At 28.3% G+C, this 57,416-nt stretch carries 59 protein-coding genes (2 of these 59 cut by a window edge); 30 read left to right on the top strand and 29 right to left on the bottom strand.

Annotation, left to right across the window (positions count from 1 at the left end):
- Both AC5SLO_RS05640 and AC5SLO_RS05635 read right to left on the bottom strand, forming a co-directional pair.
- Positions 1-849, bottom strand: the 5' portion of a protein-coding gene (locus tag AC5SLO_RS05640) for a 1,9-bis(guanidino)-5-aza-nonane synthase (protein WP_494572997.1). Its footprint begins 195 nt before the window's first position; 849 of the gene's 1,044 nt are visible here — the first part of the coding sequence; its start codon is at positions 847-849; the stop codon falls past the left edge of the window.
- Entirely contained in the window at positions 849-2,027 is a 1,179-nt protein-coding gene (locus AC5SLO_RS05635) for a type III PLP-dependent enzyme (RefSeq protein WP_494572996.1), read from the bottom strand. Before AC5SLO_RS05635 ends, AC5SLO_RS05640 begins: the two co-directional genes overlap by 1 nt.
- A gap of 150 nt (positions 2,028-2,177) precedes the next feature.
- Here AC5SLO_RS05635 and AC5SLO_RS05630 point away from each other — a divergent pair, with 150 nt between their 5' ends.
- Complete coding sequence (locus AC5SLO_RS05630) at positions 2,178-2,741, top strand: ActR/PrrA/RegA family redox response regulator transcription factor (RefSeq protein WP_494572995.1); 564 nt, start codon at positions 2,178-2,180, stop codon at positions 2,739-2,741.
- On the opposite strand, the gene AC5SLO_RS05625 is transcribed toward AC5SLO_RS05630, so the two are convergent.
- Both AC5SLO_RS05625 and AC5SLO_RS05620 read right to left on the bottom strand, forming a co-directional pair.
- Complete coding sequence (locus tag AC5SLO_RS05625; protein ID WP_494572994.1) at positions 2,734-3,285, bottom strand: biotin transporter BioY; 552 nt, start codon at positions 3,283-3,285, stop codon at positions 2,734-2,736. The genes AC5SLO_RS05630 and AC5SLO_RS05625 overlap by 8 nt on opposite strands.
- Before the next feature lie 32 nt (positions 3,286-3,317).
- Positions 3,318-4,247, bottom strand: a complete 930-nt coding sequence (locus tag AC5SLO_RS05620) for an ABC transporter ATP-binding protein (RefSeq protein WP_494572993.1) — start codon at positions 4,245-4,247, stop codon at positions 3,318-3,320.
- A 51-nt stretch (positions 4,248-4,298) separates the two neighbouring features.
- Here AC5SLO_RS05620 and polA point away from each other — a divergent pair, with 51 nt between their 5' ends.
- The 7 genes from polA to AC5SLO_RS05585 are packed head-to-tail and all read left to right on the top strand — an operon-like array spanning position 4,299 to position 12,791.
- Positions 4,299-7,073 (top strand): DNA polymerase I, encoded by a 2,775-nt coding sequence (polA, locus tag AC5SLO_RS05615; protein ID WP_494572992.1) that lies wholly within the window; start codon positions 4,299-4,301, stop codon positions 7,071-7,073.
- Between the two features lie 50 nt (positions 7,074-7,123).
- Complete coding sequence (locus tag AC5SLO_RS05610) at positions 7,124-7,831, top strand: response regulator transcription factor (protein ID WP_494572991.1); 708 nt, start codon at positions 7,124-7,126, stop codon at positions 7,829-7,831.
- Complete coding sequence (locus AC5SLO_RS05605) at positions 7,831-9,369, top strand: sensor histidine kinase (RefSeq protein ID WP_494572990.1); 1,539 nt, start codon at positions 7,831-7,833, stop codon at positions 9,367-9,369. Before AC5SLO_RS05610 ends, AC5SLO_RS05605 begins: the two co-directional genes overlap by 1 nt.
- Positions 9,370-9,413: 44 nt before the next feature.
- Positions 9,414-10,700, top strand: coding sequence for an adenosylhomocysteinase (gene ahcY, locus AC5SLO_RS05600; RefSeq protein WP_494572989.1), 1,287 nt, complete (start codon positions 9,414-9,416; stop codon positions 10,698-10,700).
- Positions 10,684-11,139 carry a tRNA (adenosine(37)-N6)-threonylcarbamoyltransferase complex ATPase subunit type 1 TsaE gene (gene tsaE / locus AC5SLO_RS05595; protein ID WP_494572988.1) on the top strand — a complete coding sequence of 152 codons (456 nt, stop codon included), beginning with the start codon at positions 10,684-10,686 and terminating at the stop codon, positions 11,137-11,139. Before ahcY ends, tsaE begins: the two co-directional genes overlap by 17 nt.
- Complete coding sequence (locus tag AC5SLO_RS05590; RefSeq protein ID WP_494572987.1) at positions 11,140-12,102, top strand: aminoglycoside phosphotransferase family protein; 963 nt, start codon at positions 11,140-11,142, stop codon at positions 12,100-12,102.
- Positions 12,102-12,791: a sugar phosphate nucleotidyltransferase gene (locus AC5SLO_RS05585; protein WP_494572986.1), complete on the top strand. Its 690-nt coding sequence runs from the start codon at positions 12,102-12,104 to the stop codon at positions 12,789-12,791. The genes AC5SLO_RS05590 and AC5SLO_RS05585 overlap by 1 nt, the downstream gene beginning before the upstream one ends.
- On the opposite strand, the gene AC5SLO_RS05580 is transcribed toward AC5SLO_RS05585, so the two are convergent.
- Positions 12,780-13,496: a 2,3-bisphosphoglycerate-dependent phosphoglycerate mutase gene (locus AC5SLO_RS05580; RefSeq protein WP_494572985.1), complete on the bottom strand. Its 717-nt coding sequence runs from the start codon at positions 13,494-13,496 to the stop codon at positions 12,780-12,782. The two genes, AC5SLO_RS05585 and AC5SLO_RS05580, sit on opposite strands and share 12 nt — an antisense overlap.
- A 49-nt stretch (positions 13,497-13,545) precedes the next feature.
- On the opposite strand from AC5SLO_RS05580, the gene AC5SLO_RS05575 reads away from it, so the two are divergent.
- Complete coding sequence (locus tag AC5SLO_RS05575; RefSeq protein ID WP_494572984.1) at positions 13,546-13,929, top strand: VanZ family protein; 384 nt, start codon at positions 13,546-13,548, stop codon at positions 13,927-13,929.
- Entirely contained in the window at positions 13,922-14,521 is a 600-nt protein-coding gene (locus AC5SLO_RS05570; protein ID WP_494572983.1) for a transglycosylase SLT domain-containing protein, read from the top strand. The genes AC5SLO_RS05575 and AC5SLO_RS05570 overlap by 8 nt, the downstream gene beginning before the upstream one ends.
- Here the strand turns inward: AC5SLO_RS05570 and AC5SLO_RS05565 are convergent.
- From AC5SLO_RS05565 to msrA, 4 genes are read right to left on the bottom strand one after another with little or no spacing between them, the layout of a single operon-like run.
- Positions 14,518-17,640 (bottom strand): efflux RND transporter permease subunit, encoded by a 3,123-nt coding sequence (locus AC5SLO_RS05565; protein ID WP_494572982.1) that lies wholly within the window; start codon positions 17,638-17,640, stop codon positions 14,518-14,520. The genes AC5SLO_RS05570 and AC5SLO_RS05565 overlap by 4 nt on opposite strands.
- Complete coding sequence (locus tag AC5SLO_RS05560) at positions 17,640-18,509, bottom strand: efflux RND transporter periplasmic adaptor subunit (RefSeq protein ID WP_494572981.1); 870 nt, start codon at positions 18,507-18,509, stop codon at positions 17,640-17,642. The genes AC5SLO_RS05565 and AC5SLO_RS05560 overlap by 1 nt, the downstream gene beginning before the upstream one ends.
- Positions 18,510-18,512: 3 nt before the next feature.
- Positions 18,513-19,325 (bottom strand): rhodanese-like domain-containing protein, encoded by an 813-nt coding sequence (locus AC5SLO_RS05555; RefSeq protein WP_494572980.1) that lies wholly within the window; start codon positions 19,323-19,325, stop codon positions 18,513-18,515.
- A gap of 1 nt (position 19,326) precedes the next feature.
- On the bottom strand, positions 19,327-19,770 hold the full coding sequence (msrA, locus tag AC5SLO_RS05550) for a peptide-methionine (S)-S-oxide reductase MsrA (protein ID WP_494572979.1): 444 nt from the start codon (positions 19,768-19,770) through the stop codon (positions 19,327-19,329).
- A 35-nt stretch (positions 19,771-19,805) separates the two neighbouring features.
- On the opposite strand from msrA, the gene AC5SLO_RS05545 reads away from it, so the two are divergent.
- Both AC5SLO_RS05545 and AC5SLO_RS05540 read left to right on the top strand, forming a co-directional pair.
- Positions 19,806-20,690, top strand: a complete 885-nt coding sequence (locus AC5SLO_RS05545; RefSeq protein WP_494572978.1) for a DMT family transporter — start codon at positions 19,806-19,808, stop codon at positions 20,688-20,690.
- Positions 20,683-21,318, top strand: coding sequence for a DNA-3-methyladenine glycosylase family protein (locus AC5SLO_RS05540; protein WP_494572977.1), 636 nt, complete (start codon positions 20,683-20,685; stop codon positions 21,316-21,318). Before AC5SLO_RS05545 ends, AC5SLO_RS05540 begins: the two co-directional genes overlap by 8 nt.
- Here the strand turns inward: AC5SLO_RS05540 and AC5SLO_RS05535 are convergent.
- Both AC5SLO_RS05535 and AC5SLO_RS05530 read right to left on the bottom strand, forming a co-directional pair.
- Positions 21,305-21,601: a DUF1330 domain-containing protein gene (locus AC5SLO_RS05535; RefSeq protein WP_494572976.1), complete on the bottom strand. Its 297-nt coding sequence runs from the start codon at positions 21,599-21,601 to the stop codon at positions 21,305-21,307. The genes AC5SLO_RS05540 and AC5SLO_RS05535 overlap by 14 nt on opposite strands.
- Positions 21,601-22,491, bottom strand: coding sequence for a glycosyltransferase family 17 protein (locus AC5SLO_RS05530; RefSeq protein ID WP_494572975.1), 891 nt, complete (start codon positions 22,489-22,491; stop codon positions 21,601-21,603). The genes AC5SLO_RS05535 and AC5SLO_RS05530 overlap by 1 nt, the downstream gene beginning before the upstream one ends.
- A 29-nt stretch (positions 22,492-22,520) precedes the next feature.
- Here AC5SLO_RS05530 and AC5SLO_RS05525 point away from each other — a divergent pair, with 29 nt between their 5' ends.
- Positions 22,521-23,057 carry a phosphoribosyltransferase gene (locus AC5SLO_RS05525; protein ID WP_494572974.1) on the top strand — a complete coding sequence of 179 codons (537 nt, stop codon included), beginning with the start codon at positions 22,521-22,523 and terminating at the stop codon, positions 23,055-23,057.
- Between the two features lie 33 nt (positions 23,058-23,090).
- On the opposite strand, the gene AC5SLO_RS05520 is transcribed toward AC5SLO_RS05525, so the two are convergent.
- Positions 23,091-24,401 carry an NCS2 family permease gene (locus AC5SLO_RS05520; protein ID WP_494572973.1) on the bottom strand — a complete coding sequence of 437 codons (1,311 nt, stop codon included), beginning with the start codon at positions 24,399-24,401 and terminating at the stop codon, positions 23,091-23,093.
- Positions 24,402-24,531: 130 nt separating this feature from the next.
- Here AC5SLO_RS05520 and AC5SLO_RS05515 point away from each other — a divergent pair, with 130 nt between their 5' ends.
- On the top strand, positions 24,532-24,837 hold the full coding sequence (locus AC5SLO_RS05515; protein WP_494572972.1) for a hypothetical protein: 306 nt from the start codon (positions 24,532-24,534) through the stop codon (positions 24,835-24,837).
- Positions 24,838-24,884: 47 nt separating this feature from the next.
- On the opposite strand, the gene AC5SLO_RS05510 is transcribed toward AC5SLO_RS05515, so the two are convergent.
- Complete coding sequence (locus AC5SLO_RS05510; protein ID WP_494573789.1) at positions 24,885-25,331, bottom strand: Hsp20 family protein; 447 nt, start codon at positions 25,329-25,331, stop codon at positions 24,885-24,887.
- Between the two features lie 98 nt (positions 25,332-25,429).
- Positions 25,430-27,505 (bottom strand): S9 family peptidase, encoded by a 2,076-nt coding sequence (locus tag AC5SLO_RS05505; protein WP_494572971.1) that lies wholly within the window; start codon positions 27,503-27,505, stop codon positions 25,430-25,432.
- A gap of 17 nt (positions 27,506-27,522) precedes the next feature.
- Here AC5SLO_RS05505 and AC5SLO_RS05500 point away from each other — a divergent pair, with 17 nt between their 5' ends.
- The gene (locus AC5SLO_RS05500) at positions 27,523-28,029 is read left to right on the top strand and encodes a J domain-containing protein (RefSeq protein ID WP_494572970.1); all 507 of its coding nucleotides are present in this window, start codon (positions 27,523-27,525) and stop codon (positions 28,027-28,029) included.
- Here AC5SLO_RS05500 and AC5SLO_RS05495 read toward each other — a convergent pair.
- Positions 28,026-28,991: a glycosyltransferase family 9 protein gene (locus tag AC5SLO_RS05495; protein ID WP_494572969.1), complete on the bottom strand. Its 966-nt coding sequence runs from the start codon at positions 28,989-28,991 to the stop codon at positions 28,026-28,028. The two genes, AC5SLO_RS05500 and AC5SLO_RS05495, sit on opposite strands and share 4 nt — an antisense overlap.
- A 50-nt stretch (positions 28,992-29,041) precedes the next feature.
- Here AC5SLO_RS05495 and AC5SLO_RS05490 point away from each other — a divergent pair, with 50 nt between their 5' ends.
- From AC5SLO_RS05490 to AC5SLO_RS05480, 3 genes are read left to right on the top strand one after another with little or no spacing between them, the layout of a single operon-like run.
- Entirely contained in the window at positions 29,042-29,926 is an 885-nt protein-coding gene (locus AC5SLO_RS05490) for a dihydrodipicolinate synthase family protein (RefSeq protein ID WP_494572968.1), read from the top strand.
- Positions 29,927-31,117 (top strand): class I SAM-dependent methyltransferase, encoded by a 1,191-nt coding sequence (locus AC5SLO_RS05485; RefSeq protein ID WP_494572967.1) that lies wholly within the window; start codon positions 29,927-29,929, stop codon positions 31,115-31,117.
- Positions 31,118-31,121: 4 nt separating this feature from the next.
- Positions 31,122-32,318: a hypothetical protein gene (locus AC5SLO_RS05480; RefSeq protein WP_494572966.1), complete on the top strand. Its 1,197-nt coding sequence runs from the start codon at positions 31,122-31,124 to the stop codon at positions 32,316-32,318.
- A 1-nt stretch (position 32,319) separates the two neighbouring features.
- Here AC5SLO_RS05480 and AC5SLO_RS05475 read toward each other — a convergent pair whose 3' ends face one another.
- From AC5SLO_RS05475 to AC5SLO_RS05465, 3 genes are read right to left on the bottom strand one after another with little or no spacing between them, the layout of a single operon-like run.
- Complete coding sequence (locus AC5SLO_RS05475) at positions 32,320-32,862, bottom strand: tetratricopeptide repeat protein (RefSeq protein WP_494572965.1); 543 nt, start codon at positions 32,860-32,862, stop codon at positions 32,320-32,322.
- A 54-nt stretch (positions 32,863-32,916) separates the two neighbouring features.
- On the bottom strand, positions 32,917-33,264 hold the full coding sequence (locus AC5SLO_RS05470; RefSeq protein ID WP_494572964.1) for a thiol-disulfide oxidoreductase DCC family protein: 348 nt from the start codon (positions 33,262-33,264) through the stop codon (positions 32,917-32,919).
- A gap of 3 nt (positions 33,265-33,267) precedes the next feature.
- On the bottom strand, positions 33,268-33,630 hold the full coding sequence (locus AC5SLO_RS05465) for a rhodanese-like domain-containing protein (RefSeq protein WP_271516260.1): 363 nt from the start codon (positions 33,628-33,630) through the stop codon (positions 33,268-33,270).
- Positions 33,631-33,736: 106 nt separating this feature from the next.
- On the opposite strand from AC5SLO_RS05465, the gene tldD reads away from it, so the two are divergent.
- Genes tldD through AC5SLO_RS05450 form a run of 3 tightly spaced genes read left to right on the top strand, consistent with a single transcriptional unit; the run spans position 33,737 to position 37,438 of the window.
- Positions 33,737-35,149: a metalloprotease TldD gene (gene tldD / locus AC5SLO_RS05460; RefSeq protein WP_494572963.1), complete on the top strand. Its 1,413-nt coding sequence runs from the start codon at positions 33,737-33,739 to the stop codon at positions 35,147-35,149.
- On the top strand, positions 35,133-36,473 hold the full coding sequence (locus AC5SLO_RS05455) for a TldD/PmbA family protein (protein WP_494572962.1): 1,341 nt from the start codon (positions 35,133-35,135) through the stop codon (positions 36,471-36,473). Before tldD ends, AC5SLO_RS05455 begins: the two co-directional genes overlap by 17 nt.
- Entirely contained in the window at positions 36,470-37,438 is a 969-nt protein-coding gene (locus AC5SLO_RS05450; RefSeq protein WP_494572961.1) for an NAD(P)/FAD-dependent oxidoreductase, read from the top strand. Before AC5SLO_RS05455 ends, AC5SLO_RS05450 begins: the two co-directional genes overlap by 4 nt.
- A gap of 6 nt (positions 37,439-37,444) precedes the next feature.
- On the opposite strand, the gene AC5SLO_RS05445 is transcribed toward AC5SLO_RS05450, so the two are convergent.
- A complete protein-coding gene (locus tag AC5SLO_RS05445; protein WP_494572960.1) occupies positions 37,445-38,128 on the bottom strand; it encodes a DUF6134 family protein in 684 nt (227 codons plus the stop codon).
- Positions 38,129-38,285: 157 nt separating this feature from the next.
- Between AC5SLO_RS05445 and yczE the strand changes: the two genes are divergently transcribed.
- The gene (gene yczE, locus AC5SLO_RS05440) at positions 38,286-38,936 is read left to right on the top strand and encodes a membrane protein YczE (RefSeq protein WP_494572959.1); all 651 of its coding nucleotides are present in this window, start codon (positions 38,286-38,288) and stop codon (positions 38,934-38,936) included.
- On the opposite strand, the gene typA is transcribed toward yczE, so the two are convergent.
- Positions 38,933-40,759 (bottom strand): translational GTPase TypA, encoded by a 1,827-nt coding sequence (typA, locus tag AC5SLO_RS05435; RefSeq protein ID WP_494572958.1) that lies wholly within the window; start codon positions 40,757-40,759, stop codon positions 38,933-38,935. The two genes, yczE and typA, sit on opposite strands and share 4 nt — an antisense overlap.
- A gap of 195 nt (positions 40,760-40,954) precedes the next feature.
- On the opposite strand from typA, the gene AC5SLO_RS05430 reads away from it, so the two are divergent.
- On the top strand, positions 40,955-42,691 hold the full coding sequence (locus AC5SLO_RS05430) for a DEAD/DEAH box helicase (RefSeq protein WP_494572957.1): 1,737 nt from the start codon (positions 40,955-40,957) through the stop codon (positions 42,689-42,691).
- Between the two features lie 336 nt (positions 42,692-43,027).
- Here AC5SLO_RS05430 and AC5SLO_RS05425 read toward each other — a convergent pair whose 3' ends face one another.
- The 3 genes from AC5SLO_RS05425 to groES form a co-directional block, all read right to left on the bottom strand.
- Positions 43,028-43,414, bottom strand: coding sequence for a tautomerase family protein (locus tag AC5SLO_RS05425; RefSeq protein WP_494572956.1), 387 nt, complete (start codon positions 43,412-43,414; stop codon positions 43,028-43,030).
- A 119-nt stretch (positions 43,415-43,533) separates the two neighbouring features.
- On the bottom strand, positions 43,534-45,198 hold the full coding sequence (gene groL, locus AC5SLO_RS05420) for a chaperonin GroEL (protein ID WP_494572955.1): 1,665 nt from the start codon (positions 45,196-45,198) through the stop codon (positions 43,534-43,536).
- Positions 45,199-45,222: 24 nt separating this feature from the next.
- The gene (gene groES, locus AC5SLO_RS05415) at positions 45,223-45,513 is read right to left on the bottom strand and encodes a co-chaperone GroES (RefSeq protein WP_006997749.1); all 291 of its coding nucleotides are present in this window, start codon (positions 45,511-45,513) and stop codon (positions 45,223-45,225) included.
- Between the two features lie 123 nt (positions 45,514-45,636).
- Here groES and AC5SLO_RS05410 point away from each other — a divergent pair, with 123 nt between their 5' ends.
- From AC5SLO_RS05410 to AC5SLO_RS05385, 6 genes are read left to right on the top strand one after another with little or no spacing between them, the layout of a single operon-like run.
- Entirely contained in the window at positions 45,637-46,455 is an 819-nt protein-coding gene (locus AC5SLO_RS05410; protein ID WP_494572954.1) for a TIGR01459 family HAD-type hydrolase, read from the top strand.
- A gap of 3 nt (positions 46,456-46,458) precedes the next feature.
- Positions 46,459-47,373 (top strand): bifunctional riboflavin kinase/FAD synthetase, encoded by a 915-nt coding sequence (locus tag AC5SLO_RS05405; protein WP_494572953.1) that lies wholly within the window; start codon positions 46,459-46,461, stop codon positions 47,371-47,373.
- A gap of 1 nt (position 47,374) precedes the next feature.
- Positions 47,375-50,092, top strand: coding sequence for an isoleucine--tRNA ligase (gene ileS, locus AC5SLO_RS05400; RefSeq protein ID WP_494572952.1), 2,718 nt, complete (start codon positions 47,375-47,377; stop codon positions 50,090-50,092).
- Between the two features lie 18 nt (positions 50,093-50,110).
- Entirely contained in the window at positions 50,111-50,602 is a 492-nt protein-coding gene (lspA, locus tag AC5SLO_RS05395; protein WP_494572951.1) for a signal peptidase II, read from the top strand.
- Positions 50,586-50,918 carry a DUF3035 domain-containing protein gene (locus AC5SLO_RS05390; protein ID WP_494572950.1) on the top strand — a complete coding sequence of 111 codons (333 nt, stop codon included), beginning with the start codon at positions 50,586-50,588 and terminating at the stop codon, positions 50,916-50,918. The genes lspA and AC5SLO_RS05390 overlap by 17 nt, the downstream gene beginning before the upstream one ends.
- Positions 50,918-52,075 (top strand): phosphoglucose isomerase-related protein, encoded by a 1,158-nt coding sequence (locus tag AC5SLO_RS05385; protein ID WP_494572949.1) that lies wholly within the window; start codon positions 50,918-50,920, stop codon positions 52,073-52,075. Before AC5SLO_RS05390 ends, AC5SLO_RS05385 begins: the two co-directional genes overlap by 1 nt.
- On the opposite strand, the gene rsmD is transcribed toward AC5SLO_RS05385, so the two are convergent.
- Positions 52,072-52,638 carry a 16S rRNA (guanine(966)-N(2))-methyltransferase RsmD gene (gene rsmD, locus AC5SLO_RS05380; RefSeq protein WP_494572948.1) on the bottom strand — a complete coding sequence of 189 codons (567 nt, stop codon included), beginning with the start codon at positions 52,636-52,638 and terminating at the stop codon, positions 52,072-52,074. The genes AC5SLO_RS05385 and rsmD overlap by 4 nt on opposite strands.
- Positions 52,635-53,900, bottom strand: a complete 1,266-nt coding sequence (purD, locus tag AC5SLO_RS05375) for a phosphoribosylamine--glycine ligase (protein ID WP_494572947.1) — start codon at positions 53,898-53,900, stop codon at positions 52,635-52,637. The genes rsmD and purD overlap by 4 nt, the downstream gene beginning before the upstream one ends.
- A gap of 21 nt (positions 53,901-53,921) precedes the next feature.
- Between purD and AC5SLO_RS05370 the strand changes: the two genes are divergently transcribed.
- Positions 53,922-54,110: a DUF2093 domain-containing protein gene (locus AC5SLO_RS05370; protein ID WP_271486152.1), complete on the top strand. Its 189-nt coding sequence runs from the start codon at positions 53,922-53,924 to the stop codon at positions 54,108-54,110.
- A 13-nt stretch (positions 54,111-54,123) separates the two neighbouring features.
- Here AC5SLO_RS05370 and AC5SLO_RS05365 read toward each other — a convergent pair whose 3' ends face one another.
- From AC5SLO_RS05365 to AC5SLO_RS05350, 4 genes are all read right to left on the bottom strand, one after another.
- Positions 54,124-54,984 carry a lysophospholipid acyltransferase family protein gene (locus tag AC5SLO_RS05365; protein ID WP_494572946.1) on the bottom strand — a complete coding sequence of 287 codons (861 nt, stop codon included), beginning with the start codon at positions 54,982-54,984 and terminating at the stop codon, positions 54,124-54,126.
- A complete protein-coding gene (lpxK, locus tag AC5SLO_RS05360) occupies positions 54,981-55,730 on the bottom strand; it encodes a tetraacyldisaccharide 4'-kinase (RefSeq protein WP_494572945.1) in 750 nt (249 codons plus the stop codon). The genes AC5SLO_RS05365 and lpxK overlap by 4 nt, the downstream gene beginning before the upstream one ends.
- A 186-nt stretch (positions 55,731-55,916) precedes the next feature.
- Complete coding sequence (locus AC5SLO_RS05355) at positions 55,917-57,167, bottom strand: 3-deoxy-D-manno-octulosonic acid transferase (RefSeq protein ID WP_494572944.1); 1,251 nt, start codon at positions 57,165-57,167, stop codon at positions 55,917-55,919.
- On the bottom strand, positions 57,167-57,416 hold the end of the coding sequence (locus AC5SLO_RS05350; RefSeq protein WP_494572943.1) for an ABC transporter ATP-binding protein. It continues 1,493 nt past the right edge of the window; 250 of the gene's 1,743 nt are visible here — the last part of the coding sequence; its start codon lies beyond the right edge, outside the window — the gene reads right to left on this strand; its stop codon occupies positions 57,167-57,169. Before AC5SLO_RS05350 ends, AC5SLO_RS05355 begins: the two co-directional genes overlap by 1 nt.

Raw genomic sequence — 57,416 nt, 5'->3', positions numbered from 1 at the left:
TACTGTAATTTGAACCGCATATTTATGCATCTCCACTTCTTTGCCAAGTAGTTCAGCACATATTACTGTATCTTGGATAAAGTTTTTAGGAACTCCTCCACCAATCATAAATAAACCAGACCCTTTTGATTGAATTTTAATTTCTGTTAATTCACGAAACTCTCTAATTGAGTCTATAGTCATATGATTTTTTGGATTATTTTCTTGATGAATAACTAATCCAAATCCAGCACTTGAATCTGTAAAAGCTGGACAAAATATTGGAACATTATTATCATATGCTGTTTCAATTAAAGAATTTTTTTTTACTGAGTTTTTTTTTAGGTATTTACCCATTGCATAAATAAACTCTCTAGAAGTATAACTTCTTGGCTCTAATCCATCTGCAATTTCACATATTCTTTTGTCACATTCTTGTAATTCATCTTCATCAATATAAGTGTCATATATTCTATCAATGTAGTTTTTTCTCAATTCCGTATCATCTTGAAATTGTGATCCTTGATAATGCTTAAAACCTAAGGCTTCAAAAAAATCCATATCAACAATTGAGGCACCAGTCGCAATGATTGCATCAACCATATTGTATTTGACTAAATCTTTATAAATATTCATACAGCCAGCAGCAGATGTTGAGCCAGCTAAAGTTAAAAAAATAGTACAGTCTTTGTCTTGTATCATTTCATTAAAAATACCAGCTGCATTTGCTGTTTCTCTAGAAACAAAAGACATTTTTTCCATTGATGAGATAATTTTTCTTGCATCAAAAGATGTGATATCAATATGTTCTACAGGGTTTTTTAGAAAATCTTTTTTACTATTATGAGTTAAGTTTTTGTTATCTGACATTAGGCAACTAATATAGCCTTATTGCTATTTTTACCATACATTGTCATTATTGGCTCATCTTCTACTTCATAAATTTCGTTAGAATAAAAACCATTAAATTGAGTTCTAAAAGTAAGGCCATAAGCGCCAAGTTGACCTAATTCTATATAATCATTTTCTTTAATATTGTTTGGTAATAGAAATGGTCCTTTCATATAATCCATACTGTCACAAGTAGGACCATAAAAATCAAAAGCAGTTAATTTTTTTGAAATTATTTTTCCTGTTTTAATTATACGAGAAGGGTAAACTATATTTGGTGTACCAGCATCGAAAAGAGTTCCATATGTGCCATCATTTATATAAAGCTTTTGTTTTTTTCTAAGATTTATTCTTACAATTGTAGAGCCACTTTCAGCAACTATTGCTCTACCAGGCTCACATATTAATTCTGGAAGTTTTTCTAATTTTAAATTTTCTAATCCTTTTTTTATTTCTTCAAAATAATTATCTAAAGATTGAGGAACAAGATCAGGGTAGATTGCAGGAAACCCACCACCAATATTAATATAATCAGGAATAATTTTTGTTTTTTTTATTATATTTCCAACTTCTGAAATTCCTTTTACATAAGAAATAGGATGCATACATTGAGAGCCAACATGAAAACTTAAGCCAATTTTTTTTGCATATTGTTTTGTTAATCTTAACAAACCAGAAGCCTCAGAGGCTAAAACACCAAATTTTTTAGATAAATCTATTTCTGCATGTTCGTTTGAAACTGCAATTCTAACAAATAATTCAAGATCTAAAGCATGATCTGTTGACTCAATTATTTTAATTAACTCATCTTTTGTATCTAAAGAAAAAGTTTTAATATTATGATTAAAATAAGCATCTCTAATACTTTCTCTACTTTTTACAGTATGCATGTATGAGCATTTAGCATTAGGATCTATTGCTCTTATATCTTTAATTTCTTGAATTGATGCAACATCAAAGTTTTCAATACCACTCTCAACTATTGTTTTTAATACTTCTGGATGTGGATTGGTTTTAACAGCGTATAAAATTTTACCAGGAAATTTATTTCTAAAATATGTAGAGGCTAACTGTATAGATTTTTTTCTAATACAATAAATCGGTTTTTCCGGTTTTAGTTGACTTACAAGCTCATCAACACTTTTAAATTTTTGCACTTTATATGCCTCCAAAAAAAATTTAATAAAAAAAAGTTTTTTAAAAAACTAAAAAACTTTCATATAAATCATGCAATTAAGGTAATAGTTAATTAATGTAAAGCAAATAATAGGTGTTGAAATTTTTAAAATAAACACCATATCTAAGGTATGCCTGAACAAATCAATCTTAAAAAACTAAGTGATTTTGACAATAAATCACTATTAATTGTTGATGATGACAACCCTTTTAGAGATAGACTTGCAAGAGCTATGGAAAAAAAGGGCTTTACAGTTTTACAAGCTGAGAGTGTGCAAAAAGGTATTCAAACTGTTAAAACAAATAAACCAGGATTCGCTGTTGTTGATTTAAGGTTGGCTGATGGAAATGGATTGGAAGTTGTTAAAGAAATACAAGTTTCAAATCCCACAAGTAGAATTATTATGTTAACTGGTTATGGAAATATACCTACGGCGGTAGCAGCCATTAAAGAAGGGGCCATTGATTATTTGGCAAAACCTGCAGATGCTGATGATGTTGAAAAAGCATTATTGGCAGATCCAGAAAAGAAAGCTGAACCACCAGAAAATCCGATGTCAGCAGATAGAGTTAAGTGGGAACATATTCATAGAGTTTTTGAATTATGTAACCGAAATGTATCAGAAACTGCTAGAAGACTTAAGATGCACAGAAGAACTCTACAAAGAATATTATCTAAAAGATCTCCTAGATAAATTTTCTTAATTTAATTATTTTTTTTGCTAATAGAGTTAAAAGACAAATCTTAAATAATTCTGCTAATAAAAAAGGTGTTACACCTAAACTAAGTATTGGTTTATCCCACCCAATCAAAGTCCCAAGCCAGATTGTTCCAAATATATAAATTATTGAAACTGAAAATAATAATTTAGCAAAAATTAAAAAAATATTATTTTTCATATCTAGATATCCTGCAAAAAATACTGCAAATAAAAAGCCTATCAAGTATCCCATTGTTGGACCGGTAAAATAAACTAAACCAATACCTTTTTCTGGGGAATTAGAAAAAACAGGTATTCCAATAATTCCTTCTAATAAATAAACACCTACTGTTGCAAGACCAATTTTATACCCAAATGCTAATCCTATGAAGAGTACAACAAAAGTTTGCATCGTCATTGGCACTGGATAAAAAGGTATCTTTAATTTAGCAGAAATAGTTAGAGCAATAGTTCCTAAAAAAATTAATATAAATGTTTTTGTAACTTTTTGAATTGAGTTTGTTTTTAATAGATCCATAAATAAAATTTACTATTTATTATTATAATAATCTAGTTTTTTATTAGTCTTAAAAATACATCTTCTAAATCACCATCATCAGTTGATATATCAACAATTTTGACGTTGTTTTTCTTTATTAAGTTTATTAATTTTTCCATATTAACTTTGCTCTTTTCGTAAGAGATGCAAACTTCATTGCCTATTTTTGATATTATTTCAAGAGATTCAAGGTCATTTTTTTGAATATTAATTTCTTTATCTGTTTTAAAAGTAACTTTTTTTGTTTGAATTCTATTTAAAAGATTTTTAGTACTATCTAGGGCTACTACATTTCCCTTGTTGAGAATAGCTATTCGATCACACATTTCTTCTGCTTCCTCAAGATAATGTGTTGTTAAAATAATAGTAACACCAAGCTTGTTAAGCATTCTTACATTTTTCCATAAATTTTGCCTCAATTCGACATCAACTCCAGCGGTAGGCTCATCAAGAAAAACGAGAGGAGGCTGATGAACTAATGCTTTAGCCATTAATAATCTTCTTTTCATTCCACCAGATAAACTTCTGGCATAACTATTGGCCTCTTTTTCTAAAGACACTAGATTTAAAATTGTATCTGTAATTCTATCTTTTTCTTTTACACCATATAAGCCTGCCTGAAGGTCTAATAGTTTTCTTGGACTAAAAAATGGGTCTAAATTTATCTCCTGAGGAACTACTCCAACTGAAGCTCGAACCTGTCTGGGATTTTCATCTAGATCAAATCCACATACATTAACCTCACCCTCAGTCTTTATGACTGTCCCAGCTAAAATATTTATAAAAGTTGTCTTACCAGCACCATTTGGACCCAGAAGGCCAAATATTTCTCCTTCTTTCACGTCTAAGTTTAAATCATTTAAAGCATAAGTTTTTCCATTATGTTGTTTAGAATAAATTTTTTTTAGATTTTTAACAGAAAGTATATTTTTTTTGTCCATGTGCGTTAATACATTTATAATATCTAAAATAATTAAGATAACATTAATTTAATGGATAAAATAAAAAAAACAGATCACTTTTATTTAATTGATGGTTCAGGTTATATCTTTAGAGCTTACTACGCTCTTCCACCCTTAACCAGGAAAAGTGATGGACTGCCGGTTGGAGCAGTAAGCGGATTTTGTAGTATGTTATTTAAATTATTAGAGGATTCAAAATCAAATGAAAATTTACAAAAACCAACTCATTTTGCAGTAATTTTTGATTCAGCTAGAAAAACTTTTAGAAATGAAATTTATTCAGATTATAAAGCAAATAGATCAGAAGCACCCGATGACTTAGCACCACAATTTGAATATATAAGAAAATCAGTCCTAGCATTTAATTTACCATCAGTTGATCTTCCAAATTATGAAGCCGATGACTTGATAGCAACTTATACAGAACAGATATTAGCAAAAGGAGCCAAGGTTACGATAGTTTCTTCAGATAAAGATCTAATGCAACTATATAGAAAAGACGTTCGTTTATTTGATCCCATGAAGAATAAATTTATTACCCCAGAAGACATAATGAATAAATTTGGTGTAGAGCCAAAAAAAGTAATTGATGTTCAGTCATTAGCTGGAGATAGTAGTGATAATATTCCTGGAGTTCCAGGCATAGGTGTAAAAACTGCTGCAGAACTCATTAATCAATACGGAACTCTTGAAAAATTATTAGATAATGCTCATGAAATAAAACAAAATAAAAGAAGAGAAACTCTTATAGAAAATAAAGATAAGGCAATTATTAGTAAAAAACTAGTAACCCTTATGAAGGATGCTCCAGCTCAAAGAAAGATAGAGGAATTTCAATTAAAAGAAATAGATAAGGAGAAACTATATAAATTTTTAAGAGAAATGGAATTTAATAGACTTCTTAGCTCAGTTATTTCTGCGTATGGTGAACCTAAATTAGTAACTACTAAAACAGAAAGCTCAGTAAAAGAAAAACAACAAAATATAAGTAAGAAAAATTACCATCTTATTAGTAAAGAAGAAGAGATAGAAGAATGGATTAATGAAGCTGAGGAGGCTGGTGAATTAGTAATAGATACTGAAACAAGTTCACTGGATGCGCATCAAGCAGATCTTGTTGGAATATCGCTAAGCACAAAAATTGGAAAAGCTTGTTACATTCCAATAGCACATAAATTTGATGGATGCTTAGATAAAAATATTGTAATTAAAAAATTAAAGCCACTTTTAGAGGACAAGAGTGTAAAAAAAATAGGCCAAAATATTAAATTTGATTTTATTGTTTTGTACAAGCAGGGAATAAAAATGAATTCAATGGAAGATACAATGCTGATGTCTTATGTGCTTGATGCGGGAAAAAACAGACATAATATGGATACATTATCTGAGATCCACTTACAGCATAAAACAATTTCATTTAAGGAAATAGTGGGTACTGGAAAAAAAGAAATCAATTTCAGCGATGTCGAACTTGATAAGGCAATGGAGTATGCTGCTGAAGATGCGGATATTACTTATAGATTATATAAAATTTTTAATAAAAATCTTAAATTAGAAAAATTAACTAATATTTATGAAATTTTTGAAAAACCTTTAATTGAGATACTAGCCTTCATGGAAATTGAAGGGATAAAAGTGGATAATAAATTTTTGAAAGTACTATCCGAAAAATTCGAGAAAAAAATCAATAAAATAGAAAAAGAAGTTTTTAAAATTTCAAAAAAAGAATTTAATATTGCCTCACCAAAGCAATTAGGTGAAATAATTTATAATGAATTAAAAATAGCTGCGCTTAAGAAAACAAAAAAAGGAAGTTTTGCAACAAATGCAGGTGTACTTGAAGATTTGGCATTTAAAGGACATAAATTCCCACAATTAGTTTTAGATTGGAGACAGGTATCTAAACTTAAAAATACATATTCTGATGCATTACCAGAACATATAAATCCTTCCACAAAAAGAGTACATACTTCATTTTTATTAGCTGCAACAACAACTGGAAGATTAGCTTCAAGTGATCCAAATTTACAAAATATTCCTATTAAATCAGAAGATGGTAAAGATATAAGAAAAGCCTTTATATCCGAAAAAGGGTTCACATTGATCTCAGCCGATTATAATCAAATTGAAATGAGAATTTTAGCTGATTTAGCTGATGTTAAGGAGTTAAAAAAAGCTTTTAAAAAGAATGAAGACATTCACACACTTACAGCTAGCCAAGTTTTTAATATTGATATTAAAAAAGTAGACCAAGATATGAGACGAAAAGCAAAAGCAATAAATTTTGGTATTATTTATGGAATTTCACAATATGGTCTTGCAAAACAAATTAATGTTTCAAATCATGAAGCTAATGAATTTTTAGAAGCATACTTTGCTAAATTTCCAGAAATAAAAGTTTATATGGATGACACTATTAAATTTTGTAGAAAAAGCGGGTATGTAAATAATGTTTTTGGAAGAAGATCACACTTTAATGGAATTAATGATAAGAATTTTAATGTTAGAAATTTTCAAGAGAGAGCCGCAATTAATGCACCAATTCAAGGTTCGGCATCTGAAATTATGAGACTTGCAATGATTAGAATTGATCAAAAGTTTAAAGAAATGAAAAATAATAAGTCAAAGATACTTTTACAAATTCACGATGAGTTAATTTTTGAAGTTCCAGAAAAAGAGGCAAAGAATATAACAAAGATCATCAAAGAAGAGATGACCAGTGTTACGAATAGTGATTTGCATGCTTTTTCAATCCCATTAACAGTAGATATAAATACGGGTGATAATTGGGGAGTACTTCATTAATTAATGAACATTGCCTAAATTAGAACAATTTAGTATTTTTAAAGTAGATTATGCAAACACAAACAATCGCTTTAATAGATGACGATCGAAATATACTTACAAGTATAAGTATTGCGCTTGAAAAAGAAGGTTTCAAGGTTCAAACTTATATTGATGGCGAGAGCGCATTAATTGGACTAACTAGAACACCACCAGATTTAGCAGTAATTGATATTAAAATGCCAAAAATGGATGGTGAAGAACTATTAAAAAAATTAAGAAAAAAAACTTCTCTGCCAGTAATTTTTTTAACATCGAAAGAAGATGAGATAGATGAACTGTTAGGGTTAAAATTAGGAGCAGATGATTTTATAAAAAAATCTGGCGGATTTTCCATAAAAGTTTTAATTGAAAGAATAAGAGTTCAGTTAAGAAAAAAAGATATAAATGTTAACCTTGAAGAGACCAAGAGTATAATTTCTCATGGAAGACTTAAACTTGACCCTTCACAACTGGAATGTGAATGGAATGGGAAACAGTTACCAGATAAACTTACAACAACAGAATTCTTAATAGTTAAAGAGTTAGCCAAAAGACCAGGCATAATCAAGGAACGGGCACAGTTAATGGACATAGCCTATAGAGAAGATACTGACATTGAAGATAGAACTATAGATAGCCATGTCAAAAGAATTAGAAAAAAATTTAAAAAAGTTGATCCTGATTTTACTGCAATTGAAACAAGATATGGTAGTGGATACAGATGGAACGTTAGTTGATGTTCACAAATTTCATAAAAAGCTTATCAATTTTAAAAAAATTTTTATTTATAAATTTAATAATTTTTTTAGTAATTGGTAGTCTGGCATTTTTGTATATTAGCAATGTTAAACCAATCTTAATTAAAAATAAGACTACCAAACATATTAAAATAATCAATAATACCATTGAACATATACTTCGATTAAATATAAAATTTGAAGAAGAAGATATTAGAAGATTTTTATTTTCAACAAGATTTTTATTTCAAAATTTAGATAGAGTTATTCTATTTGATAATCAATTTAATCTAGTGGGAGATACTGATACTCTAGATTTAGACCCAAGATCATTTTCTAATAGATTAGACATTGTTCAATTAGAAACTTTAAATGAAGAAAAAAGCAATAAAATAGTTGAGACGAAAAATATAAATAAGGAAAAAACCATTTCTTTAAAAGATATTTTAACAAATTATTCATGGTCTAAGGATTATGGAAAACCTTATACTTTTGTACAAGAAGGGTATGACCAGTTCCTACTGACAACAATAAACAATGTAATATTGGATGGTAAAAATATTGGCTATTTAGTAATTACAGAAAACGCCAACGATGTAAAGTTAGCTATTGATGAGAGAAAAACTTTTATTTTAAGAACAGTAATTTTTATTGTTATTGTTATTTTTATCTTTTCTTTTGTATTAAATAGATATTTTTTAAAACCAATAAAAAGTTTAGTAACCTATACAAAAATAATTAAAGAAAAGAGCAGGAAGAAAACAAATATAAACGAACTGAAAAATCGAAATGATGAATTGGGAACTTTATCAAATTCTTTAGATGATATGACAAATGAGCTTCAAAAAAGAATCTCCCATGCAGAAAACTTTTCAACGGATCTTGTTCATGAAATAAGAAACCCCTTAACGTCATTAAAAAGTGCATCTGAAATTCTAAACGAAACTGTTGATCAATCTCAAAGAAGTAAATTAATTGACATTCTTAATCATGATGTTCAAAGAATTGAGAGATTAATTACTGATTATTCTCAAATGTTGAAGGACGAGGTCGCTTTAAGTAAAGAAAAGATGAAACGAATTAATCTTAAAACAATAGCACAATCTGTTGTAGATGATTTCAACAATATTTATGAGGCTAAAAGGGGCATAAAAATAATACTAAATGATTTAAATAATCATGAAGAATATTATATTAATGGAATAGAAAATAGAATTGAACAAATTATTGCAAATTTGCTTGATAATTCAATTTCATTTAGTGAGGACAATAAAAGAATTTTAGTTGAAATTTTTAAAGACGATAAAAATGGTATCATTTTAAAGGTTATAGATGAAGGTAAAGGATTTAAAGAAACTAATACAAAAAAAATATTTGATAGATTTTATAGTAATAGACCAGATAATTTTGGTGAACATTCAGGCTTAGGTTTAAACATAGTGAAAAATTTAGTTGAACTACACGGTGCTTCAATCAGTGCAGCTAACAATACAGTACAAAAGGGTGCAAATATTGAAATTATGTTCCCCAAAGCCTAAACATAAGTTGATAAATCAATTTTTTATTGCTAGAAGACCGTTCGATGGATGATTTTAAAGTAAAAGATATATCACAAGCAGAATTTGGTAGAAAAGAAATTTCTATTGCAGAAAGTGAAATGCCAGGACTAATGGCTTTAAGAGAGGAGTATCAAGGAAAAACTCCTTTAAAGGGTGCAAAAATTCTTGGTTGTCTTCACATGACAATTCAAACAGCTGTTTTAATTGAGACACTAGTTGAGCTTGGAGCTGAAGTGAGATGGTCTTCATGTAATATTTTTTCAACTCAAGATCATGCAGCGGCAGCCATAGCAAAAGCAGGTATACCAGTTTTTGCGTGGAAAGGTGAGACAGAAGAGGAATATCTTTGGTGCATTAAACAAACTATTGAGGGAAAAAAAGATTGGAAAGCTAATATGTTATTGGATGATGGTGGTGATTTAACTGCAATTATGCATAACGAATACAAAGATTTATTAAAAGAAATAAAAGGTGTTTCAGAAGAAACTACTACAGGAATTAAAGCACTGAATAAAATGGAAAAAGAGGGTTCTTTAATGATCCCTGCAATTAATGTTAATGATTCAGTTACAAAATCAAAATTTGATAATTTATATGGTTGTAGAGAAAGCTTGGTTGACGGTATTAGAAGAGCTACGGATGTTATGATGTCAGGAAAGGTTGCAATTGTTGCAGGCTTTGGTGATGTTGGTAAAGGTAGTGCTGCATCATTAAGAAATAGCGGTGCTAGAGTAATGGTCACTGAAGCAGATCCAATTTGTGCGCTTCAAGCAGCAATGGAGGGATATGAGGTTGTGTTAATGGATGACGCTATTGATAAAGCTGATATCATTGTAACAGCAACTGGGAATAAAGATATTGTTACAGCTGATCACATGAGAAAAATGAAGGATCGAGCAATACTTTGCAATATTGGACACTTTGATAATGAAATTCAAGTTGATGCTTTAAAAAACTATAAATGGTCTGAAATTAAACCAGAAGTAGATGAGATCGAGTTAGTTGATGGTAAGAGAATTATTTTATTAGCCAAAGGTAGACTAGTGAATTTAGGTTGTGCAACGGGACATCCTAGTTTTGTAATGAGTGCATCATTTACAAATCAGGTAATGGCTCAGATAGAATTATGGAATAACCATAAAAATTATGAAAATAAAGTTTATGTATTACCAAAAAATTTAGATGAAAAAGTTGCAATGCTTCACCTAAAAAAAGTGGGTGCAAAACTAACCAAACTATCTAAAGAACAAGCAGATTATATAAGTGTTGAGACAGAAGGACCATTTAAACCAGATGCCTATCGCTACTAATAGCGAAAAACTAGATATCTCATTAGAAGATAGAACCTCAGAGTTAGCTAAAAAAATCTCAATATTATTAAATAAAGCTGATGTTGTATTATTTTATGGTGAAATAGGTGTTGGTAAAACAACTTTTATAAAACATCTAATTAATAATTTACAAAAATTAAATAATATAAATCAAACAGAAATTACAAGCCCTACATTTAATTTAGTAAATGAGTATGATGTTGGAAAATTTACCGTTCAACATTATGATCTTTATAGACTAAAAAATATTGATGAGATAAAAAATATTGGTCTATTAGAAAATAGAAAGGAAGTTTTAACCTTAATTGAATGGCCAGAAAAAATAGAAAAAAATATTGAAGATAAGATAGAATTATTTTTTGAATATAATGATGATTTAAGTAAGAGATTTTTAACTATCAAAAATTTAAAAAACTAAATGCTGCCTAATAATTATAAATTAAAAAAATTAAAAGGTGACGCATCATTTAGAACCTTTTATAGACAAATTAAAGAAACAAAAAAATCTATTATAGTTCATGCATCTAAAGAAAAAGAAAAAAATTTATTAATTTATGATGCAATTAATAGATTGTTAATTCAAAATAAAATTTTAGCCCCTAAACTTTATAGTGAAAATTATAAACAAAATTATATAGAAATTGAAGATTTTGGTGATCAAACAGTTTTTAATCTATTAAAAAAAAATAATAATCAACAATTAAACTTATTTAAAAAATCAGTTCAGCTTCTTCATAAAATTCAAACAATTAAAAAAAATAAAGTTATAAATTTTAAAAAAAAAATTTATAAGATACCCCGTTATAGCAATAGTATATTGCACGAAGAAGCCAATTTATTTACCAAATGGTATGCTAAAAAATTTGTTAAAAAAAATAAATTTTTAAAGTTTAAAAGAGAAATTAATAAACAAATAATAATTTTATCAAGAAATTTAAGATGTAAACATAATGTTTTTGTTCATCGAGATTTTCATGTGTCTAATTTAATGAAATTTAATGGAAAATTAGGAGTTATAGATACACAAGATGCATTGATAGGAAATAGAGCTTATGATTTAGCATCTTTAATTGATGATGTTAGATTTAAAACCAGTCAAAAGTTAAAAGAAGATATATTTAGATATTATATAAAATTAAATAAAAAAAATATTGATAAGTATAATTTAGTTAATGATTTCGAAATTTTATCAATTCTTCGAAATATGAAGATAATTGGAATTTTCACAAGACTGGCTATTAGAGATAAGAAGTTAAAATATTTAAAATTAATACCTTATACTTGGAGATTAATAGAACTAAGAATTAAAAAAAACCCAGTTTTTAATGATTTAAAGAAAATATTAGATAATAATTTTTCAAATAAAATGAGAAAAATTTAATGAAAATTAAAACCGCATTAATTTTGTGTGCCGGTTATGGAAAGAGGTTAAATCCATTAACACTAACAACACCAAAACCACTTTTAAAAATTAATCAAATTACATTATTAGAGAATTGTATTAACTTAATAGTATCATTAGGCATAAAAAAAATTCTAGTAAATACTTTTTATTTAGAAGAAAAAATCAAAAACTTTATAGAAGAAAAAAAATTTAAAATTGAAATTAAAATAATTAAAGATGGAAATAATATTTTAAACACAGGAGGAGGAGTTTTAAATATGGTAAATTCTTCAAAAGACATGGATTTTTTAGTTTTTAATCCAGATACTGTGTGGGGTGAAAATTATAAAAAAGATATAGAGGGTATGGAAAAACTATACTTCTTAAATAAAGTTAAGAATATACTTTTATTAGTAAATAAAAATTTTAGCTTTGATAAAAATTTGTCAGGTGATTTTAGCCTTAATAATAATGTGATTAAAAAAGATAAATTAAATAATTTAATTTATACAGGATGCCAAATTATAAATAAGGATTTATTTAAATCTTATTCAGTTCATAATTTTTCAATATCAGAGATTTGGAATAATTTAATTGAAAATAATAGTCTTTATGGTTTTGAAAGTTTAGAAAATTTTTATCACTTAACTAATCTCGAAGTTTACCAGAATTTATTAAAAAACTAGTAAATTTTTAGCTCTTTCTTTATCTAAATAAAAACACTCCTTAATATTAAGTGAAATATCTAAATCGATTAAAAGTGGATTGCCCGTAGGTATTTCTAATAATGATATTTTGTCTTTATCTAATTTAAATAAGTATTTACATAAAGCTCTAATAGAATTTCCATGTGCTGAAATTAAAATATTTTTATTATCCAAAAGTTTATTTTGTATTTCATTTTTGTAAAATTGAATGACTCTTTCATAAGTATCTTTAAGAGATTCTGTGTCAGGAATATTTTCTTTTGGAATATCCTTATACACTTCAATATTTAAAGGATGATAAGGGTTTTGTCTGTCTAATGGATCAGGTCTAATATCCCAAGATCGTCTGAATTCATGAATTTTTTTTTCACCAAGTTTTTCTTTCATCTCATCTTTATTTAATCCAGTTAATGAGCCATAATGTCTTTCATTTAATTGCCAGGCTCGAATGAATTGTTTGTCATTCCCCAGTGTATTTCGAATAAATTTTAGTGTGTTAATGGCTCTTAATTGAAATGATGAAAAAAAATAATCGATATTTATTTTAATTTTTTTAATACTTTCTCCCGCTTTAAGTGCTTCTTGCTTTCCTTGTTCTGTGAGATCAACGTCCACCCAGCCTGTAAATCTTTTTTTTAGATTCCATTCACTTTGTCCATGTCTAACTAAAATTAAATGAGGCATTTGATATATTTTAATAACTTATATAACCTATAAAATGAATATAATTATTATGAATAATTTAATAAAATTTTTAAAACTCATATTCTATTTTTTAAACATAATATTAATTATACTCTATTTGTTTCCAGGCAGTATTTTTGGGTATTTTCTTTATAATGACTTAAATATTCAACCTCAAATAACTAGAGATTTTATTATATCTAGTAATCATTTTTATGCTTTTGCTTTACTTTCTTTTTTTGGTTTTTTTGCTTATCATAAAACTAAAAATTTAAATTTTTTATCTTTATATTTAATATTTCTATCAATTATTCTAGAATTTTTTCATCTTATTATTCCTAACAGAGGATTTGAATTTAGCGATTTATTTGGAAACTTAGCAGGTGTTATATTTGTAGTTATTATTTATAAAGTGATAAGTAGATATGATTAAAATTAAAAATTTTATTTTTTTTTCAATATTTGCTTTAATTTTAGGCTGTTCTTCAATTCCACAAAATACATCAAATAGTTGTTCAATTTTTAATGAGAGATATCTTTGGTATAAACACGCCAAAAGTACTGAAAAAAAATGGGGTACCCCAATTTATGTTCAACTGGCAATAATAAAAATGGAGTCTGATTTTGACTGGTTGGCAAAACCAGAAAGACAAAAGCTATTTAAAATTATACCTTTTAAAAGACCCTCAAGTTCTTTTGGTTATTCTCAAGCAGTCAAAGGAACATGGGAGCAATATAAAAATGAGACAGGTAATAAATTAGCAACAAGGGCAAGATTTAAGGATAGTGTTGATTTTATTGGTTGGTATACAGATAAAACAGAATCTCTCCTAAAAATTTCAAAACAGGATGCGTTTAGACAATATATTGCATATCACGAAGGTTGGGGTGGTTATAAAAATTATAAAAATAATCAAAAAGTTATAGGATTAGCAAAAAGAGTTAAAAATCAATCTGATAAATATAAATCTCAACTTAGAGAATGTCAGAAAAGATTAAATAAAAACAAATATATTATTTTTTAACGAAGTTGTTTTTTTAATTCAATGTCAACAGAATCTATTCGTTTAGTATTTTTTGCTAATACTAAATACATAGTTGGTGTCACATAAAGAGTAAACAATGTTGAGATGATCATTCCTCCCAAGATAGTTGCTCCTACTGCTAATCGTGAAGCTTCTCCTGCTCCAGGGCCAATGTTTCCAATAACAAGTGGTAACATTGCTATCATCGTGCTCATTGAAGTCATCATTATTGGTCTAAATCTTAATTGGCAAGCTTCTTTAACCGATGTTTCAATATTTTTACCAGCTGTTCGGAGTTGGTTTGCATAATCTACTATAAGTATACTGTTCTTGGTAGATATTCCAATTAATATAACAAGAGCAATTTGTGAAAAAATATTTATGGAACTGTTTAAGAATAAAATAAAAACTAATCCACCAAAAAGAGCCAGCGGTACAGTTAACATAATTATGAAAGGGTGAATGAATGAATTAAAAGTTGCTGCCATTACCAAATATGCCGTCAAGAAAGCCAAAGCAAAAATAATAAATAATTCATTACTAGTCTCTTTTAATTCCTCTGATTTACCTTTCCAGGTAATTTGATTTTCTACTCCAAGATTTGAGATTGTTTGTTCCAAATAAGATATAGCTTCACTTAATGTATAATTTTCTGAAATATTTGCAGATATAGTTACTGCACTTTGTCTATTGTATCTGGCTAGTTTTTTAGCAGAGCCTTCTTCTTTAAACTCTACTAAATTTGCAATAGAAATTAATTTTCCGGTTGTATCAGATCTTACAAATATTTTTCCTAAACTCTCTTTGGATCTTCTATCCTCCAAGTACTGCTGTAAAATAATTGGGTATTCTTTACCCCGTTGATCAAATTTTGTAACAGTTTTGCCCCCATAAAGTGTCTCTAACGTTTTACCAATTGAGTCTGTTGATATTCCTAAGTCTTTAGCCTTATTTTTATTGATAATAAGTTTAATCTCAGGCTTATCTCTGGAATAATCAGACTCTATTCTTGAAAGTTGTTTATTTTTTCTAAGCTCTGATATTATCGTGTTTTGAACTACTTCTAATTCTTCGTAAGTTGAGCCTAATATAACCATTTGAACTGGTTTATTAAAATTAGAAACACGAATTGATTGAGGTGATATTGGAAAAGCTACAGTTTCAGGAACAGTAACAATTTTTCCAATAGCTTCTCTCATCACAGTTTGTGAACTTTTTGTTCTATCAGCCCAATCATCTAGTAGAGCAATAATTATGAAACTATTAAATGAATTTCTATTACTTCCAAAACCTGGAACTCTCATAATAAATCTTTTATACGGACTATCCTTTGCCTGAAGGAGAGGTATTAATCTTTCTTCAACATCTTGAGCTCTTTTTTCCGTATATTCAAATGAACTTCCTTCATCAGTAAAACCAAGAACAAGATATACACCCCTGTCCTCTAAAGGTAACAATTCTTTTTTTGTAAATGTATACAAAATACCAGAAGCCAAGATAGTTAAAATAATAAATGAAATTATAATTTTCTGTTTATTAAGCCAATAACTTAAAGTTTCTTCATAAAATTTTGATAATGATTTAAAAAAAGCATCAAATTTAATCACTACTTTATTTTGTTTTGGTTGTTTAATTAAAAATTTGCTTGCTAACATAGGAGATAATGTAAGAGCAACGAATGATGATACGACTATAGAAACAGACAGCGCTATTGCAGTCTCTCTAAATAATGTTCCAGCAATTCCATCAATAAATATTAATGGTAGAAAAACAGCTACAAGGATTAATGTTGTAGCAATAATTGCAAAACTTATTTGTTTTGATCCCTTATAAGAAGCTACTAGTGGATTTTCTCCTTTTTCAATTCTAGAATAAATTGCATCAGTCATTATTACAGAGTCATCAGTAATAATTCCAATAGCTAAAATAAAACTTAATAGGACAAAAATATTTATTGAAATTCCAAATAGATAAAGTCCTAAAAAAGAAGCAATTAAACTTACAGGTAGAGCAATTGCAGGAACAATTACCGCTTTTATATTTCCAAGAAATAAATAAATAATTATTACAACTAAAATAAAAGCTACCAGAAGAGTTTTGTAAACTTCATTAATAGCTGAAGCAACATAGTCAGCTCTATTAAAAGCAACTTCAATGTTAACTCCTTCAGGTAATGTTTTTTTAATTTCAGTTATCTTTTTTTTAATTGCTTTTGATAATTCTACTGTTGAAGCGCCACTTTTTGCATAAATACCAATACCTACAGTTTTTAAATTTAAAGATTCTTTTGTTTGAGCTTTAAATAATGTTTTTTCAGAAACTGGTCCAAATTCTACAACAGCAACATCAGAAAGTTTAACAATGCTATCTTTTTGCATCTTAATTGGAAGCTCTTTGAGAGTATTAATATTATTATAAGACTTATCTAAATTTAAAGTTAAATCTATGTTGTTCGCCTCAAGTGTACCGGCAGGCAAACTTACATTTTCATTTCTTAATGCTCTCTCAACTTCTTGAATTGTTAGATTGTTTGCAGCTAGTTTTATAGGATCTATCCAAACTCTAACACTTAATTCTCTTAATCCTCCAGTTCTAATTCTACCAACATTTTTAACACTTGAAAACTGGTCAACCAAGTATCTTTCTGTGTAATCTCCAAGTTCTAAATCACTCCAATTATTAGAAGTTACTGCTAACCACATTGTGGTAGTAAAACCAGCTGATTGTTTTAATATCTGAGGAGCATTTGCTTCACTTGGAAGATTATCAACAACTCTTGCAACTCTTTCTCTGATATCATTTGCAGCGTCGTCTAAATCTATATCAGTATTAAATTCAATATTAACAGAGCTACTCCCATTTTCAGATGAAGAATCTATATTCTTTATTCCTTCAGCTCCTCCAATAATATCTTCGATTACTTGAGTGATTTCCTGATTAATGATTGATGCAGATGCTGATTTATAATCCACTCTAACCTGTACCACAGGTGGTTGTAAGCCATCAGGATTTTCTCTAACAGGTAATTCAAAAAAAACAAAAATACCAAATACAATTAATATAAGAGACATTACCCATGCAACAACTGGTCTTCTTATACTTAATTCTGTTATATACATTATTTTTTAATTGGTTTGATTTTACCTCTAGGCCTAACTTTCTTTAGCCCTTCAGCAACAACAAATTCTCCTTCATCAAGACCTGATACGATCTCAATAAATCCATTATTTCTAATTCCAATTTCTATTTCAGTTTTATTTGCAATATTATCTTCAGACACTTTATAAACAAAATACTTGCTACCCTCTACCATCATGCTTGTATCTGGAATCCCAAGAGAGTTTCTTTCATTGTAATTAACATCAATTTCTAGAAGGGACCCTGGAATTAATTCAGAATTTTCATTTTGAATTATAACTCTTGTTAATAAACTTCTTGTTTCTGCATTAATTCTACTTGAAACAGCATATATTTTTCCATGATATACTTTATTTTTCATACCTGAGAATTTTGCCTTAACAGGTAAATCTTTTTTGATAAAAGAAGCAAATGTTTCAGGTATTTTAATATCAGAATATAAAATTGAATTATCATCTAATGTTATAATAATTGAATTATCCGAGCCAAGAATATCTCCTGTAATACCCCTATATCCAAGCACACCATCAAATGGAGCAACAATCTTTCTATCTTTAAGCTGAACTATTAAATCTCCCTTTTTTACATTATCTTTTAAGGTTAACTCTCTAGTTAAATCATCTTTTTTAATTCTAAAAGACTCAGTTCTTTTTGAGACTGCAGTACCATAACTTTCAATTTTTTCAGAAAAATCTTTATATGAAACTTCTTTAACGATTATCCCTGGAGGTGGTCTTTTACTAAACTTTTTTGCAAAATGATTACCAATCATTGTTCTTCCAACAATTACAATTGTAATAATTAAAAAGAAAGAAATGATTGCTGAAGTAATTTTTGTTGATCTTTTCATATTTTAGCTTTTTCCATATTCACTCCATGAACCATCATAGATTACCGGATTATATTTATTATCTATTAAAGAATAAGCAAGTGCCAAAACTGCAGCAGTAACACCAGATCCGCATGTAAACACAATATTTTTGTCTAGGCTACTTTTTATTAAGCTAAACTTATGAAAAATTTTCTCTTTATCAATAAAAGTATGATCAGCATTTATAAGTTCAGAAAATGGAAGGCAATAAGAATTATTTATAGAACCACTTCTTAAGCTTTTTCTTGGCTCAGGCACCACACCTTCAAATCTCTCTTTACTTCTTGCATCAATAACTAAAAATTCTTTTGTTAAAATATTTTCATTAATTTGGGCTTTATTTTTTACTAATTCTATTTTTTCATTGGCAGAATAATGAGAAGGTTCAATATTTACTATATCGTTTGTAGTGGGTTTTTTTTCACTAACCCATTTATTTAAACCACCATCTAATACTTTTATCAAATTTGGATTGTGTCCAAAATAAATAAAATTATACCAACATCTACATGAGCTAATAACATCTGAGTTATCATAAACAATAATCTGATCATCATTTTTAATACCCATATTTGAAACAATATTTTCCCATGATTTAATATCAATCAGCATATGGGGTAGGTCAGTATCTTTTTTTGAATTTTTATCTAAATCAAAAAAAATTGCATTTTTTATATGTTGTTTATTATACTCTTCAAAACCATTTCTTTTGGTTTGAGGCATGTGCCATGAACAATCAATAATTTTTACTTTATTAAGATTTGTCATCAACCAATCAGTACTTACTAATGACATCTTATCTTTTTTCTAAATATCGTTGATGATATTCTTCAGCTGGGCAATAATTTTTCACTAAAGAAATCTTTGTTACTACTTTTCCAGATAACCTTGAATTTTCTTTATCAATCATCTGTTTAGCAATTTCTTTTTGCTTATCATTAAAGTAAAAGATTTCACTTCTATATTGTGTACCAAAATCAGGCCCTTGTGAGTTTAATGTTGTTGGATCATGTATTTCAAAAAAATATTCTAAAATTTTTTCATAAGAAATAACAGTTGGATCAAAATCTAATTTAACAACTTCAGCATGATTGGTAATTCCTTTACAAACTTCTTTATAATTTGTTTCCTTTTTGTCACCACCACAATACCCAACTTCAGTTTTTATAACACCTTCAAGTTTACTAAATTTTATTTCAGGTCCCCAAAAACATCCTAATCCTAAGACAGCTATTTCCATTGATTATCCTTTAATTTGATCTACAAATTATTCCTATGTTAACTAAAAATCAATTAGGTTTATTGTACATGTTTTTGTCTGTTTGTACTTTTTCTATAATGGATTTGCTTGTAAAATGGTCAGGGGATTACCCTACAGGACAAGTTCTTTTCTTTAGAGGTTTTTTTGGTCTTCTGCCTACTTATTTTTTAATCCCTAGGGATCAATTAAGAACTTTTTATAAAACCAAAAGACCTAATGAACATATTTTTAGATGTGTTATGGGTTTAATTGCACTAGTTGCAATAGTAATAGCTTTGAGGGAGCTGCCTCTTGCTGTGGTGGTAAGTCTTTCTTATGCTGCTCCACTCTTTATCACTATTTTATCAATTTTTTTATTAAGTGAAAAAGTTGGTATTTTTAGATGGGCAGCAGTTATTTTGGGTTTTATTGGAGTAATTGTAATTTCTGAACCTGGGTTTCTTGAAATGAATTTTCTTTATTTTTTACCAATAATTTTTTGCATTGGCATGGCATTTGTAACTATTACAATTAGAAAATTATCTACAACAGAGCCAATTTGGCTTATTTCTATTTTTTTTACAATTACAATATCTATTGCAGGCTTAGCAACAATTCCATTGGGTTGGATAATGCCTAATTTTAAAGATTTTATTCTTTTAGCTTTAATTGGTGTTACTGGAGGTGCTGCAAATTTATTATTAACTCAATCTTACAAGCTTTCTGAAGTATCTTTAGTTGCTCCATTAAAATATTTGTCATTAGTTTTTGCTGTATTTTTTGGTTATATGATTTGGAATGAGATACCAACCTTTAAAACATTAATTGGTGCATCACTTGTTATAATATCATCCCTTGTGATTTTTAGAAGGGAAATTTATTATAAACAAAAAATACCTTCAAACATTAGACATGACTAAAACACCAATATATTGGAATACCGCTAAAAAATATTTATCTAAAAAAGATAAAATTATGAGAAAGTTAATAACCAAATATAATTCCCCATCTGAAACTATACTCACTTCCAGAAAAGATATTTTTTTTTCATTATGTAAAAGTATTATTGGACAACAGATAAGTGTTATGGCGGCAAACTCAGTTTTTTTAAAATTTAAAAAAAAATGCAAGAACAAGATTAATGCAAAAACAATTTCCAAGTTATCAATTGCACAGCTCAAAAGTTGTGGGTTGAGCAGATTAAAAGCTAAAGGAATTAAGAGTTTAGCAAAACAAACTCTTGATAAATCATTTAATCCAAAACTAATTCCTAAAATGTCAGATGAAGATGCTATTATCTACTTGTCTAATTTAAGACAAATAGGCAGATGGTCAGCGGAAATGATTTTATTATTTACTTATAATCGTTCAAATATTTGGCCAATTCAAGATATTGGGCTTCTAAGAGCAATTTCAAAAAATTATAAAAAAAAATATTTTCCACCTGAATCTTATGTAAGACTATTAAATAAAAGATTTACTCCATATTGTTCTGTAGCAACTTGGTATTTGTGGAGAAGTATTGATCCAGAACCTATTCAGTACTAAAGCCTTCTATAATTTGTAAATTTCTCTTAGTTGTGTCTTTAGCTAAAGCCCAACCTGCCTGATATTCTTTTGAGTCATGGCATTTGATGGCCTGCTCATAGCTTGGAAATTCCCAAATCACTGTTCGTGAATATTTTTTTCCCTCTAAAGTTAAAAATTTTCCTCCTCTTACTATGGGTTTTGCCCCATAACTTTTTAAAATCTCAGTAACTTTTTCTGCATACTTTTTTATATTTTCTGAGTTATCTATATTCTCGTATAACGCAATCCAGTATGCTTTCATCAATCTATCCAATCTAAGAATTTATCTTTATTCGTTACAATATATTCTGGCAGTTTATTAAATTCAAATTTTTCAAGAATACTACCGTTTCCAATTTTATTTACAGTTTTATCAACCTTTAAATCATAGATTGCCTGTTTATTTTTTATTATTTCATTTATCTGTTCAACTGAAAGAGGGTTTAGGTCAAAATCTTTATGATGCAAATAAGAACGTAATTTAAATTCTATTTCTTTTGGTGTTTTGATATTTGAAAAATGCCAACCACCATCGTTTATAATCTTTATACTTGTATATTTAGTGTTTGAAAAAAAAGTATCTATTCTAAAGAAAGAGTATTTTCTATCTTTTATATTTCTAAGCCATTGAGGGTTAACTAAATTTTTCTTTTTACAAGCTTTTGTACCTGTCCAAGTAAAATTTGGTAATTTCAAATTGAATTTGTAGTAAAACATATCTTGTTTAAATAAAATTATTTTTTCATTTAAACTATTAAAATTTAACCCTGAAAGTTTTGGTATTTCATCAACATCAGAGATCATAATAAAATCTTCTTTATTTGCCGCCTCAAGTCCTTTGCTTATAAGATTTCTTTGCCCATTTTCTCTGTATGCTGCATTAAAAATTGCTTTTCTATATTTTTCATGCTCACTGTCATCAATTTTTATCTTTTCAGTTTGAGAATAAATTTCTTCATCAACTATATAAATAATCTTGTCTTTAAATTTTTCAAATTTTTTATGATTAAATCTTAATTGTCTGGATTCACCTTTGTGAGTAAATCTGCTTTCAACAATTACAAAATAGTCAACAAACTTGTTTAAAATATTGAGCCTAACATCTACAACCACCTCTTCATCAAAGTACATAAAGCAATCATAAATTTTCATATTTTTTATTCTTTTTTATTTATATTTATATGATAAAAAATTTTATGGCAGATAAATTAATTATCACTTTTAACCAGTATACAAAAATAGTTGAAAAATTAGCAATAGAAATTCATAAAAGTTATAAACCAACAGTACTAGTTGGCATTATGAGAGGGGCGGCACCCATACTGGATATCCTTTCTAGAATTTTAAAATTGCCAATTGCCTATATTGTTATTCAAAGCTATTCAGGAAAAGGGATGGAAGATAAGCAGGGTCAATTAATGTTTGCAAGAGAGATTAGTTCCTTGGCCGAGAATAAAGATTTTGATAAAGTGTTATTAGTTGATGATCTTTCAGATACTGGATTAACTTTGAACAAAAGTATCGAGTGGTTGAAAAAGTATGAGCCAACAAAAAATTATATTAATGAAGTTAAAACCGCCTGCTTGTGGAAGAAAAAATCTTCTACATTTGAGCCTGATTTTTGTCCAGTTAAATTAGATTCAGATCCATGGATTGTTCAGCCAACTGAACATTATGAAGAATTATCTATGGAAGAAATAATTAAGAGAAATAAATAGGGCTGGATTAATTCCAGCCCTAAAAATTATATTTTAAGCAACTACAAAGCTAATAAAACTTAGTATTGCAATAACCCATATTGCTGGAGAAGTTGAAGAAAACTTACCAGTAAATAATCTGATTAACGCATAAGATACAAAAGCTAAAGCAATACCATTACTAATACTGTACGTTAGTGGCATAGCTATCATTGCAAGAATAGCAGGGGCTGCTTCACCAATATCGTCCCATTCAATATCAGTTATGTTTCTAACAAAAAGAACAGAAACAAATAATAAAGCCGCACCATCAATTTGTTTAGGCAAACTTGTTGCTAATGGAGCAAAGAATATGCAGGCCAAAAATAACAGACCAATAACCAAAGAGGTCATTCCTGTTTTTCCACCAGCTTTCACACCAGCTCCAGATTCAACATAACTTGTAACAGTTGTTGTTCCCATCATTGCACCTGCAACGGTTCCAACACTGTCGGCCATCATTGCTTTTTCTATGTCTTGAACTTTTCCATTTTTATCAACCTTACCAGCAACGTTAGCTACAGAAGTCAATGTTCCAGCGGTATCAAAAAAATCAACAAACAATAAAGTAAATACAACAGTTGTCATACCTGCTGTTAATGCAGCTGATAAATCAAAATCAAATAGGTAGGTCATTGGAGGCGGTGAGCTTGCAATACCATTAAATTTAGCAAGTCCAGTAGCCCATGCAATTATACTGAATAATAAAATTCCAATTATAATGTTTCCTTTAACTTTCATTTTTTCAAGAACAACCATTAAGATAAAGGCAGCACAACCTAATAGAACAAGTGGATCACCTAAGTCACCTAGCTGAACTAATGTGACTGGATTATCAACAACAACTTCCATTATTTGAAGACCAATTATAGCAAGAAATAGTCCTATACCAGCACCAATGCCTAATTTTAAACTTCTTGGAATTGAGTTAATTAACCAAGCTCTGATAGGTGTTAACGAGATGATTAAGAATAAAACTCCAGCAACTAACACAGCACCCAAAGCTTCTTGAGGCGTATAGCCCATTCCAGCACAAACACCAAATGCAACAAACGCATTGATTCCCATGCCTGGTGCTAAACCTATTGGCCATGTTTTTCCATAAAATGCCATTATGAAACAAGCAAGTGCTGTAGCAACAATTGTTGCCGTATAAACTGCTCCAAATTCAAAGAAACCTTTTTCTGGTCCAGCAAATTCACCTGATAATATAAATGGATTTAAAAACATAATGTAGGCCATTGTCAAAAATGTTGTTACACCAGCTATTACTTCTGTTTTAAAATCTGTCTTATGTTTTTTGTAGTTAAAATATTTATCTAACATTTATCCTCCTAAGATTAGACATGAGTTTTATTAGAATTTTTTTGTAAATTCTCTTAAAAACCTATGTTTATTAACATAATTCAACTTATAAGTTATATTTAAGCCATATTTTTGGTGCTATCATCGTTTCATGCAAAAATTAAAATATATTTTTATAAGTTTATTTTTTTTTAGTCTTTTGAGTGGCTGTCAAACAATTAAAGATAAAACTGATGAGATTGTTGAAAAAGAAAATACAAAATTAAGTCAATTTATTGGAAAGAGTTCAAATAGTTTGCAAATTGAACTAGGTAAGCCTGATGAAGATTTTAAAAATGATAAAGGAAATTTGGAGCTTGTTTATAATTCCAAAAAATATGGAATACTTTGTGAAAGAAGATTTGAAGTAGACTCGAGCTCTATTGTAATTGGTTTTGTGTCAAATGGTTGTTTTTAAATATTTAATACCTGTGGGGAAGTGCTCCCCACAAGTAAGGTTAATACTTATCTAATTTCAATAAGCTTTTTCTTTTTATATTCAGGTACAATTCTTTCACAGGCGATTGTCAAAAGACCATCTTTTAATTCAGCACCATTAACTCTCACATCTTCCGCAATTGTAAATGATCTGGCAAATTGTCTTTGTGAAATACCTTTATGAATAATTTCACCATCATCAGATTTGTTTTCTGATTTATCAACTTGTTTAGTTCTAACAGTTAATAAATTATCCTCAAACTCAACCTCAACATCATTTTTATTAAATCCAGCCAGAGCAACTTCAATAGCGTAGTTGTCTTTGCCAGTTTTTCTAATGTTGTAAGGTGGGTAATTGGACTGCATGGTTAACCCTCCATTTCCTAGCATATTTTCAAATTGGTCAAACATATCGTCAAAACCAATTGAAAAAGGTCTTAGAGTGTTAAATATAGATAGATCCCTACTTGTCATAGTTTCCTCCTTTATTAGCAAGGTTAATTTAGTAAGACCCATTAGGCGACTTACAATTAATATTTAAGAACTAGTCTGAAAATTTCAAGATGGGATAATTAAATTTTTTTACAAATTTTTAAGGCAAATGCATAATCTAATGCAATTTCTTCAATAGCACCATCACGCCCAGATTTACCACCATGGCCCGCATTCATTTCAGTTTTTAAAAGTAATAAATTATTATCGGTTTTGTATTCTCTAAGTTTAGCTGTAAATTTTGCTGGCTCATCAAATAAAACTCTATTGTCACTTAAACTAGTTGTTATGAGCATATGAGGATAGTCCATCTTTTTAATATTATTATAAGGTGCGTAAGAATATATATAATCAAAATGATCTTTTTTATCTTTTGCATTACCAAACTCGTCAAACTCTCCAACAGTTAAAGGTAAAGAGTGATCAAGGTTTGTAGTTAAAGAGTCTACAAATGGAACGGCCATTATAATTCCTAAAAAAAGTTCTGGTGCTAGGTTAACTACAGCACCCATAAGAAGTCCCCCAGCAGAACCACCCATCCCAATTATTTTATTTTTTGAAGTATATTTATTTTCAATTAAAAATCTTGCAGAAGCAATATAATCCTCAAATGTATTTTTTTTGTTAAGTAGTTTTCCATCTTTCCACCATTTCATCCCTCTTTCCATGCCACCTCTTATATGAGCGGTAACCCAAATTATATCTCGATTGATTAAACTTAATTTAGTTGAAGAAAACCCTGGACTCATTGAACTGCCATAAGAGCCATAACCATAGAGTAGTAAATGTGCAGATCCGTCTAATTTAGTATCTTTATGCCTTGTTATTGTAAGAGGAACCAATTTTCCATCATGAGATTTGCAATCAATTCTTTCAACTATGTAATTATCAGGATTATGACCAGAAGGAATCTCTTGTTCTTTAACTAATCTTTTTTCTTTTGTACTTAGATTATAAGAATAAACTCTAGACTGTGTTTTTGGTGAAGAATAACTTAAGTATATCTCATTAGTATTTTTATCTCTTTGTTTTAAAGATATACCAGGCACATATACAGTTTCATCAGAAAAAATTAATTCTTCTTCTATTCCTGTAGTGATATTTTTTACAAATAGTTTATCTAAAGCATCAGAAGTTTCTGATCTAATAATCCAATTTTTTAAAAAAGTTAATCCACCAATTAAAACTTCATCTTTTGCAGATAAAAAAGTTTTCCAATTGGGATTTTCTAAACTATCACTAATATCTATTTTAAAATCTTCAGCATTTTCATTAGTGTGATTATAAAATTTGCCATCCCAAGAATTTACAGAATATAAAACTCCTCTTTGTCTTTTTTTTATTAATTTAGGCTTAGGATTTATTTCACTTACTTCAAAGTAATACTGTTCGGAGGTATTATGGTCTGAAGAGCTAATAAAAAAGTATTTATCATCAGAACTCAAACTTATACCAACAGTAAAAGCTTCACTTTTTTCTTCAAATATTAACTGATCTTCTTTAATAGAGGTTCCTAATTTGTGTCGATAAATTTTTCTTGGTCTATGGTTTTCATCAAGCTTTGAATAAAATATATATTTATCATCTAAGCTAAAAGTTATACCACCAGATGTCTCTTCTATTTTTTCAGTAATTAATTTTTTTGTGTTTATATCTCTAATATATATTGTGTAGTACTCCGAACCCTTTGTATCTAAAGAGTATCCTAAATATTTATCATTAAAACTAACTTCTAAATCGCCAACACCAAAATATTCAACGTTAAGTTTTTCTTTTTCTTCATCACCATTCCAAATTTCCTCAATATTATTAGTGCCAATTTTTTTTCTTAATTTTATAGAATAATTTCCTTTTGTGGTGGTCTTTGACCAATATTCATAATCAAAATCTTTAAATGGAAGAGACTCATCATCTAATTTTATTCTACCTTTAATTTCATCAAATAATTTTTTTTGTATTTCTTTGGTGTCAGATAAGTGAAAATCAGTATATGAATTTTCTTCTTCAAGATATTTTCTAACCTCTGGATTAAGTTTTGTATTATCTTTTAAAACTTCTAGAATGTCTGCCTGGTGAATCCAGCTATAATTATCTTCCCAACTGACATTGTGACACGTTTTTATTTCTGATTTTTTTTTGAGTTGTGGTATTTTCATGAAGACAAATTAAATATATGAATATTATTATATATACACTAGTTTTTTTAGGAATTATTTATCTTTTATTAAAATTTTTAGCTAATGCTTCTTCTAAAAAAATATCAAAACATTTAAGAAAATTAATTTTTGTCGGATCAATTATCTTGGCTATAATTCTATTTATAGGTGGAAAATTTTTACTAAGTGTGCCCTTGACGCTTTTGAGTTTGGCTGTAGTTAAATTAAAAGGTCTTTCAATATTTCAATTAATTGGATTATTTAGACTTATTCAAACTCTTAGAAGATCAGGAAGATTTTCATTTAATCAAAATCAAAATATTAAGAATCATTCAACATTGTCACTAGAGGAGGCTTACAAAATATTAAATCTAGACATTGAGAAAAGAGTAACAAAAGATGATGTTCAAAAAGCTCATATAAAGATTCAAAAAAAAATTCACCCTGATATTTCCCCAGAAACAGCCAGGCTATCTTCAATTGTAAATGAAGCGAAAGATCTAGTCTTAAAAAATATTTCTTAATTTAAAATTTGTTTTAATTGTTCAAAAATTTTTATTGGATTGATTTTATCTTTACCTAAAGTGTTATGCGTTACAAAGCTTTCTCCATCAGGCAGAATTGGGTACATCAAGGTATTATAACTTCCATATATTAATGGTGTGTCTGCCATTAAAACAATTGTTTTAATACCAAGACCTGAAGAAAGATGACTGAAACTTGAGTCGTTACAAATAGAAATATCACAATTTTTAATTATTCCTAAAATTTCATAAATATCTAGATCATCTAAAGGAATACATTTATCCTTAAACTCTGAATTCAATATTTCTTTTAGAATTTCTTGTTCATCTTGATTTTTCCCAGTGGCTAAAAAAAATTTACAACGGAGAGTGCTAGATGTTAGTCGAATAAGCTCTATAAATGTTTTAGCAGGAATTCTTTTTGTTGGACCCGATCCTCCAATACCAAGTAAAATATTTTTTTCATCATTTTTAATTCTAAATTTTAGTTTTGCTTTAAAAATAGATTTTTCATTAAGTAAAATTTTTGGATTTTCTTGTATATCTAGATTTAATTTTTTTTTTAAAAGTTTTTTTGGGGCATCAATAATATTTTGTTCTTTTTTGTCAAACAAAGGGTACTGATAAACATTCTTGATTCCAGCAAATTTTGCAATCAAATTAAATCTTAATGATGAATTAAAAATAAAAATTTTATCAAATTTGTATTCCTTTAGCTCCCTTACTAATTTAAAAAAACCTTTAAAGCCTTGATGCTCAGCATTTTTTTGTTTATTGCCCTGTTTTAGAATTATGATTTTATCTATTGATTTATCATCTTTTAAAATTTTTTCAGCTTTTGAACTTTCTTTAACAAGGATGTTAACGGGTGTATTAAATTTTTTAGATATAGCATTTATAAATGGCAAATAGATGACCATATCTCCAATCCCCATTTTATTTTGTACTATTAAAATTTTCATATTAGGCTTTTATACCTTTACTAAACTTTTTTTTTATATAAATTTTAGTTATGGGTAAAATTAGGGGTATTTATGCAGCTTCAATGTCAGTTCTTAACGATGATTTAAGTCTAAATATTGAAAAAACTATTGCCCATGCTGAAAAAATCATAGATCAAGGATGCCATGGAGTGGCAATTTTTGGAAGCACTGGTCAAGCACAACTTATTCCAATTAGTGAAAAAATTAGTTTATTAAATAAATTATCAAAAAGTGTTTATAAAGATAAATACTTAATTGGAACTGGTCTTAATTCTTTAAATGAGACTATAAATTTAATGAAGATTGCTAATTCTTTAAAATTTAATGAATTTTTAATAATGCCTCCTGCTTATTATAAGTATGGTGATAGTGAAGTAGTTGAATTTTATTCAAGATTAGTAGATGCCGTGCCAGATAGTAGGATTGTTTTATATAATTTTGAAAAATTGTGTGGTTATAAATTTAGCATCAGTTGTGTTGAAAAACTTGTTGAAAAATTTCCAAAACAAATAATTGGAGTAAAAGATAGCTCATATAACCTTTATGAAAATTTGAAAATTGATAATTTTTCTGTCATGCCAGGATCAGAATTGAAACTTTTAAGAGGACTTGAGAATGGATGTGATGGTATAATTACTGCAACTTGCAATGTCACAGCTAATTTAGCTAGAAAAGTTTATGATGATTTCAGTAAAAAAGAAAAGCAAACAGTCAATGAAACTCTATGTAAAGTTAGAGGTGTATTTGACCAATATAATTTAATTTCTGGATTACATTCATTGATGTCTGATCAAGACGATAATTATAAAAATGTTATACCCCCTATGAGTCTTTTAAATGAAAAAGAAAAAAAACAACTTGTTGATGATCTTAATAAGCTTAATTTTAAATTAGAAGCATTAGAGGCAGCTTAAATGCAATTAGCAAGATTTTTAAATAATATTTTTAAAAAGGATGGCTTTGTATTAATTGATGCTTTTTCTAATAAATATATAATAGGTACACCATTTAACAAGGACCCTATAGTTGTTAGACTACTAAATAAAAAACTACATTATAAACTATTATTTTATCCAGATTTATATTTTGGTGAGGCTTATGCTGAAGGAGATATTGAGATTGAAAATGGATCTTTGACTGATTTTTTAAATATCGCATTAATGAATATTGGCAGAACAGATATAAATATATTTAATAAAATTTTAAATAAATTAAGAGGATCTTATAGATATTTAACTAATTTTAATTTTATAAAAAAATCTAAAATGAATGTTGCTCATCATTATGATATTTCTGATGAGTTATATGAGTTATTTCTTGATCCAAAAAAACAATACTCATGTGCTTATTTTAAGAATGAAGATGATACTTTAGAAACTGCACAAAATAACAAAATTAATCATATCATAAAAAAATTAAATATTAAGTCTGGTCAAAGGATACTTGATATAGGAAGTGGCTGGGGTTCTCTCGCTATCGATATTGCTAAAAGCATAGATTGTGATGTTACAGGAATTACGCTTTCAGAAAATCAATATAATTTTAGTTTAAAAAAGATTAAGGATTTAGGTTTAGAAAAAAAAGTTCGTTTCAAATTATTAGATTACCGACAAATTAATGATAAATTTGATAGAGTGGTAAGTGTAGGTATGTTTGAGCATGTTGGTCGTAAATATTATAAAAAATTTTTTGATCAGATATTTAATTTACTAGACGAAAATGGAGTAGCAATAGTTCATACTATAGGTTCAGTTGACCCCCCAAGAGACCCTCAGCCCTGGATTAACAAGTATATATTCCCAGGAGGGTACACACCAAGCATGAGTGAGATGACAAAACCAATAGAAAAATCAGGCTTAATTGTATCTGATGTTGAGGTTTTAAAGCTTCATTACTCATTAACTTTAAGACATTGGAAAGAAAGGTTTTTAAGCAATAAGAATAAAGTAATATCGATGTTTGATGAAAAATTTTTTAGAATGTGGGAGTTCTACTTAACATCTTGTGAGATTGCTTTTAAATATGGTGATCAGGTAGTTTACCAGTTTCAACTAGCTAAAAATTACACTTCAACACCTACTACAAGAGACTATATTTATCAGTAATTAATTGATAAATCTAATCTTTTTAAAGTATGAAAAAAATAAAAAAAAAAATATCAAAAACAAACCTTCAAAAAAAAATAAGGTAAAAAAAGGTATTAAGAAAAAATATAAAAATTTAAAAAAAAAGAGAAAAATTAATAACAAAAAAAAAATAAAAAATATTTCAAAAAAATTAATTAAAAAACAAAAATTTAGTCATAAAAAAAAAATAAGCCTTGTTTCACAAATAGTTAAGTTTCAACAATCTTTAAAGCCAGAATTTAATTTTAAAATTAATTTTAGTTTAGAAAAATATATACAAGCCTTTTTTGATGGCATAGCTAATAGAATAGTTGAATATAAGATTTTAAAAGCTGAAGAAAAAAAAAGAAAAAAAATAGAAGAAATTGAAAAAAAAGAAAAAGAAAAACTATTAATTCAAAAACAAAAAATCAAAGAAGAGGAAGAACAAACCAAACTTAAGGAGAAAGCTTTAAAGGAAGAGGCTAGACTTGAGAAAGAAAGAGCAAGAGATATAAAGTTATTTTTACGAAAGGAACAAGTATTAATAAGAATTGAACATGCTGAAAGACAAAAACAATTTTTAAAACAGTTACAGCTAGATAAACAAATTGAAAAATTCAGAATAAGAGAAATTAAAGAATTAGAAAAACTTGAAAAAATTTCATTAAAGGAAAAAAGAGATGATTATACAGGCCTTCAGGCAAGAATAGAAAAATTAAAAGATAAATATAGAATTATACGAGATCAAAAAATTAGAGAAAGAGTAGAAGCCTTAGGTGTTGAAATTCAAGGTAATGAAGATAGAGAAACTCTACTTCAAAAAGAAAGAGACTATAAAATTGCTAGACAAAAAATTGAACTATCTCTTGAGAGTTTCTATAGAAGTGCAAGTAGTTTGGTTTTTCAACTTAACAAAAGACATATTACAAGACATATGTCTATTTTTAGATGTATTGACCAAAGATTTGAAACGGGAGAAATATTTATCAAATGGGATGAAGCTCCAGATGAAGAATGGTTGTTATTAATTTATATAAAGAATAATTCTCCAGAAGAAGGAATTGTTATTGAAGATAAATCAAATCCAGAAAAAAATATTTCTCATGAATTTAAGGCCAATGAAATATTTAAAGCATCAGACTTAATGGTGGATTCATTAACTCAATTAATTTCAAGAATAAGAGCTAAAAAAGATTAAATTAAACACTTTCTTCGTTAATAAGCCTTTGAATTTCAGGTATTAGTTTTTGATTTTTAAATGTAGGATGAAATTTTAATGCTTCTTCAATACTTTTAATCGCTTTTTCATACTTTTTTAAATTTATATAAATTCTTGCTTGTCCAGATAAAGCTCCAAAATGCCTAGGCTCTATACTTAAAACTCTATCAATATCACTTAAAGAATCTGTAAACTGACTCATTAAAAAATATACAGTTGCTCTTTTATTCCATGCTTCAGACCACTCAGGATCACTATCTATGACATTATTAAAAACTTTCAGTGCATAATTATAATCTCCATATTGCATAAGCTCTGTTCCTAATTCTAATTTTTGAGTTAATTCTATATTATTTGGATGTTCGTTCCAAATATCCCAGATCTTTCTTTCCAGTAACTCAGCAGTTTTTGGATTAGTAACATTTCTAAGTTGATCGAATAGATTATTTAGAATTTTTTTTTCTGCAAAACTAGTAGAATAAGAAAGGTTTAAAAATAATATAACTAATATTAAAACTCTCATTTGCAAAAGATATTTTATTCAATATTTATTCTCAAGAATAAAAAAACCTAATTTCTACTTTAAAAGCTGGTTTTTATTTTTTAGGAATAAAAAAAATGCAACGATTTCATAAAAAAATGAAAATATATTAAAGATTATAGGTTTTTTTAAAACTTTATAGAGAAATCTATATTTAGGAATATTTTTCCAGATTAATAAGAAAGCTTCTGCACCCTCAATGATATTTTCACCATCTTTAATATGAAGTCTTCTTAAAAGACTTTTTGCATCTTTCTGAGTTTCTATTTCTGCTGTTTCATTGTCTGTGATATCAACCCATTCAATATTTTTTATTTTTTGTTTTTTATACAGATTGATCTCTGTTCGACAAATTTTACAGGAATTATTAAAATACACTTTCACGAATTATTTATTTTCTTTCCAAGCCTTAATTCCACCTGTCATATTTTTTACATTCTTTATTCCCATTTCTTGCATCGTTTTTGTTGCAAGAGTACTTTGGCCACCAAGGCCACAAAAAACTATATATTCTTTATCAGGGTTGTTTTTAAAATTTTCATTTTCTAAAGGACTACCCTCTGCTAAATAAAATTCAAGCAAGCCTCTTTCAAGATTAATTGCATTTCCTATAGTCTCTGAATCAAAACTACTTTTGTCCCTAACATCAATAAATTGAACATTTGGGTCCTTTAACTTTTCTCTTGCTTCATCTACAGAGATATTAGTTATTTCATTGGAAACGCTCATTAATTCATCAAATTTTTTCATTTTATCCTTATTTTTGTTAAAAAATAAAATTACACATAATCAATCATTTTGTATATGCGTGAAATACGCAGATTGAAAATATAAATATACCTATTATCTATTACATGTGAGTGATTTTTTTACTAAAACAGATTTATCTAGAAAAGATGCAGAAAATATTATTTCTGAGACTTTAAATAATTGTGATGATGGTGAGCTATATTTAGAAAATTCAAAGAGTGAGTCAATTGTACTGGATGATGATAAAATTAAGAGCTCAAGTTATAGTTCTGATTTAGGATATGGTTTAAGAGCAGTTACAGGTGAGGTAGTTGCCTATTCTCATTCTAATGAGATTTCAAGAAATTCGTTAAAGCAGTCTGCTAACAATTTAAGTTCAACTCTTAAATCACAAAAAGGTATTTATAATCATGAAATTCCCAAGACCAATGAAAAACTTTATAAAGATATTAATCCGATAGATGAAAAATCACTTGAGTCTAAATTAGAGCTTTTAAAAAAAGTTAATAGTTATACTAGAGCAAAAGGTGGAATAGTTCAGCAGGTCACTGCTAGTTTTGCAGGAGAATATAAATCTATAGAAATCATAAGGTCAGGTGGAGAGGTATTAACTGATGTTAGACCATTAATTCGTTTTAATGTTTCGGTAATGCTTGAGAAAAATGGAAAGAAAGAAACTGGTGTTTATGGAATTGGAGGAAGACAATCCTATGATGAATATTTAAAAGATGACAATTGGAAAAATGTATGTGATGAAGCCTTTAGAATTGCATCAGTAAACCTTGATAGCAAACCAGCCCCCGCAGGAGAGATGAAAGTTGTTTTAGGATCAGGTTGGCCTGCAATATTGATACATGAAGCAATAGGACACGGATTAGAAGGTGACTTTAATAGAAAAAAAACATCTGCATTTCATAACTTAATGGGCCAAAGAGTGGCTAGTGAAGGTGTAACAATTATTGATGACGGAACACTTCATAACAGAAGAGGTAGTCTAACAATTGATGACGAGGGCACACCAACTGAAAAAACAGTCTTAATTGAAAATGGAATATTAAAAAATTTTATGCAAGATCGATTAAATGCAAGATTAATGAATACAAGATCTACAGGTAGTGGTAGAAGAGAAAATTACAAGCATGTTGTCCTTCCAAGAATGAGAAATACCATGATGATGAATGGAAAATATTCTCAAGAGGAAATGATTAAGTCAGTTGATAAAGGAATATTTGCTGTAAGTTTTGGTGGAGGACAAGTTGATATTACTTCAGGAAAATTTGTATTCAATTGCACTGAAGCTTACGAAATTATAAATGGAAAAATAGGTTCTCCTATTAAGGGTGCAACTTTAATTGGTGATGGACCATCTATTTTAAAAGAAGTTTCATTGGTTGGAAATAATATGATGCTTGATCCAGGTATTGGAACATGTGGTAAAGCGGGTCAAGGTGTTCCTGTTGGTGTTGCGCAACCCTCAATCTTAATTGACAAAATGACTGTTGGTGGAACTCAATTATAATATAAATGGTAAAAGATCAGGAATATTTAAAAAAAAAGCCTCATTTTGTATTGATTTAGCTAAAAAGTTAGGTGCTACAGAAAGCAGTGCTGCTGTTATGCACTCTATATCAGAGACAGTTAATTACAGAAATAAAAAGTTAGACGAGTCTGATAGGTCAGACAGCTTAGCTATAAGTTTAACAACTTATATTGGAAAAAAAAAATCTAGCATTACATCATCAAATCTTAATGATGATAATATAGAAACTTTAATTGAGCGATGCATTGAGACAACAAAAATTACACCAGAGGATGAGTATAATTCTTTACCAGACAAAGAATTGCTGGCTGATAAAATTAATGACTTAAACTTATATGATGACGATCATATCGAAAATGATGAAAAAATTGAATATTTAAAAGAAGCTGAAGAAGCAGCACTTCAAAAAAAAGAAATTATTAATACTGAAACAGGTTTTACTGAATCTAAATCTAATTTTATATTAGCAAATAGTGATGGATTTATAAATGGTTATAAATCTTCATCTTTCTCAGCATCATGTGTTGCTGTTGCCAAAGATGCAAATGACAAAATGGAAAGAGATTATGAATTTACAAGCACTTGTCATTTACAGGATATGATTAGACCTCAACAAATTGGATCAGTTGCTGCAAAAAAAACAATACAGAAATTAAATCCAAAAAAAATAGAAAGTGAAAAAATTAGCATTATCTTTGATAGAAGAATTTCAAAAGGGATATTAGGTGTTTTAGCAAATGCTATATCAGCATCATCTATTGCAAGAGGCACATCTTTCTTGAAAGGTAAAATTGATGAAGAAATATTTTCATCTTCAATCAACATTTATGATAAACCTGACATTGTTAAAGGATTGGGCTCAAGATATTTTGATTCTGAGGGTGTTAAAACTGAAGAATTAAAGTTAGTTGATTGTGGTGTTTTAAAACATTATTTAGTGGACACTTATAATGGAAAAAAATTAAACCTAAAATCTAATGGTAGATCTGGTGGAACAAGTAATTTATTTTTTGAAAAAGGCTCAGTTTCATATAGAGAGCTTTTAAAACTTAATAAAAGAGTATTGTATATTACTGAAACAATTGGTCATGGGAGTAACTTAGTTACAGGAGATTATTCAGTGGGTGCAAATGGTTTTATGATCGAAGATGGAATATTTAAATATCCTGTAAGTGAAATTACTATTGCAGGAAATTTTAAAGATATATTCAAAAATATTACCTTAGCAGATGATCTAGAGTTTAAATATTCAACAAATGCACCAACAATATTAATTGAAGGTATGGTAGTTGCCGGTAAATGAAAGATTTTTGTGTTATTGGTTCAGGCATATCAGGCGCAACAATAGCAAATCATCTAAGTAAAAAATATATTGTAGATGTATATGATAAAGCTAGAGGTGCTGGTGGAAGAGCATCAAATAAAAAATTTAATCTCAAAAAAAGCTTTGATCATGGGGCTCAATATATTTCTCCAAAAAACATCAAATTTAAAAGGTTTGTAGATAATTTAATTTCAAAAAAAATTTTAAAAAAATGGCCTGGTAAACATCTTTTTTTAAAAGAAAATATCAAAGAAAATAAAAAACATATCAAAATAATTGGTAAGAATGGCAATAATGCCATCAGCAAATACCTCTTAAAAGATATTAATTGTTTTTTTAATAGCGAGGTTACCAATATTTTACACAAAAATAATATTTGGCAGCTTACTTTAAACGATGGTTCTAAGAAATTTTACAAATCAATAATTTTAACATGTCCATTTCCTCAACTAAAAAAATTATCAAAAAAATATATTAAAAATTCTTTTATCAATCAGAAAATTAAAATGGAAGCCAATATAACAATTATGATGGTTGTTAAAAATTTAGGATCAAAAATCAGTAGTTATTTTTTCTCAGACTCAGTTCTGGGGTGGGCTGCTTATGAAAATAGTAAAAAAAGATTTAAGAGCAATTATGATTTATGGACTCTTCAAAGTACTCCTAAATGGGCAAACAAAGTCATTAATAATAATAGAATTAATAAACTACAAAATTCCAAAATATTAATAGATAAATTTTTTAAACTTACAGGTTTTAAAAAAAGTAAAATTTTACATTCAAAAAATCATGGATGGAAGTATGCGTTTAATTCAAACCCACTTAAAATAAAAAGTTACTGGAATAGTTCTTTAAGATTGGGTGTATGCGCTGACTGGTTTGTTGGATCAAGACTTGAGTCAGGATGGCTAAGTGCAAAAGATTTATCTCTTAAAATTAAATAATAAATTTTATTTGTAGCTCTTTAATCTATACTCCCAGTTTCCAAGTCTTGAATATGCAACTTTTACAATCATTGCTTTTTTTCTATCGTACCAAACATCGAAATCTAGTCTTTTATCTTTAGGAATGGTCATATCTTTTGATGTCAATTTAAAGTGGTCGACCTCAATTATACTTCCATATAATTCAATTTTTTCTTTACCTAAAAAATTTACAACCTGTTCTTTTATACTGCCTGATATAGGGCTAATTTGTGACTCTGCTTGTAATATCTGATGGTTCCACCAATTTCCTATTATATTTTTAGTATCTGCAAGACCAATATAAGATGATCCATTAATTTTAAATTTATCTGATTTAGAATCATAAATAAGATTTACAAATTTCTCTCTATCATTTTGTAAAGTCTTTGACTCGTATGATATCAGTTTATCATCTTTATGTTTTTCTACTCCATACCCCTCGAGATTAAAAACTTCAATGCCAAATAGGTTTACTTTAAATTGAATTTGATTTTTAATTATCAATATGTCATCAACTTTTTCAAAAAAATAATAATTATACCCAATCACTTTTCCATCTTTTAAAATTTCCATCTCTATCTTTTTAAAGTCTTTGTAATGAGAGGTGTGTGCGTAAAGGTTTGAAGTAAGCACTACCAGTGTAAAAATAAATATTAATAATTTTTTCATTATAAATTAGAATATTAGACCTCTTTTTTTTTGAAGGAAGTCTTTAATTTATAAAATGAGTAAAAAACATTATAATGTTGCTTACACTCCTAAATAAATTTTTGATAACAATAATCTTGTAAATTAGATAAGTATAAAATACATAAAATATTATTGTATGTTTTTATATATTAAAAATATTCCTAAAGTATCATGGAGTTCTGAAAAACCTTTAAATCTCAAACCAAAATTTTCCTCACTTTTTTTTTTAGTGTTTGGTCTTATTTTGTTCGGTTTAGGTGAGGGGTTATTAATTGTATCATTTGCAGGAGCTTCACCTTGGAGTGTTCTTGCTCAAGGTATTTCATTAAATGTTAATTTTTCAACAGGAATAATAACTATTTTTGTAAGTATAGGAGTTTTACTTCTTTGGTTACCTTTAAAACAGAAACCTGGAATTGGAACAATTTTGAATGCGATTATTATTGGATTAATGATTGATGTTTGTATTAATTTTGTATCAACTCCAGAAAATTATATTAACCAAGTTCTTTTAGCTATTGCTGCTGTGCTTACCGTTGGGTTGGGTGGTGGTATCTACCTTGTTGCAAATTTAGGAGCAGGGCCAAGAGATGGGCTAATGGTGGGTTTACAAAAAAAAACTAATTTACCAATTGCATTAGTAAGAGGTGCTATTGAAATTACCGTAATGTCTGTAGGTTGGTATCTTGGAGGGATAGTGGGACTTGGAACTTTATTGTTTGCTTTTGGAATAGGACCTGCGGTTGCTTTAGGATTATATCTTGTTGGAAAAATTTTTAGTAATTAAAGAGGTGTCCCAGATTTTTCGTTCTTTTTTCTCTCTGTAGGATTAAGAATAGCTTTTCTCAGTCTAAGAGATTTTGGGGTAATCTCTAAAGCTTCATCGGTATTCAACATACTTAATTGTTCTGCAATTGACATTTGTCTTACTGGAGTAAGCACAACATTTTCGTCAGTTCCTTGAGTTCTCATATTAGTTAATTGTTTACCTTTCATGACATTTATAATCATATCTCCAGGTTTTGGTGCTAAGCCAACAATCATTCCTTCATAAACAGGATCATTATGTGTAACAAACATTTCACCTCTTGCCTGAAGGTTAAATATTGCAAATGCAACAGCTTTTCCGTTTGCCATTGAAATTAAAGCACCATTTTTTCTGCCATCCATTTCACCTTCAAATTTTCCATAACCATGAAAAATTCTGTTAATTACACCAGTTCCTTTTGTTAAAGTTAAAAATCTACTTGTGTAACCCATCAAGCCTCTTGTTGGTGCATGAAAGATTAATCTTTTTTTATCTTTTCCTGTATCTTTAAGATCAAGTAATTTACCTTTTCTTCTATTCATGGAGTCAATAATCTTTGATGAAAACTCTTCATCTACATCAACAGTAATCTCTTCAATTGGTTCTAGTCTGTTACCATTATCATCTTTTTGGTATAAAACTTTTGGAGGACTCACAGTCATTTCAAAACCCTCACGTCTCATTTGTGTCAGTAGAATTTCAAGCATTAACTCGCCACGACCACTAATTACAAAGGCATCAACATTTTTATTCTGGGAAAAAGAAATTCCAACATTATTTTGTGCTTCAGTAACCAGTCTATCTCTGATTTGAGTACTTGTTAATTTTTTACCTTCTGTTCCAGCTAAAGGTGAACTATTTACACTTATAGTAATAGACATTGTTGGAGGATCTATTGGAGTTGCTGGAATTGGATCGTTTACTTCAAGATCACAAATTGTATCCGCTACGTTAGCTTTTTCTAAACCTGCAATTACAACAATATCTCCTGCTTCACCAACTTCGATGGGTACTTTTTTTGTTCCTTCATATCTAAAAATTTTAGTTAATCTGCCTTCATCAACTTTCTCACCTTTAAGATTTATTGCCTTAATAGGTTGGTTAGCTTTTGCTGTTCCTTGAGATATTTTACCAACCAAACTTCTACCTAAAAAACTATCTGCGTATAATAAAGTAGATAGCATTGCAAAAGGTTTAGTTTTATCAAGGTCTGCTGGCTTAACATGTTCTATGATTAGATCTAATAATGGGTGTAAATTTTCTCTTGGACCATCTACTTCTTTATCTGCCCACCCAGATCTACCACTTGCATACATAACTGGAAAATCTAACTGCTCTTCGTTTGCATCTAAACTTACAAATAAATCGAATGTTTCATCTAAAACTTCATCAGCTCTTTGATCTGTTTTATCTAACTTATTTATTACAACTATTGGCTTTAAACCTTGTTTAAGAGCTTTAGCTAATACAAATTTTGTTTGAGGCATAACACCCTCAGCTGAGTCTATTAATAATAACGCGCCATCAGCCATACTTAAAACACGTTCAACTTCAGCAGCGAAATCTCTGTGACCCGGAGTATCAATAATATTAATTCTAGTGTTTTGCCAATCTATAGAAGCAGGTTTAGCTAAAATAGTAATTCCTCTTTCTTTTTCTAATTCTCCAGAATCCATCAGCCTTTCATCTACAACTTCATTTTCTCTAAATGAACCACTTTGCTTCATTAAGTTGTCGATCATAGTTGTCTTGCCATGGTCAACGTGAGCGATAATTGTGATGTTTCGAATATTGTTACTCATAATTTGACGCTCTTATACATTAATTGAGTCATTTGAAAACTTAAAAAAAATCAATATTTACTCACTTAAATTAATTATTCTAAAAATTGACTTCTTGTGATTGTTATAAAAACGTATAGATATCCCTATATAAATTAGACGTATTAAAGGATTAAGAGCACATCTCCTTAAATTTTAAAAAATCTAAATACCTAAATGGAAAATTTTAAATTATTAAAAATAGAAGATTCGTTAAAGAATTCATTGGAAAAAATGAAATTTACGAAACCAACTCCAATTCAGGCAATGGCAATTCCTGTTGCTTTAGAGGGAAAAGATATTTTAGGAACAGCTCAAACAGGAACTGGAAAAACATTGGCATTCAGTATTCCTCTAATAAATAAATTAATATTAGATAAAAATGCATTTGCATTAGTCATGTGTCCAACTAGAGAGCTTGCAACTCAAGTAATGGCTGCAATAAAAAGTATTATTAGTGATAAAATTAATATTAAAACTGCTTTACTTATTGGTGGAGAGGCAATGCAAAAACAACTTAGACAACTAGGTAATAGATCAAGAATAATAGTTGGAACTCCTGGAAGAATTAATGACCACTTAAAAAGGAAAAGCTTAAATTTATCAGCTACCAAATATCTAGTATTAGATGAAACTGATAGAATGTTAGATATGGGTTTTACCCCTCAAATAGAATTAATTTTAAAATTTGTTCCAAAAGATCATCAAACTTTATTATTTTCTGCAACACTACCTCAGAATATTGTTAGAATTTCTGAAAGATATCTAAATAAGCCTGAAAGAATTTCAACAGGGTCAACATCAGTACCAATCGCAAAAATTAAGCAAGAAACTCTTCAGGTTTTTAAAGAAAATAAATACGATCAACTAGTAGACCAATTTATAGCAAGAAAAGGATCAATTTTAGTTTTTGTTAAAACTAAAAGAGGTGCTGATAAAATGGTTAAGCGTCTTAAAGAAGAGGGCCATTCAGCCGATGCTATTCATGGAGATCTTCGTCAAAGTAAAAGAGACCGTGTAATTAATTCATTTAGAAAAGGTCTTAAAAGAATATTAATAGCAACTGATGTTGCTGCAAGAGGACTGGATATTCCTTTAATCCAGCATGTTATTAATTTTGATCTTCCACAAGTTCCAGAAGATTACGTTCACAGAATTGGAAGAACTGCTAGAGCTGGAACAGAAGGTTCTGCTTTAACTTTTTTAACACCTGATGATAGATCGATGTGGAATGAAATTAGTAAATTAATTGATCCAAATTTTAAACCTGCACCACGTGGTGCAAGAGGAGACTCAAGAGGAAAAAAAAGAGGAAAAGCTCCTTACAATAAAAAAAGAAAATTTAGAGATGAAAAAAAATCTTTTAGCAAAGGAAGACCTGATAGATCATCAAGAGATGGAGAGAAAAAAAGTTTCGGTTACAAAGGAAAATCTAGTTTTGGTGACAAGTCAAAACCATCTGGTTACGGAAGACCTGATAGATCATCAAGAGATGGAGAGAAAAAAAGTTTCGGTTACAAAGGAAAATCTAGTTTTGGTGACAAGTCAAAACCATCTGGTTACGGAAGACCTGATAGATCATCAAGAGATGGAGAGAAAAAAAGTTTCGGTTACAAAGGAAAATCTAGTTTTGGTGACAAGTCAAAACCATCTGGTTACGGAAGACCTGATAGATCATCAAGAGATGGAGAGAAAAAAAGTTTCGGTTACAAAGGAAAATCTAGTTTTGGTGACAAGTCAAAACCATCTGGTTTTACAAATAACCCAAAATATTTTGGAAAAAAACCATCTGAAAGTTTAGGATCAAGCACAAAAAAGAAAGACTTTACTTTTAAAGGTAAAAAAAAATTTAAAAGTAGAAGTGATAGACCTAAAAGTTTTACTTTTAAAAAACATAGTCAAAAAAGAACCTAATTTTAAGATTTTTTAGCCTTTTCTTTTTTTTGTTTTCTTTTCTCTTTCAAGCTTAATTTTGGCTTTTTCGCAGTACTTGAATCTTTAAATGATTTTCCGCTGTATCTTTTTGACATATCTTAATCTTATAACAGCTTAATAAAAAAAAAGGCCACCTAAAAAGATGGCCTTTTATAAATTTATTTAGAAAGAGTGGGATTACATATTCCTACATAGTACGTCAATACTTACTTATTTAAGAACTTCATTGAAAACTTCATTGAGAAAACTCAATAATTTAAAAGCTAGTTAAAAGGTAAATTAGCAAATTGAAGAAATTTTTTATTTTTAAATATATTATTTAGGAGCGTATTGCGCTTCCCCGTTTCCAAATGACCAGTTTTCTTTTGCAACCTCAACCAAACTTATAAAAACATCCTCTTTTCTAATATCTAGTTCTTTGTTTAGATCTTCAGCAATTCTTTTATATAATTTTTGTTTTAATTCTGTCGATCTACCACTATTTAGAGTTATTTGAATTATAACAATTTTATTTGTGTATTTAATTCCAAGATAACTTTCAGGAATATTTAACTCTGTATCGTCATGCTTTGTTATAATTTGAAACTTATCATCTTTTGGAACACTTATCTCTTGTTCCATAGCACGATATATAATTTCACCAATTTTTTTTGAGTTTTCAGCGTTATATGATTTGTTTAGGTCTATTCTTACTAAAGGCATAATTACTTCTTATATAATTTCAAATTATACAGCAATAAAAAAACCCCTAAAACTTTCATTTCAGGGGTTCTAATTTTGTTTAGTGTATGTATTTAGAGTGTTCTCTAAATGGAAACGTATTACATGCCCATTCCACCCATACCACCCATGCCGCCCATTCCACCTGGCATTCCACCAGGCATTCCACCAGCACCAGAGTCTTTGTCGTCTGGTTTGTCAGCAATCATGGCTTCAGTAGTTACAAGTAATCCAGCAATCGAAGCTGCATCTTGTAAAGCTGTTCTTACAACTTTAACAGGATCGATGATACCTTTAGTAAACATATCAACGTATTCTTCGTTCTGAGCATCGTAACCCATATTCTTTTTATTTTGTTCAAGTAATTTTCCAACTACAACTGAACCATCTACTCCAGCATTTAAAGTTATTTGTCTAATTGGAGCCTGTAAAGCTTTAGCTACTAATGCAACACCAGCCTTTTGGTCATCACCCTTAACTTTAAGTGACTCTAGACTTTGTGAAGCGTATAAAAGGGCACATCCACCACCAACTACTATACCTTCTTCAGCAGCAGCTCTAGTTGCGTTAAGAGCATCTTCAACTCTATCTTTTCTTTCTTTAACTTCTACTTCAGTCGCACCACCAACTTTGATTACAGCAACTCCACCAGCAAGTTTAGCTAGTCTTTCTTGAAGTTTTTCTCTGTCGTAATCAGAAGTTGTTTCACCTACTTGTTGTTTGATTTGAGCACATCTAGCTTCAATTTCAGATTTCTTACCATTGCCGCTAATAATTGTACTGTTATCTTTATCAACTTTAACTCTCTTACAAGATCCAAGATCTGTAAGTTTAACGTTTTCAAGTTTAACACCAATATCTTCAGAGATAACCTGACCGCCAGTTAAAATTGCAATATCATCAAGCATTGATTTTCTTCTATCACCAAAACCTGGAGCTTTAACAGCAACAACTTTTAAACCACCTCTAAGTTTATTTACAACAAGAGTAGCAAGAGCTTCGCCCTCAACATCTTCTGAAATAATCATTAGTGGTCTACCAGCTTGCACAACGGCTTCTAAAAGTGGAACCATTGGTTGTAAGTTAGTTAATTTCTTTTCATGCAAAAGAATGAAAGGGTTTTCTAACTCTGTAGTCATTTTATCTGCATTTGTAATAAAGTATGGCGAAAGATAACCTCTATCAAACTGCATACCTTCAACAACATCTAACTCAGTTTCAACTCCTTTAGCTTCTTCAACAGTGATTACACCTTCATTGCCAACTTTTTGCATTGCTTTTGCAATCATGTTACCAATTTCTTTATCACCATTAGCTGAAATAGTTCCAACTTGAGCAATTTCATCAGTGTCTTTAACTTTTTTTGCTGAAGAAATTAAACTTGCTTTAACATGATCTACGGCCGCATCTATTCCTCTTTTAACATCCATCGGGTTCATACCAGCAGTAACATATTTTACACCCTCTTTAATAATCGCTTGAGCTAAAATAGTTGCTGTAGTTGTTCCATCACCAGCTTCTTCATTTGTTTTGCTGGCAACTTCTTTAACCATTTGAGCACCCATGTTTTCAAATTTATCCTCTAGATCGATTTCTTTAGCAACAGAGACACCATCTTTAGTAATTCTTGGAGCACCATAAGATTTGTCGATAACGACATTTCTACCTTTTGGTCCAAGAGTAACTTTCACAGTATTTGCAAGGATATCAACACCTCTTATCATTGCCGCTCTTGCTTCAGAGTCGAATTTTATAATTTTAGCCATTTTTATTTTTCTCCTTTAATTTAATTATTTTCCCGAAATACCCATAATGTCAGATTCTTTCATTATGCTGTATTCTTTGCCATCTATTTTGATTTCAGTTCCTGACCATTTGCCAAAAAGAACTTTGTCACCAACTTTAACATCCATTGGAATTAATTTTCCATCTTCAGTTTTTGCACCACCACCAACAGCAATCACTTTACCCTCTTGAGGCTTTTCTTGAGCTGTATCAGGGATAATTATTCCTCCAGCAGTTTTTTCACTGCTGTCTAAAACTTCTATTAGAACTCTATCGTGTAACGGTTTAAATTTCATAAATTCTCCTTTTATTGTGCGACTCATATAGCTATTAGGCTAACTATTTCAAGGTTTGGTTAAAAAAATATGTGGGTCAAAAAACGAGAGAAATTGTGATTTTAATAAGCTATACCTCCCATTATGGCTAAGAATTTAGATAAAGAGGGATTGAGGTCAATTGTTGAGAATTATGATATTTTTTATATTGATTTATGGGGCGTAGTACATAATGGCATCACCCTTCATAAGGAAGCAGTTAAAACGTTAGAGCAAATTACTAAATCAAAAAAAGATTACGTGCTTTTGACTAATGCACCAAGACCCAATAAGACGGTAAATGCATTTTTAGAAAAGATGGGTATGAATAAAGAAATAAGAAAAAAAGTTTATTCATCTGGAGAAGCATCGTTAAATTATTTAAAAAAAAATTTATTAGAAGATAAGTTTTATCATGTTGGTCCGCCAAGAGATTTTGATTTATTTTTAGACTTTAAAAAAAATAAGACATTAGAAATTGAAGAAAGCAAATATTTGCTTTGCACAGGTTTGTTTGAAGATCAGGGTGATAATTTAAATTTTTATAAAGAACTATTTAAAGATCAGATTAATAAAAAAATGATATGCACAAATCCTGACTTGATTGTAGATAGAGGTCACAAAAGAGAATTGTGTGCAGGATCAGTAGCATTAGTTTTTGAAAAATTAGGTGGTGAGGTTATATATTTTGGAAAACCATTTCCAGAGGTATATAATCAAGCAATTAACAATCAGGGAAAAAAAATATTATCAATCGGTGATAATTTAAATACTGATATTAAAGGTGCAAATCTTTTAAATTATGATTCTTTAATTATAGCAAATGGTATTCATAAAGATGAAATTAAAAAAGAAGGTATAGATTTAGTTTCAAAGAAATATGAGGTTATTGTAAACTTCATCCAAACAGAATTAAAATGGTAAAATATGAAGCTATATAAAAATTTTAATGTTTCTAATAATCATAAAAATTCAATCATTTTGATTGGAAATTTTGATGGAGTTCATATGGGACATCAAAAATTATTTAAACAAGCTAATAATTATAAAAAAAAATTTAATTTAAAAATTGGGGTTTTAACTTTTGAGCCAATGCCCAAAATGTTTTTTAATAAAGTTTTTAAAAATTTTAGAATTTCAAACATAAATCAAAAAAATATAATTTTAGAAAATCTAGGGGTAGATTTTATTATAACTAAAAAATTTGATAAAAAATTTTCATTAATAAAATCTGATTTTTTTATAAAAGAAATTTTGTCAAAAAAATTGAAAGCAAAATATATATTCGTAAGTGATAACTTTAGGTTTGGCAATAAAAGAGAGGGCAACGTAAAGCAACTAATAAAAAATGAAAAAAAATATCACTATAAAATAGTCAAACCTAAACCATTAATTTTAAATAAAAAAGTTATCTCATCAACCTATATTCGATCTCTTTTAGAAAAAGGAGATTTAAAAAAAGCTAATAAGTTTTTAAGTAGAAATTGGTCAATTGAAGGAATAGTTCAAAAAGGAAGACAACAAGGAAAAAAAATTGGATTTCCAACATGCAACATAGATATAAAAGATTATGTCATTTCAATGCCGGGGGTTTATGCAGCTAATGTGAAGCAAAAAAATTCAAATAAATCTCTTAAAGCTATAGCTAATCTTGGATATAGGCCAACTTTTAACCAAAAAAAAATATTATTAGAAGTTCATATTTTTAATTTTTCTGGAAATCTTTATAATAAGCACTTATCAGTGGAGTTCACAAAATTTATAAGAAAAGAAAAAAAGTTCAAAAAAGTTGATCAATTAAAAAAACAAATTCAAAGTGACTTAAAAGTTGCTAAAAGTTAAAATGAGTAAAGAACATATCAATTTACCAAAAACAGCTTTCTCAATGAAAGCTAATTTACAAAATAAAGAGCCTGAAATTTTAGAATATTGGAAAAAAATTGATCTCTATAAAGAGTTAAGAAAATCCAACAAAGGAAAAGAAAAATTTATTCTTCATGATGGACCACCATATGCAAATGGCAATATTCATATGGGTACTGCTTTAAATAAAATATTAAAAGATATTATTGTTAAATTTCATCAAATGGATGGAAAAGACTCAGTATATGTTCCAGGCTGGGATTGTCATGGATTACCCATTGAATGGAAAATTGAAGAACAATACAAAAAAAATAAAAAAAACAAAAATGAAGTTCCAATTACTGAATTTAGAAAAGAATGTAGAGAGTTTGCTGAAAAATGGATTGAAGTTCACAAAACACAATTTAAAAGATTAGGCGTTGTTGGAGATTGGGACAACCATTATGCAACAATGAGTTTTGAAGCTGAAGCTCAAATTGTAAGAGAATTAGGAAAATTTTTAAAAGAAGGAAGTTTATATAAAGGCTTTAAGCCTGTTCTTTGGTCAACCGTTGAAAAAACTGCATTGGCTGATGCTGAAGTAGAGTATCAAGATCATAAGTCTGATACAATTTACACAGCCTTTCCAGTTGTAAAAACAAATTTGAAAGAACTAGAAGGAACAGAAATTATAATTTGGACCACAACACCTTGGACAATTCCTGCAAATAAAGCTTTAGCTTACAATGAGGCCCTTGATTATCAAATCATTCAATTAAATGAAGAGGGTGACTTTAAAGGAAAAAAAATAGTAGTAGCAGAAGCACTATTAGAGTTTGTTATTAAAGACTGTAATATTAACGATTATAAAAAAATTAAAAAAATTAAGGGAAGTGATTTTAAAGACACAATTTGTAGTCATCCTTTTTTAGCACTTGGCTATAACTATGATGTTCCAATGCTTGAGGCTAGATTTGTTACAACAGAACAAGGAACAGGAATTGTACATTGTGCACCAAGCCATGGACCAGACGATTTTAATCTTTGTTTAAATCATGGAATTAAAGCAATAGAGACTGTCGATGGCGATGGAAAATATACTAAGAATCTACCTTTATTTGATGGTATTCACATTTTTAAAGCTAACCCAATTGTAATTGAAAAATTAAAAGCAGAAAAAAAATTATTATCTAGTGGAGAATTAATTCATTCATATCCACACTCATGGAGATCTAAAGCGCCTCTTGTTCATAGAGCAACTCCTCAATGGTTTATCTCAATGGAAAGCCATGGACTTAGAAAGAAAGCATTAAAAGCTTTAGATGACACTACTTTCTATCCAGATAAAGGAAGAGAACGAATAAAAGCAATGATTGAGACAAGACCAGATTGGTGTGTATCAAGACAAAGAGTATGGGGAGTTCCTCTACCAATATTTATTAATAAAAACACCAAAGAAGTTTTGGTTGATGATGAGGTAAATGAAAATATTGCAAGTATCTATGAAAAAGAAGGCTCTGACTGTTGGTTTTCAGACAACCCACAACGATTTTTGGGTAGCAAGTATAAGGCAGAAGATTATGATAAGATGAGTGATATTGTTGAGGTTTGGTTTGATAGTGGCTGCACCCACTCATTTGTTTTAGAAAAAAGAGAAGATTTGCAATGGCCCGCTTCAATGTATCTTGAAGGTTCTGATCAACATAGGGGTTGGTTTCATTCGTCATTATTAGAGTCTTGTGGAACTAGAGGTAGAGCTCCTTATGAAGCTATTTTATCACATGGATTTGTAGTCGACGGTAAGGGACTTAAAATGTCTAAATCTCTAGGAAATGTAATTGCACCCGAGGATATATTGAAAAAATATGGTGCAGATATTTTAAGAATTTGGGTTGCATCATCAAATTATGCAGAAGATTTAAGAATAGATTATTCGATTTTAGAACAACATGCAGATTCTTATAGAAAAATTAGAAATACCTTTAGATATTTATTAGGAAATTTAAATGATGAATTTAAAAAGATAGATTTAGAAAAATTAGATTTAAATCAATTACCCGAATTAGAGCAATATATGCTTCATAGAGTTTTTGAATTAAATAAAAACTTTAATAATTATTTTAAATCATATGATTTTCATAATCTTTACAAAGAACTATTAAATTTTTGTACTGTAGATTTATCTGCATTTTATTTTGATATCAGAAAAGATGCTTTATATTGTGATAGCAAAGACTCGGAAAGAAGAAAAAGTTGTATTATAGTTTTAAATATATTGCTTGAGTCTTTAAGCAAATGGTTTGCACCAATTTTATCATTTACAACTGAAGAAATTTTCAAATTAATTAATAAAGATGAAAAAAGCATTCATCTTGAAAAATTTATGGAGTTTCCAAAATCTTTTGAAAACAATCAATTAAATAACAAATGGATTGAATTAAAAAAAATAAGAGATATTTGTAATATTAGTATAGAAGCAAAACGAGCAACTAAAGAGATAGGCTCAAGCTTAGAGGCAAATATATTAATTAATTTAAATGATAAAATGATTAATAGTTTTAAAGATATAGATTTTTCAGAGTTATGTATCACTTCAAGTGCTATAGTTGAAAAAAGTTCATCAAGTGAAATAACAGTAATTACTAATAAAGCTGAAGGTGAAAAATGTACTGTATGCTGGAAAATAAATAAAAATGGCTGTGAAAGACATCCAAACTAAAAAAATTAAATACCTAAAGTGAATTTAAAAAAAATATCAATCAACATTTTACTTATCTTTTTTATTTTTTTAGTCGATAGGGTTTCTAAAATTTACATTATTAAAATTAGTGAAATAGAAAGTAAGGTTGATATATATTTAACCGAGTATCTGAATTTTTACCTTATTTGGAATAAGGGGGTCGCCTTTGGATTATTTTCTTTTAATGAAAGTTTTATTTATAACTCGATCACTTTAATAATAGCACTGATAAGTATTATATTAGCGATAATGATCTATAATAATAATGGCTTTAAAAAAATTTCCTTAATATTTGTACTTGGTGGAGCTTTAGGAAATCTTTTTGATCGAATATATTATTCTGCTGTACCAGACTTTATTGATTTTCACTTTAAGGATTTTCATTGGTTTGTCTTTAATATCGCTGATATATTTATAACATTAGGTGTTATATGCCTTATTTTTGATGAAATATTTGCTAATAATAAAAAAAATGAAAAATCTATTTAAAAAAATATTTCTTACATTAATAATTTTGTTTACAGTCAGCGCCTGTCAAAGTGTCAAAGATGGTTTGACTGGAAAAAAACAATCAAATTCAGACGAATTTTTAGTTAAGAAAAAAAATCCATTATCACTTCCACCAGATTTTGAAAATTTACCAGAACCAACAACTTTAAATAAAGATGACAATCAGGAAGAAAGTGAGATTAGTTTAAAAGAAATTTTAGCTAAAGGTTCTAATACTGAGAGCACAGTTACTTTATCCGAGTCACCAGATAGCTCATTAGAAAAAAGCATATTAGAAAAAATTAAAAGCAATTAATGCTTACAAAAAATATTAAATTTAAAAATTTTAAGATAAAAAAAAATAGTAAGCAAATTAAAAAAGACCTAAAAAATATTTTACTTAATAGAAATGCAGTATTAGATTCTCTAAGTACAAATTATAAGAGTAGCTATAATAAAAAAACTATTCTTAAATTTAAAAAATTTAGCAATATAAGAATAATTGGTATGGGTGGCTCGATTCTTGGAACAGAATCTATTTTTTATTTCTTAAAGAATAGAATAAAAAAAAATTTATTTTTTTTTAATAATCTTCAGTCAAAGATGGATACAGGTTCTCGTAAAAAAAAGTATCTAAATATTATTGTTTCAAAATCAGGAAACACTCTTGAGACAATATCAAATTCAAATATTATTATTAAAAATCAAGATAAAAATATTTTTATTACAGAAAATAAAAATAATTATTTACACTTATTGGCTCAAAAATTAAAAACTGAAATAGTACATCATAATAATTTTATTGGAGGCAGATATTCTGTTCTCTCTGAAGTGGGAATGTTACCTGCTGAACTTATGGGCTTAAATAGTACTAAATTTAAACAATTAAATAACCTGATTAAAAACAAAAAATTTATTGATGCTTTAGTTATAAATGTAAATAATTCTTTATATTTTTTAAAGAAAAAAAAATTTAACTCAATTATTCTTAATTATGACGAAAGTTCAGAAAGTTTATTCAGATGGTATCAGCAATTAATGGCTGAAAGTTTAGGAAAAAAGGGCAATGGAATTTTGCCAACAATATCTTTAATGCCGAAAGATAACCATAGTGTGATGCAGCTTTACTTGGATGGTCCAAAAAATAATTTTTTTACTTTTTTTCATGTAAGCAATAAAAACTCAGATAAAATTATTAATAACAAGATTCTTGCTTCACACAGTTATTTAAAAAATAAAAGTCTCAGCGAAATAATTATTTCTCAAAAATTAGCAACGGAAAAAGTTTTTTTAAATAAAAAGATTCCATTTAGAAGTTTCGAAATAATCAATCGGAATGAAAATGCTTTAGGAGAGTTATTTTGTTTTTTTATTTTAGAAACTATTTTAATTGGAAGAGCGCTAAAAATTAACCCATATGATCAACCAGCTGTAGAGCTCATCAAAAAAGAGACAAAAAAAATATTATTTTAATAAGTATACGAACCAAAAAATACCCTTGATATTCCGTAAGTTTTTTCTTCAATAATCCTGAATACTTTTGGAAATTCATCTTTATCTTTTTTGTGTCGATGAATAATTATTATTCCGTTATCTTTTATTATCTTTGCCTCAAATATATCTTTTATTATTTTGCTCAGGTTTTTTTCTTTATAAGGAGGATCCATGAAAATAATATCAAACTTGGTATCAAAGTTTTTAAAATTTAATTGGTTTAAGATGTTTTTATTGATCACCGATGAATTATCTTGGTAACCAAGATTAAAAATATTCTTTTTTAAGATTGGCAAAACAATACTGTAGTTTTCTACAAAAGTTACACTTTTAGAACCTCTAGAAAGGCACTCAAGCCCAAAAGACCCTACTCCAGAAAATAAATCTAAAATATTTGATTTTTCTAGTGCAGTATTAAATTTATTTGAATGAGTAATTATATTGAATAAAGATTCTTTTGTTAAATCTTTAAGTGGTCTCGTATTAATATCTATAGGATCAAATATTTTTTTACCTTTAGATTTTCCAGATATTATTCTCATTCATTAATAACCTTGTAACCGATATCTTTTCGATAAAAGCCACCATTCCAATTAAGTGATTTGATTATATCTATTATCTTTATTCTAGATGTAGAAAAATTTTCTGATAAAGAGACAAAATTTAAAACTCTCCCACCAATTGCATAGAATTTATCATTAATAAGTTTCGTTCCAGCATGGAAGCAATATTCATTTGTGCCTAATTTTATTTCATCTAAATGTTCAATCAAAATATTTTTTTCAAATTGATCTGGATATCCATTTGAGCACATTACAATACATAAACTTTTTTTATTATGCCATTCTATCTGAGTGTTATTTAGTTTTTCATTACAACAAGATAAAAAAATTTCTAATAAATTAGATTTTAGTTTTGGTAGAATAGTTTGACACTCAGGATCTCCCATGCGTACGTTATATTCTATTAAATAGGGCTCACCTTCTACAATCATGAGGCCTGCATATAAAAAACCTTTATAGGCTGTGCCCATTTCTTTTAAACCTAAAATTGTCGGTTCAATAATTTTTGATAAAATTTTTTTATCTAATTCATTGTTGATTAATCTTGAGGGAGAGTAGGCACCCATACCTCCAGTATTTTTACCCACATCTCCTTCTGAAACTCTTTTATGATCTTGAGCAGTGTCAAACTTTTTTATTGTTTTACCATCACTAATTATGAAATAACTCATTTCTTCACCACTTAAAAATTCTTCAACTAGCAAGTTATGAGCAATACCAAATTTACCATTAAAAATTTCATCTATTGCAATTTTAGCTTCATCTAGCTTATTACAAATATAAACGCCTTTTCCAGAAGCCAATCCATCAGCCTTTATAACAATAGGATATTTAGTTTTATTTACAAATTGCTTAGCTTCATCAATATTTTGAAAAATTCCAAAGTTAGCAGTCGGAATATTATATTTTTTACATAAGTTTTTTGTAAAAATTTTCGAACCTTCTAATTGAGATGCAATTTTGTTGGGACCAAAAACTTGAATATTGTTTGCTTCTAAAAAATCTACAATTCCCTCTACGAGTGGCTTTTCAGGACCAACAATAATTAAATCAATCTTATTTAATTTTATAAAATCTTTTAATTCATTGAAATTTTCTAAGTTTATTGAAATATTTTTGGCAATTTTTGCTGTTCCAGCATTTCCTGGAAAACAATATAACTGCTCTATTTTTTTAGTAGTGCTGAGTTTGTGACAAATAGCATGTTCACGACCACCACTTCCTATTATCCCAACTTTCATGTAATAATGTATAAACTAAAAATGAATAAAAAATTAGCAAAAATAAAATATTTACCAAATAATTTTGAAGTTATTGAAGAGGGCGATCATGTAATTTGCGCAGTATCCGGTAAGAAGATTGATCTAAATACTTTGAATTATTGGAATGTAGATTTGCAAGAACCATATTATTCGTACGTCGAGGCAGCAAAAAAAAGAGAAAGTGAATAACTTTAAAGAATTCTTATTTCCAACGATTATGAGACCAAATCCATTGTTCAGGATTTTTTAAAATCATTTTTTCTAACAAACTGTTTAAGTTTAAAGTTATCGACTCAATTGTTTCGTCACCTGAAAAATTTATTGGTTCATGTATAGTAATTTGGAAATTTGTACTCTGTATTCTTTCAATATAAACAGGGATTATTTTGCATTTAAATTTTTTAACAAATTGTGCAGGAATAGTAGTTGTAAAACATTCATCATTAAAAAATTTAGCCTTAATACCCTGAGAAACTCTTTGATCAATCATGAGTGCTATAGAAGTTTTCTGTTTGAAAAATTCAAGTAATTTTTTAGTACCTGAAATTCCTTTTTTGATTTGATTTTTACAAATATATTTTTTTCTAACCCTCTCCATTATATAGTTAAGAAATTTATTATTAAGCGGTCTATAAATTGCTGCCAGGTTAATCCCTGATTTTTCAATATGAAGAGCCATTAATTCAAAGTTATTGAAATGTCCTGAAACAAATATAACAGGCTCATTATCTTTTTTAATTTTTTCAAGCACATCTTGACCTTTAACTTTTATATTATTATTAAATTTGGGCCCTCTAAAATTTTTTATAAAAACGTATTCAGCAAGTATTCTTCCATAATTTCCCCACATCTTTTTTGAAATTTTATCTAATTCCTCAGGACTTAAATGTGGAAGTGCTTTAAGAATATTTGATTTAATTAAATTTTTAGATCTAAAAAAGGGCCCAAAACTAGATGCAATTTTATTAGAAATAAATGAAGCAATTTTAAGCCCTAAAATTCTAAATAAAAGAAGAAGTGTTATTATAATTACAAATTGAAAAAAATATTTTATTAATTTCATATATATTTTTTTAAATGATTTATTAGCCTATCTTCATTCTTGATATCCAGCTCTACTTTTAAATATCTAATATCATTGTTATCGATTGATTTAATCTTAATATAATCTTTTTCAGTAGTTAATACCTTTAAGTTAAGTTTTTTTGCCTGATATTTTATTTGGTCAATATCCTTATGAGTATAGCTGTAATGATCAGGAAAAATTATTTCTTTAGTTATCTTAATATTATTATTGATCAATGTTTGTCTAAAACTTTCAGGATTACCTATGCCTGAAAAAACCATATATTCATCGTTAATATTAAGTTCTTTGATATTTATAGCTTTATAGTTAGTCTCAAATATTTCAATATTAGCATTATAACTTTTTAATAGTAACTTTAGTTTAGAGTTATCTACCTCATTTCCATTAATAAAAGCCATGTCGTACTTTGAAATACTATTTATTTTTTCTCTTAGAGGTCCCGCAGGAATTAAAAAACCATTTCCAATTAATTTTAAATCATTGAAACAAACAATTTTTAGATCATAATTTATTGATCTATCTTGAAGACCATCGTCAAAAATTGCTACATCTTTATTATCTAGAATTGCCTTATTAAGTCCATCAATTCTATTTTTTTCACAGTAAAGTTTAGTTTTTTCAGATAGCATTTTTTGCTCATCATAATGGCTTTTGTAAAACTTTTTAATAGTGCAAGCATTGATATCAAGTTTATTTAAAATTTGATAAATTTTTATTGTCAATGGAGTTTTTGCTGTGCCACCTACATATATATTTCCTACACAAATTTTTTTAGGCTTATGATTTTTTTTTTATTTTTTTTTTATTTAAGAAAAAATTATTTAAAATTAGTGGAAAAGTTAGTGGCAACAAAATATATGATAATAAGTTTGGACGTTGATAGTCCCAAAATTTTGGTTTTTTAAATTTCATTTTATCTTTATATGAAAGTTTATCTCATTTAAGGTTGAGTTTAAAATTTTAGAACTAAGATTTTTTATTTTTAATTGAAGTTTTTTAGAGTTGCTTTTATTGTTCAGTATCTTGCTAACTTTAAGAGTTAATTGATTGGGTGTGGCAACTTTATGTGACGCTCCATTAGCTTTTAAAAGGTTATAAATTTCTTTAAAATTCCATATATTTGGGCCATGTAATATTTGACACCCATACTTTGCTGCCTCCAAAGGATTTTGCCCTCCATGTTTAATAATTGAGCCTCCTAAAAAAACAGTTTTACTAATCTTAAAAAAGGATTGGGTTTGTCCAAAAGTATTTACTAGGTATATATCTGTTTTTTTATCAATCTTTTTTTTTGAGTCATGCAAGTGAATTTTTAAATTCATTTCCTTTATATCTTGGAGAATTTTTTTAACTCTATGAATATGTCTTGGTATTATAATTGTTAATAAGTTTTTATATTTAACTTTAAGTTTTTTATGTGTATTTGCACATATCTTTTCTTCATTTCCATGTGTGCTGGATGCACACCATATTCTTTTTGTTAAAAAGAATTTATTTAAATTTTTACTTAATTCATTTGTAGTTTGTTTGCTTTGAGTAAATTTTAAATTACCAAAATATGAAATTTTTTTTGCCCCAAGTAATCTTAAATAATTCTTTGATGCCAAGCTTGATGAAATGCATATGTCAAAATTTTGAAATATCGTTTTAGCAGAGGAAGAAAAAAACTTCCATTTCTTAAAAGATTTCTCAGTTATTCTTGCATTAATTAACATTAATGATATTGATTTTTTTTTAATATTTGTAAGCATATTTGGCCATATTTCAGAGTCTATAAATATTGCAATAGACGGATCCCAATATTCTAAAAATTTGTTAGCATTATAGTTTGTATCTATTGGAAAAAATTGATGGATAGTTTTTTTTAATTTTAATTTTGATAAAATCTTAGAGGAACTTAGAGTATTTGAAGTTACTAAAATTTGTTTTATTTTATTATTTTTTTCTAGTTTTTCTATTAGAGGAACCACACTTAAGATTTCTCCAACACTCGCACCATGAAACCATATCAAATTTCCTTTAGTCTTTTTTTTTGAAAAAAAACCTAGCTTTTCCCTGAATCTTGATAGATCTTCTTTTTTTTGTAATAATCTTATTATTACAATTATAGGTGATAAAATAAAAATTAAATTTATTAGAAGCCTGTAAAAAAAAAACATTAAACTTTCTTAATTTGTTTTTCGTAGAAGTTTTTATAAACCTTTGAATTTGCTAGTAGTTGTTCATGATTTCCTTCACCAACAACTCTACCTGAGTCGATTACATAAATTTTATCTGAATTTAAAATTGTCGATAATCTATGGGCTATCACTATTGTTGTTCTATCTTTAGTTAAAAAATTTATAGCATCTTGAATTTTATTTTCCGTTTCCGCATCTAGCGATGATGTTGCTTCGTCCAATAAAATA

Source organism: Candidatus Pelagibacter sp. PS_44 (assembly GCF_059417735.1).
This window is presented reverse-complemented; position numbering and strand designations above follow the sequence as displayed.

What these genes read in the sequence shown, in the direction of transcription:
- AC5SLO_RS05630 (WP_494572995.1), top strand. Translation starts at nt 2,178, where the DNA reads ATGCCTGAACAAATCAATCTTAAAAAACTAAGTGATTTTGACAATAAA.
- AC5SLO_RS05625 (WP_494572994.1), bottom strand. Translation starts at nt 3,285, where the DNA reads ATGGATCTATTAAAAACAAACTCAATTCAAAAAGTTACAAAAACATTT.
- AC5SLO_RS05620 (WP_494572993.1), bottom strand. Translation starts at nt 4,247, where the DNA reads ATGGACAAAAAAAATATACTTTCTGTTAAAAATCTAAAAAAAATTTAT.
- polA (WP_494572992.1), top strand. Translation starts at nt 4,299, where the DNA reads ATGGATAAAATAAAAAAAACAGATCACTTTTATTTAATTGATGGTTCA.
- AC5SLO_RS05610 (WP_494572991.1), top strand. Translation starts at nt 7,124, where the DNA reads ATGCAAACACAAACAATCGCTTTAATAGATGACGATCGAAATATACTT.
- AC5SLO_RS05605 (WP_494572990.1), top strand. Translation starts at nt 7,831, where the DNA reads ATGTTCACAAATTTCATAAAAAGCTTATCAATTTTAAAAAAATTTTTA.
- ahcY (WP_494572989.1), top strand. Translation starts at nt 9,414, where the DNA reads ATGGATGATTTTAAAGTAAAAGATATATCACAAGCAGAATTTGGTAGA.
- tsaE (WP_494572988.1), top strand. Translation starts at nt 10,684, where the DNA reads ATGCCTATCGCTACTAATAGCGAAAAACTAGATATCTCATTAGAAGAT.
- AC5SLO_RS05590 (WP_494572987.1), top strand. Translation starts at nt 11,140, where the DNA reads ATGCTGCCTAATAATTATAAATTAAAAAAATTAAAAGGTGACGCATCA.
- AC5SLO_RS05585 (WP_494572986.1), top strand. Translation starts at nt 12,102, where the DNA reads ATGAAAATTAAAACCGCATTAATTTTGTGTGCCGGTTATGGAAAGAGG.
- AC5SLO_RS05580 (WP_494572985.1), bottom strand. Translation starts at nt 13,496, where the DNA reads ATGCCTCATTTAATTTTAGTTAGACATGGACAAAGTGAATGGAATCTA.
- AC5SLO_RS05575 (WP_494572984.1), top strand. Translation starts at nt 13,546, where the DNA reads ATGAATAATTTAATAAAATTTTTAAAACTCATATTCTATTTTTTAAAC.
- AC5SLO_RS05570 (WP_494572983.1), top strand. Translation starts at nt 13,922, where the DNA reads ATGATTAAAATTAAAAATTTTATTTTTTTTTCAATATTTGCTTTAATT.
- AC5SLO_RS05565 (WP_494572982.1), bottom strand. Translation starts at nt 17,640, where the DNA reads ATGTATATAACAGAATTAAGTATAAGAAGACCAGTTGTTGCATGGGTA.
- AC5SLO_RS05560 (WP_494572981.1), bottom strand. Translation starts at nt 18,509, where the DNA reads ATGAAAAGATCAACAAAAATTACTTCAGCAATCATTTCTTTCTTTTTA.
- AC5SLO_RS05555 (WP_494572980.1), bottom strand. Translation starts at nt 19,325, where the DNA reads ATGTCATTAGTAAGTACTGATTGGTTGATGACAAATCTTAATAAAGTA.
- msrA (WP_494572979.1), bottom strand. Translation starts at nt 19,770, where the DNA reads ATGGAAATAGCTGTCTTAGGATTAGGATGTTTTTGGGGACCTGAAATA.
- AC5SLO_RS05545 (WP_494572978.1), top strand. Translation starts at nt 19,806, where the DNA reads ATGTTAACTAAAAATCAATTAGGTTTATTGTACATGTTTTTGTCTGTT.
- AC5SLO_RS05540 (WP_494572977.1), top strand. Translation starts at nt 20,683, where the DNA reads ATGACTAAAACACCAATATATTGGAATACCGCTAAAAAATATTTATCT.
- AC5SLO_RS05535 (WP_494572976.1), bottom strand. Translation starts at nt 21,601, where the DNA reads ATGAAAGCATACTGGATTGCGTTATACGAGAATATAGATAACTCAGAA.
- AC5SLO_RS05530 (WP_494572975.1), bottom strand. Translation starts at nt 22,491, where the DNA reads ATGAAAATTTATGATTGCTTTATGTACTTTGATGAAGAGGTGGTTGTA.
- AC5SLO_RS05525 (WP_494572974.1), top strand. Translation starts at nt 22,521, where the DNA reads ATGATAAAAAATTTTATGGCAGATAAATTAATTATCACTTTTAACCAG.
- AC5SLO_RS05520 (WP_494572973.1), bottom strand. Translation starts at nt 24,401, where the DNA reads ATGTTAGATAAATATTTTAACTACAAAAAACATAAGACAGATTTTAAA.
- AC5SLO_RS05515 (WP_494572972.1), top strand. Translation starts at nt 24,532, where the DNA reads ATGCAAAAATTAAAATATATTTTTATAAGTTTATTTTTTTTTAGTCTT.
- AC5SLO_RS05510 (WP_494573789.1), bottom strand. Translation starts at nt 25,331, where the DNA reads ATGACAAGTAGGGATCTATCTATATTTAACACTCTAAGACCTTTTTCA.
- AC5SLO_RS05505 (WP_494572971.1), bottom strand. Translation starts at nt 27,505, where the DNA reads ATGAAAATACCACAACTCAAAAAAAAATCAGAAATAAAAACGTGTCAC.
- AC5SLO_RS05500 (WP_494572970.1), top strand. Translation starts at nt 27,523, where the DNA reads ATGAATATTATTATATATACACTAGTTTTTTTAGGAATTATTTATCTT.
- AC5SLO_RS05495 (WP_494572969.1), bottom strand. Translation starts at nt 28,991, where the DNA reads ATGAAAATTTTAATAGTACAAAATAAAATGGGGATTGGAGATATGGTC.
- AC5SLO_RS05490 (WP_494572968.1), top strand. Translation starts at nt 29,042, where the DNA reads ATGGGTAAAATTAGGGGTATTTATGCAGCTTCAATGTCAGTTCTTAAC.
- AC5SLO_RS05485 (WP_494572967.1), top strand. Translation starts at nt 29,927, where the DNA reads ATGCAATTAGCAAGATTTTTAAATAATATTTTTAAAAAGGATGGCTTT.
- AC5SLO_RS05475 (WP_494572965.1), bottom strand. Translation starts at nt 32,862, where the DNA reads ATGAGAGTTTTAATATTAGTTATATTATTTTTAAACCTTTCTTATTCT.
- AC5SLO_RS05465 (WP_271516260.1), bottom strand. Translation starts at nt 33,630, where the DNA reads ATGAAAAAATTTGATGAATTAATGAGCGTTTCCAATGAAATAACTAAT.
- AC5SLO_RS05450 (WP_494572961.1), top strand. Translation starts at nt 36,470, where the DNA reads ATGAAAGATTTTTGTGTTATTGGTTCAGGCATATCAGGCGCAACAATA.
- AC5SLO_RS05445 (WP_494572960.1), bottom strand. Translation starts at nt 38,128, where the DNA reads ATGAAAAAATTATTAATATTTATTTTTACACTGGTAGTGCTTACTTCA.
- yczE (WP_494572959.1), top strand. Translation starts at nt 38,286, where the DNA reads ATGTTTTTATATATTAAAAATATTCCTAAAGTATCATGGAGTTCTGAA.
- typA (WP_494572958.1), bottom strand. Translation starts at nt 40,759, where the DNA reads ATGAGTAACAATATTCGAAACATCACAATTATCGCTCACGTTGACCAT.
- AC5SLO_RS05430 (WP_494572957.1), top strand. Translation starts at nt 40,955, where the DNA reads ATGGAAAATTTTAAATTATTAAAAATAGAAGATTCGTTAAAGAATTCA.
- AC5SLO_RS05425 (WP_494572956.1), bottom strand. Translation starts at nt 43,414, where the DNA reads ATGCCTTTAGTAAGAATAGACCTAAACAAATCATATAACGCTGAAAAC.
- groL (WP_494572955.1), bottom strand. Translation starts at nt 45,198, where the DNA reads ATGGCTAAAATTATAAAATTCGACTCTGAAGCAAGAGCGGCAATGATA.
- groES (WP_006997749.1), bottom strand. Translation starts at nt 45,513, where the DNA reads ATGAAATTTAAACCGTTACACGATAGAGTTCTAATAGAAGTTTTAGAC.
- AC5SLO_RS05410 (WP_494572954.1), top strand. Translation starts at nt 45,637, where the DNA reads ATGGCTAAGAATTTAGATAAAGAGGGATTGAGGTCAATTGTTGAGAAT.
- AC5SLO_RS05405 (WP_494572953.1), top strand. Translation starts at nt 46,459, where the DNA reads ATGAAGCTATATAAAAATTTTAATGTTTCTAATAATCATAAAAATTCA.
- ileS (WP_494572952.1), top strand. Translation starts at nt 47,375, where the DNA reads ATGAGTAAAGAACATATCAATTTACCAAAAACAGCTTTCTCAATGAAA.
- AC5SLO_RS05390 (WP_494572950.1), top strand. Translation starts at nt 50,586, where the DNA reads ATGAAAAATCTATTTAAAAAAATATTTCTTACATTAATAATTTTGTTT.
- AC5SLO_RS05385 (WP_494572949.1), top strand. Translation starts at nt 50,918, where the DNA reads ATGCTTACAAAAAATATTAAATTTAAAAATTTTAAGATAAAAAAAAAT.
- rsmD (WP_494572948.1), bottom strand. Translation starts at nt 52,638, where the DNA reads ATGAGAATAATATCTGGAAAATCTAAAGGTAAAAAAATATTTGATCCT.
- purD (WP_494572947.1), bottom strand. Translation starts at nt 53,900, where the DNA reads ATGAAAGTTGGGATAATAGGAAGTGGTGGTCGTGAACATGCTATTTGT.
- AC5SLO_RS05370 (WP_271486152.1), top strand. Translation starts at nt 53,922, where the DNA reads ATGAATAAAAAATTAGCAAAAATAAAATATTTACCAAATAATTTTGAA.
- AC5SLO_RS05365 (WP_494572946.1), bottom strand. Translation starts at nt 54,984, where the DNA reads ATGAAATTAATAAAATATTTTTTTCAATTTGTAATTATAATAACACTT.
- AC5SLO_RS05355 (WP_494572944.1), bottom strand. Translation starts at nt 57,167, where the DNA reads ATGTTTTTTTTTTACAGGCTTCTAATAAATTTAATTTTTATTTTATCA.